The organism is Nereida sp. (genome assembly GCF_965655635.1).
Lineage (GTDB): Bacteria > Pseudomonadota > Alphaproteobacteria > Rhodobacterales > Rhodobacteraceae > Nereida.
In genome coordinates this window covers 1-57671 of sequence record NZ_CBFHHE010000002.1, presented here as the reverse complement: position 1 = coordinate 57671, position 57671 = coordinate 1, and the positions used below count along the sequence as shown (strand labels likewise).

The following is a 57671-nucleotide window of genomic DNA, read 5'->3' as shown; positions in this document are numbered from 1 at the left end:
AGTTTTATCGACAACTTTGACCAAGGCCTCGTCATCTTCAATCATCAACACACGCACTAGCTACCAACCTCAATACTACCAATGTCTGCACACAAGGCAGGGCGTTCCTATGAAATAATTAACGCTGTTTAAAGCAAATACGTGAATGATGCGTGATTGGTGGTGAAATAGGCTATAAGTATTGAATTTGAGCTCTACTTCTACGCACCAAAAAAGCCTGACGGAGCAACTCCATCAGGCTCATTACTAAATACATTAAGCATGTGGCGCTACTCGTTACCTGTCAAAGAAAACCTCCTCGACGATAATTAGGTAGCGTAACATTGATGAACGCTTAATGAACAAATACGTCAATGAACAGTTAATAACAAAAATGTCGTACTGATACGGTACCAACGCCAAGACGATGCTTATTCAAACTCCAGCTAAGACGCGTCTGTCCAAGGAAACAGATACTTCACGGCTGCTTTTGGCCCATCGTTCTCAATTACGACACAAATGCCCAATCCAGAGGCAACCTCACCCAAAGATGACAGGCGCAGGGTTTCTGCGTGAAAGAACACCTCTTTCGCCTCGCCGTAAGGAATTACAAAGCCGTAGCCCTTTTTGGCGTCAAACCATTTGACGATGGCAGGCTGTAACGCACTTAACTCATCCGCAGACAAATCCCCAATCGTTAGCAGATCTTCAGACGCAATAACTTCTGTAATTTCAGAAATCCGCGCGCCGCGCGCGCTGTCCTCGACCCAATAAGCCAGCTCGACCTCTTTGGCGATTGAGCTGAGGCCAAGCTCTCGTAAGATGTTTTGATGTAACAAAACATCCTCGCCGGTTTGCCCATCAACAACGAAGCCAATTCCTTTGTTTTGGTCAAACCACTTCACTACCCCACGTGACGCGCGGCTTTGCACATCACCAGGTCTCGGACCACTTTGATCTTTATTATCACTATTCGACATATTAGCGCCTTACGCTCCGGCTGCACTTGTTACGCTGCCGTTTTTGCATAGCGAGTGTTAAGATTGTTTTTAATTCCAGAGGCGAGTTACACAAAAATTTACTGAAAGAAACAGTAATTCTTCGAAACCCCAGTGTTAAAAGCCATCTGTCGTCACGTAGCGCCGCCATTTTGATCAATTAATCAAAGGCGCACCCTTGCTCGACACAATATCTCCGCCTAAGGCGGATGTGACCATGTTGATATATAGAGCCGTCATAACCTTCGCAGCACCGTTTATTTTGCTGCACGCCATCCTGAAAATGGGGGGGGTAACTGCGCGGCTTGGCTTTGTACGGCCTGCGCAGCGCGGCGCGCATATTTGGGTCCACGCAGCCAGTAACGGAGAAATCACATCTGCCAAGGCAACCCTTCAGGCGCTCTTGCGCCGTGATCCAAGCCGCAAAATTCTGATCACCACCAACCAGATTACAGCCCGCGATATGATCCGTAGTTGGGGCAACGACCGGATCGAAGCGCATCTGGCACCGATTGATCTACGTTGGATCACAAATATGATACTGCGTAATTGGTCCATTTGCGCGCATATCATTGTCGAAAACGAAATCTGGCCAAACCGCCTTTCTGTGTTGTCATACGCACAAATACCAGTCGTGATTATTGGCGCGCGTTTATCTGCGCGCAGTGCTGCACGGTGGCAAAAACTACCCAGTTCACTATGCAATATTTACCGCACGCTGAGCCTTGTCAGCCCGCAAGACCGCGACAGCGGGGCACGTTTCAAAGCCCTCGGCGCGCCAAACACCAGCGCACCCAACAACCTAAAAGAGCATTATCAACGCCCCGCACCCCACGCGGATTTCTCAGAATTTGCACAGCTGTACCAAGCCCCCTTCACAGTTTTGGGCGCTTCAACCCACGCAGGCGAAGAAAAGCTCATTCTTGATGCCTTTGACATTTTGCATGCCGAAGACCCGCGATGGCATTTGATCTTGGCGCCCCGCCATCCCAAACGCCGTGACGAGGTTTTAAGCCTGATTGGCCAGCGTTTCAGCGTGGCCCAATATTCGAACCGGACCCGCCGCACCAACACTACCCAGATCACCTTGGCCGATACCATGGGCGACATGGCGCTGTGGTATGACATTGCTGATATTTGCGTGGTGGCTGGTAGCTTCCAGCCCGTTGGGGGGCACACGCCGTTTGAACCCCTAAGCCATGGGTGTGGTGTGTTTCATGGCCCGCACGTGTCAAATTTCAATGAAAGCTATGGTGCCCTCAATGCTGTGGGCGGCGCAAAGATGGTCCGTTCAGCCGAAGACCTGGCGCATGAGATCCTGACCTGCCGGCCAGATGTGATGTGCGACGCGGCGGCACCGGTTTTAGGACGCGCACAAGATCAAGAGCCGTTCTATACAGAACTTGAAGCGCATGTTACACGCGCACCAAGAGCCGCTTCTTAAGCTGAGCCACCCGCTCACGAACCACGTCCTTAACTGGCCCGTTCCGTGGATCGTCGCGCAAGGTGGTTGACCAATGCGTAGGCCTGTTTTTCCCACGGCTGTGGCCGCTCCATGTAAGGGCCTGCAATACACGGCGCGGTGCGTCATCAAGATCCCGAGGTGGCTCAATACCGTTCAGCACGCCCCACGCACCTGTCCAAAGCCTGCCCACGGACCACGGATTATAGCCGCCCCCACCAAGCAGCAAAAAGCGCGGACACATGGGAAGCAATGCGCGGATCACATCAAAATGTGCGTTGTTGGACATAGCAAGCGTTGACTGCGGATCTTCCTCGACCGCATCTGCGCCGCATTGAAGGACAATCGCATCAGGCCTGAAAGTTTGCAGTGCGGGCAATATGAGTTCCGACAAAGTATAGGCCATGTCGTCATCGTGGCTGTGCTTTGGCAAAGGCAAATTAAACAGGTTTCCCACCCCTTCATCAACAAGCGCACCAGTGCGGGGCCATCTGTTTTCCTCGTGGGTAGAAATCATCAATACATCTGGGTCGGCTTTAAACGCGTGCTCCACCCCATCTGGATGATGGGCGTCAATGTCGATGTAGGCAATGCGTATCACACCGCTGCGCTTTAGCGACAAAATACTCAAAACCGGGTCGTTGAAATAACAAAACCCGTTTGCCCGATCAGGCATCGCATGATGGGTGCCACAACCTGGCGCATAAACACGCCCCCCGTTGGCAAGTAATTCTCCGGCTAAAAGCGCACCCCCCGCAGATGTAGCAGGGCGGCGAAACACTTCTGCAAAGACAGGATTTGAATGGGTCCCGATGTGATGCCGGCGGCGCACTTCTTCGCTGACGTCTTGCGCCGCCTCTGCGGCTTGCAACGCCGCAATATAGGCAGGTGTGTGCCATGCAGAAATTGCCACGGGCTTGGCGCGCGGACTTGTGATGTATTGCTGTGCTGGCAACCATCCCAGTGCGCGCGACAAATCCATAACTGTACTGACCCGCGGCACACGCAGCGGGTGCCATGCGCCATAAGACGAGCCGCGATAAATCTCGGACCCGATGAAAAGGGGGCGAACAAGTAGAGATGGTGCAGTCATAACGATGGTGAGCCTAGGTCCACACCCATGACTGTCCAGTCCCTATAAAGACACATCAGCGCGCCAATACATGCGCCGAGCTGACCCTGATGTCTGCAAAAAGTTGAATTCATCGGAAATTAGCGCTATGTTGACTAGGTAAGGGGGCACGGAGGACACAACGATGCCACCATCTAAAAAACTTACAGGGCAAAGACGCAATAACAAATCAATGAAGCAGCAACCGCTCTCTGTTACGGGTAAAACCAAGTATGACCTTCGCACGCAGTTCTCTGCGCTGCCCTTTCGGGTTGTGGCTGGCAAGCTTGAGATTTTGTTGGTTACCTCACGCGGGACTGGACGCTGGATCATCCCCAAAGGCTGGCCCATGGCTGACACAACCCCAAGTGATGCGGCTGCAACAGAAGCTTTTGAGGAAGCGGGTGTTGAGGGAAAGATCTACAAAACCTGCATCGGGCTTTACTCATACACCAAACAAATGAACGACATGCCAAACCTGCCATGCGTCTCAATGGTGTACCCGCTTAGGGTCAAGAAAATCCTCAAAGATTACCCCGAAGTAGATCAGCGCAAACGCAAGTGGTTCAGCCAATCAAAAGCCGCCAAGAAAGTGGATGAACCTGAGTTGCGCGCGATTATCTCCTCGTTCGACCGCAACTTGCTGAGCTAACATAACCGCTCGCTTGTGATCTTGCTCTCGGCTCAGCTTTGCCTACATAATACGTAACTTGATGATGCTTAGGGCCTTTGATCCGCATGATCCGATATAACTTGAAATGTACAAATGATCACCAATTTGACAGCTGGTTTGCCGACGCGGCCAGCTATGATACGCTGCGCGGGCGTAAATTGGTGTCTTGTGCTGTGTGCGGTGATACAGATGTCTCCAAATCATTGATGGCGCCGCAAGTACGCCCCGCCCGCGGCGCGCTTAGCCAAGCCGCCTCTCCCGCCGAGCAAGCGATTGCAGAAATGCGCAAACACATTGAAACCAACGCTGATGATGTGGGCACCAATTTCGCAGCCGAAGCGCGTAAAATTCATGATGGTGAAACGCCGGAGCGGGCAATTTACGGCCAAGCCAACGTGCAAGAAGCCAAAGAGTTGATCAAAGACGGCGTGCCTGTGGTGCCCCTGCCGTTCATGGCGAAAGACAAAGCCAACTAGCGTGCTGCGCGTCCATCGCTAAATCGCCCGCCTTCTACTTGCCCAAAAACCACCCATGGCATAAACGACGCCCAACATCAGACAAAGGGCGCATAATATGCCGACATTGGTAATGAAGTTTGGCGGCACATCAGTCGCAAACCCTGATCGTATCAAACGCGCAGCCAAACGCGTGGGCGTTGAAGTTGCCAAAGGGTACAACGTGATTGTCATCGTCAGCGCGATGTCTGGCAAAACAAACGAACTTGTTGGCTGGGTAAACGAAATATCGCCCCTCTATGACGCCCGTGAATATGATGCAGTCGTAGCATCAGGTGAGTTGGTGACAGCTGGCCTAATGGCGTTGACACTACAGGAAATGGACGTTCCGGCACGCAGCTGGCAGGGCTGGCAAGTGCCCGTCAAGACCACCTCTGCACACGCTTCGGCACGCATTGAGGAAATCCCTACAGACAACATCGTGCGGACGTTCGAAAACGGCATGAAGGTTGCGGTCGTGGCAGGTTTCCAAGGCATCAGCCCCGAAGGCCGCGTCACAACTTTGGGCCGTGGCGGCTCTGACACAACTGCTGTGGCGTTCGCTGCTGCATTCGGCGCAGAACGGTGCGATATCTACACAGACGTTGATGGTGTCTACACTACAGACCCACGCGTTTCTGACAAAGCCCGCAAATTGGACAAGATCGCATTTGAAGAGATGCTCGAGCTGGCCTCACAAGGTGCAAAGGTTCTTCAGACACGCTCTGTTGAATTGGCGATGCGCTACAAAGTGAAGCTGCGCGTGTTATCAAGTTTTGAAGAACAATCAGATCAAGCAGGCACTCTTGTCTGCGATGAGGAGGAAATCATGGAATCCAACGTAGTCTCCGGCGTGGCGTTTAGCCGTGATGAAGCCAAAATGACCCTCATCTCGGTCGCCGATCGCCCCGGCATCGCCGCTGCAATCTTTGGCCCGTTGGCCGAAGCAGGCATCAACGTCGATATGATCGTGCAAAACATCTCTGAAGAGGGCCGCACCGACATGACGTTCTCGTGCCCCGTTGATCACGTGGCGCGCGCCGATCAAGCCCTTCAGGAGGCCAAATCATCAGGCAGCATCAACTACCAAGAGCTGATCGCCGATAAAGACGTGGCTAAGCTAAGCGTTGTTGGCATCGGGATGCGCAGCCACGCAGGTGTAGCCGCCAAAATGTTCGCGGCCCTTCAAGCCGAAGGCGTCAACATCAAGGTTATCACCACTTCCGAAATCAAAATCTCTGTTCTGGTTGATCGCAAATACATGGAACTGGCTGTCCAAGCGCTTCATGATGCGTTTGAGTTGGAAAAAGCCTAAACGCTAGGCCGTGTAACACCCTGTTTTTTCTGCATTTTTCACCACCCCCACGCGCAGCGCTTACAATTTCAGACGGGCTTAGCGCTAACTTGATGACCCACGGGTAAAATACAGGTATGACACCATCATGGCGCCAGCTAAGGCGTCCTAACGGTGGTTGAATACGGGTGTCACAAACTTCTGAGAGCGAAAGCCGCAAGCTGCTTGGCGCACTGCGCGACACTATGGCCAACGACCGCGCGGGCCAAGCGCGCATGGACGACATTACTCAACTGATTGCCCAAAGCATGGGCACAGATGTGTGCTCTATCTACCTGTTTTGCGACGATGACACCCTTGAACTTTGCGCCACACAGGGCCTCAACGCAGAAGCTGTCCACCAAACCCGTATGCGACTTGGTGAAGGGCTTGTAGGCAGCGTGGCGCGCACCAAACGTCTGGTAAATACCGACAACGCGCCACAACAACGTGGTTTCCGCTATATGCCCGAAACCGGCGAAGAGGTCTTTTCCGGTTTTCTGGGCGTGCCAATCCAACGGCTAGGCGAAGTATTGGGCGTGTTGGTCGTTCAATCGCGCCAAACCCGTGAATACACCGCCGACGAAATCTATGGGCTTGAAGTGGTGGCAATGGTGCTTGCAGAGATGACAGAGCTTGGCGCGTTTGTCAGCGACGAGACCGGCGTGGGCGCGCTACACCAACGCGCCGTTATGTTCCGTGGATCAGTAGGCCAAGAAGGTGCCGCCGCGGGGCAGGTCTATCTGCACGAACCCCGCGTTGTCGTCACAAACCCCGTGGCCGATGACCCCGAAGCAGAGCACAAACGCCTCAACGATGCAGTTGAGACATTGCGCATGTCCGTTGACGAAATGCTGACTGGTGCGGGAACCGGCGACAAAGAGCAAAAACAGGTTCTTGAGGCCTACCGGATGTTTGCCAACTCAAAGGGCTGGCTTCGCCGGATGGATGAAGACATCGAACTTGGCCTGTCCGCCGAAGCCGCCGTTGAAAAAGAACAATCCGCCGCCCGCACACGGATGAACGAAGTCACAGACGCCTATCTACGCGAGCGGCTGCAAGACCTTGATGACCTATCTAACCGCCTCCTACGGATTCTAACGGGCCAAGGTGCCGACACCGGCGCTGAAATGCCAGAGCACCCTGTCCTTGTGGCGCGCAATATTGGTCCGGGCGAGTTGCTTGAATACGGGCGCAAACTGCGTGCGATTGTCCTCGAAGAAGGCAGCGTCGGCAGCCACGCAGGAATTGTTGCGCGCGCACTTGCCATCCCACTGGTGATACAAGCGAAAGGCGTCACGACAGAGGCGCTCAACGGTGATCAAATTCTTGTGGACGGAGAACAGGGCATTGTGCACCTGCGCCCCGAGGACACCGTTACCACTGCGTTCAAAGATAAAATCGCGATGCTCGCCAAAGCGCAGGACCGCTACACGGACATTCGTCACAAGCCGGCCACCGCTTTGTGCGGCACAACTATTTCGCTACAGATGAACGCCGGACTTATGGCCGATTTGCCAAGCCTTGAGAATTCCGGTGCAGAGGGCGTGGGCCTTTTTAGGACAGAATTACAGTTTCTTGTGCGCAATCAATTCCCTCGCCGATCAGAGTTGGCCAACTTGTATGGCCGTGTGCTTGATGCGGCACAAGGCAAGCGCGTTGTGTTCCGGACGCTTGATATCGGCTCGGACAAAGTTCTGCCCTATATGAAGCCACAAGACGAACCGAACCCTGCATTAGGGTGGCGTGCGATCCGTGTGGGCCTCGATAAGCCGGGCGTCTTGAGGATGCAGCTGCAAGCGCTTTTGCGCGCTGCAAACGGCCGGGCACTTACTGTTATGTTTCCGTTCGTGGCCCAGTACGAAGAGTTCACGCAAGCCCGCGCAGCCCTGACAAAAGCGATTAAACGCGAAGAAGCGCTTGGGCATATTCTGCCCGAAAACATCGAAGTCGGCGCCATGTTGGAAACTCCATCTTTGGCCTTTGCCCCTGATGCATTTTTTGAAGACGTAGATTTTTTATCTATTGGCGGTAATGATCTTAAACAGTTTTTCTTTGCTGCGGACCGTGAAAACGAACGCGTCCGCAAACGTTACGATAGCCTGAACGTCAGCTTTTTGTCCTTCATGGAAATGATCGTAGACCGGTGCAGCAAGACGCAAACGCCGATCTCGTTCTGTGGCGAAGACGCAGGCAAACCGATTGAAGCGGTTTGCTTTGCCGCGATGGGACTTCGCACGTTGTCGATGCGCCCCGCCTCAATTGGCCCCGTGAAATCATTGTTGATGCGGGTCAATTTGGCAGATGTAAAAAAGGTGATCGAGACTGCACGCGCCGAAGGCAAAATGTCAGTCCGTGACGACATCGCAGCCTATATCCGCAGCCTTGGCTAGGACGCGCTGTCTACTTTTTGCACCTGTCCTGTGACGCCATCCCAAGCACGCGGCACCAAAGGGAGGCCCAAGACACGTTCGGGGTTTGTTGGTGGTGGCATGGTCACATCCGTCAGTTTGCAAAACCCGAATTTGGAATAATACGGCGCATCACCCACCAAAATGACACGAGTCCACCCAAGGTTTTGCGCCCGTGAAAGACTGTCGCGAATAAGCACGCTGCCCAATCCTTCGCCCTGCCGCGTGGGGTGAACGGCAACTGGGCCCAGCAAAAGCGCCGTGTCACTGCCGATTTGCACAGGCCAATACCGGATCGCACCGCCCAAAATACCCGCCTCATCACGCGCCACCAATGACAGCCCCGGCACCTGAGCCACGCCGTCGCGTAATCGGTAGGAAGAAAGCGCCTCACGACCTGGCGCAAAGCAAAGGTCATAAAGCGCCTCTACCTCCCACCAGTCGTGCTGACTTTCTTCACGTAACCCCGCCACGCTGCTCACCTTTTGCTTATCGTGCCACTAGAACTCGCCCTATCATGCAGGTTAACGTGGGGCAAAGCGCAAAGGTACATCAACCATGTTCTACACCCCCTCAACCGAGGCAGGCGCCGGCAGCGGGCTGGCCCATAACCCGTTCAACGCCATTGTGACCCCCCGCCCCATCGGCTGGATCAGCACCCGTGATACGGACGGCTCAGACAACCTCGCACCTTATTCGTTTTTCAACGCGGTCGCGTACACGCCCCCTCAGGTGATGTTTTCTTCGACCAGCAGCAAGGCGGACCGTGGTGACACCAAGGACAGCGTCGCCAACATCCGTGAAAGCGGCGTTTTTTGCGTCAACATAGTTGAATTCACCGCCCGTGACGCCATGAACGCCAGCAGTGAAATGCTGCCAAAAGACGTGGATGAGTTTGAGCACGCAGGCCTGACAAAGGAACAATGCGAGACGATTTCTTGCGCGCGCATCGCAGGTGCGCCCGCCGCTCTTGAATGTAAATTGACCGAAATCATCCCTCTGCGCGGTGAGCATAACTTCTTGGTTCTGGGCGAAGTCACAGGGGTTCATATGCGCGATGATTGCATAGTCGATGGCCGGTTTGACATCACCAGCTTCACGCCACTGGCCCGCATGGGCTACAAAGACTATACCGCCGTCCGTGACGTTTTCACACTGACCCGCCCCGATCAAAAGTAAGCCAGTACCGTTGACATAGCTGCCGCAACGCGGTCACAAGCCAACATCCCAATGCCCGCGTAAAGGAGGCCACCATGGCCCGCTCAAACAAGACCGTCCGCGACTACATTCGTACAATCCCTGACTTTCCACATGAAGGGATCATGTACCGTGATGTGACCACACTTTTTGCAGACCCACGCGGATTTCGCATCGCGATTGACCAATTGCTGCATCCTTATGCGGGCACTGATATCGACCGGATTGTGGGGCTGGAAGCACGCGGGTTTATCCTTGGCGGTGCCATCGCCCACCAGCTTAGCGTTGGGTTCGTGCCAATCCGCAAAAAAGGCAAACTACCCGGCAAAACCCTCAGTCAAGATTACACTTTGGAGTACGGCGAAGCGACGATGGAAATCCACGATGATGCCATTCAGCCAGGCGAAAAGGTTCTGGTGGTTGATGATCTTTTGGCAACGGGCGGCACTGCTGAGGCTGGTATCAAATTGCTCGAAAAGCTCGGAGCCGAGATTGTTGGATGCGCTTTTGTAATTGATCTGCCTGATCTTGGTGGGCGTGCCAAGCTTGAGGCGATGGGCGTCGACATCCACGCGCTTTGTGCGTTTGAAGGCGAATAACCTCGCAAACTGGCGCGCGGCAATAACGCTCTAGCGCGCCAACACAGCGCCAGGGTTCATAATTCCCTTTGGGTCAAGCGCGTCTTTAATGGCACGCATCGCGACCAGTTTGGCCGGATCGCTATAGCGCACAAGATCAGCAACTTTGAGCCGCCCAACACCATGCTCAGCACTCACCGACCCGCCCATGTCATGGACAAGGTCGTGGACTGTGCTCTTAATATCTTCGCGCTGGTGCTCATGATCGGCACGGCTTTTGCCATCCACCGGAAAGACGTTGTAGTGAAGATTACCGTCGCCCACGTGACCAAAACAATTCACCCTAAACGATCCCAGCTGTGCAATCGCCTGATTGCCACGTTCGATGAACGCAGGGATAGCCGACAGCGGCACCGAAATGTCATGACTGCTCACCGAGCCAATCCGGCGATTTGCTTCCGGGATATTCTCGCGCAAGGCCCAAAACTGCTGCCGCTGGCTTTGTGATTGTGCAATTAAGCCGTCGCTTACCAAGCCGGCCTCGCTTGCTTCGGTAAACAACGCCTCAAGTGCCATCGCAGGATCAAGTCCTTGGGCCAAACCAACGTCAATCAGCACCATCCACTCGGGTTTTTCAGCAAAAGGCTGGCGCACATCTGGCAGCGTCTCAGACAAAAAATCTAGGCCCTGCTTGTGGATAAGCTCAAACGCAGAAACCCCGCCGCCCATACGCTTTTGCGTCAGTGCAAGAAGCGATAGTGCAGCACGCGGATCACGCACTGCCATAAACGCTGTTCCTTCTGAGGCGGGCTCAGGGTGCAGGCGCAAACACGCAGCAGTAATAATCCCAAGGGTCCCTTCGGCGCCAACCATCAGGTGACGTAGATCATAGCCTGTGTTGTTTTTGCGCAAACGCGTTAAGCCGTTCCAGATTGTGCCATCGGGCATCACGACCTCAAGACCAAGGCACAGATCGCGCGCATTTCCGTAGCGCAGGACATTTACGCCGCCAGCATTAGTCGACAGCACGCCGCCCACCCGCGCACTGCCCTCACTGGCAAGCGAGAGCGGAAACATCAGGCCTTCGGCGCGGGCGTGTAACTGAACATCCGCAAGGATCATTCCTGCTTCAACCACCATCACGCCTTCCTCGGCGTGCATGGAACGCAACGCCGTCATTCGCTCTAGCGACAAGATCAGAGGGGGCACACCGTCTTCCGCAATCTGCCCACCAACAAGTCCCGTTCCACCACCGTATGGAATGACCGCAACACCATAAGCATGAGCCGCCGCAACAAGGGCCGCGATTTGCTCGGTTGTGCGCGGTTTCGCAAGCAGTCCCGCTGTGCCAGCGTAACGTCCACGCGGCTCTTCAAGGTAGGAAGCAGTGACAGGCGCAAACACATCATGGGGCATTAAGGCGCGTACTTTGGCCTCAAAATCAGACGTTGCGGAAACAAGCGGTGCAATCGACATAGCGCATCCTTAAATCACGGGCGGTTGGGGCTTCATGCCATGCTGTCCGCTTGGTGAAAAGGCTACAACATGGCACGGCTGGTAACATGTGAAAACGTAGTGCGGTGCCGTGCAAAAGCAGCCCCTTAAGCCAGACCGATGTCCGTTCTACCCCGACGGTCGCCGCGCAAATTGGCATACAGCACATGATTGCGCCAGCGTCCGTCAATTTGCAGATAGCTTTGTGCAACGCCTTCGTATTTGAAGCCCGACTTCTCTAAAACGCCCCGCGATGCTTTGTTCTCAGGCAAGCAAGCCGCCTCAAGACGGCTTAGATCAAGGGTGTTGAAAGCATAATGGGTCGTGGCTTCGATAGCTTCGCGCATGAACCCCTGCCGTGCCGCAGTGCGCGCAACCCAATATCCCAATGTGCCGGCCTGCGCAGGACCGCGACGGATGTTATCAAGGGTGATTGCACCGATCAGCGCCTGATCTTCACGGCGGATCAAGAAAAGCGGCAGAGCCGTGCCTTGGGTGATCGCCCGCTGTGCCCAGTAAACTCGATTGGTAAACGCCTTGCGTGACAAGTGATCCGCCGCCCAAGTTGGTTCCCAAGGCGTTAGAAAATCATCGCTATCGCTGCGCTGTGACGCCCAAAAACGAAAATCACTATGCGCCGGTTGGCGAAGGGTCATTCGCTCCGTTTCGATAATGACTTTGCGTTTTGATCTCAGCATTAGGCGGCCAGTCGCGCCTTTAACTGCTCAAGGTGCGGCGCTTGTTCGACAGGACCATAAAGCGCCATCGCGCTGCGGGCCGTCCCAAGGTTTTCAGCGAAATCTTTGACATCTCCCGTGGTGACCGCATCAATCCGCTCAACCGCCTCATCCAGCTGAGGGATACGGTCCCAGATCGACATCATCCGCGCCAACCGTTCGCAACGCGCAGATGGGCTTTCAAGCCCCATCAACATCCCCGCCTTCATCTGTGCACGCGCACGCGCCACTTCTTCTGGGGTCATATCACTGGCGGCACGTTTCATCTCGTCCATGGTCAGACCAGCCAGATCTCCGATTTGCTCGGCGCTTGTGCCTGCATAAATCGTCATCAAGCCCGTGTCCGCATAGGCGCCTGCCTGACTGAAAATCGTATAGCACAACCCACGCTTTTCGCGGATTTCTTGGAACAGGCGGCTCGACATGCCACCCCCGAATGCCGTGGCAAATATCTGGGCCGTGTAGATCTGCGGATCGCGGTAGTCCGGCCCTTCCAATGCCAAGGCAAAGTGCACCTGCTCCAGGGATTTCACCTCTCGCCGCTCTCCGCCTTCAAAACGTGCGGCGTCTGATTGAATGGACGGCGCGGCGGGCAAATGGCCAAACATTTCTTCTGCACGACGGACAAGATCATCATGATCCACGGCACCAGCAGCGGACAAAATCATCTGACTGGGGCCGTAGTGCTGTGCCACAAATTGCGCCAAATCATCACGGCTAAAGCTTTGAACCCGCTCAACAGGCCCCAGTATAGTACGCCCGATCGCTTGGTCGGGATAAGCCTCTTCTTGCAACCAATCGAACACAATATCGTCCGGCGTATCCAACGACTGGCCGATCTCTTGCAAAATCACACCTCGTTCGACCTCAATTTCCGCAGGGTCAAAAACAGGATTGAGAACAATATCGCCAATCACATCAAGCGCCAGCGGCACATCATTTTCCAACACGCGGGCATAGTAGGCCGTCATCTCGCGGCTGGTATATGCGTTGATATAGCCGCCCACGTCTTCAATTGCCTCAGCGATTTGCAACGCGCTACGCCGCTTGGTGCCTTTGAAGGCCATATGTTCGAGAAAATGCGCGATGCCGTTTTGCGGCAGCGTTTCATTGCGACCGCCCGCTTGCACCCAAATGCCGATAGACGCGCTTTTCAGCCCCTCCATGTGCTCTGTTACAATGCGAAAGCCGTTGGACAGACGATGGGTTTGAACACTCACTTAGATACGATCCTTGATGATGGTCTTGATGTCAGAGACGCCGCCAGTCACGCGGGTGATACGCTCGTCGCGCTCAAACAAATCCGCCATACGCGCGGGCAATGCAGGGAAAACACCGCTGGCCGCCTCGACTGCGCCTGGGAATTTCGCGGGATGTGCAGTGGCCAAAGTAATCATCGGCGTAGCACCCAAATGCCCTTCTGCGACGTGTACACCCACAGCTGAGTGTGGGCACAACAATTCACCGTGATCCGCATGATAGCGCGTAATGGCCGCTGCGGTTTCGTCTTCGGACGCGCGGCCAGATGCAAATGTATCGCGCAGCGTTGAAATAGCCCCTTGGCTAACGGTAAATGCACCGCTTTGCTTCAGCTCATCCATTTGTTGGGCAATCGCAGCACCGTCGCTTCCATAGGCATAATAAAGCGCGCGTTCAAAGTTCGAGCTGACCTGAATATCCATGGACGGGCTGATCGAAGGCTTCACCCCTTCGGTGCTGTAAACGCCTGTCTCAAGAGTACGGTGCAGGATGTCGTTTTGGTTGGTTGCGATGGCCAGCTTGTCGATGGTTAGGCCCATCTGTTTAGCAATGTAGCCGGCAAAAATGTCGCCAAAGTTACCAGTCGGCACCGTAAAGCTAACCTCACGGTGCGGCGCACCGAGGCTCACTGCGCTCGAGAAGTAGTATACAACTTGCGCCAGCACACGCGCCCAGTTGATTGAGTTAACTCCAGCAAGACGGACATCATCGCGAAAATCAAAGTCGTTGAACATGTCCTTCACAGCCGCTTGGCACGTGTCGAAATCCCCATCGACCGCCAAGGCATGTACATTGACCTCTGACGGCGTTGTCATCTGGCGGCGCTGCACGTCAGACACACGGCCATGCGGGTACAAAATGAACAGGTCAACCGCTTCAAGCCCGCGGAAAGCCTCCATCGCGGCTGAGCCAGTATCACCCGATGTTGCACCCACAATCGTGACCCGCTCACCATTGCGCTTGAGCGCGAATTCAAACATCTGACCGATCAGCTGCATGGCGAAATCTTTGAACGCCAAGGTTGGTCCGTGAAACAGTTCAAGCAAGAAATGGTTCGGCGCAACCTGCACCAAAGGCGCGCGCGCAGCATGACCGAAACCCGCATAAGCCTTTGCAATCAGATCCGCGAATTCTTCGTCTGTGAACGTTTCGCCTGTAAATGGACGCATCACACGGAAGGCTCTTTCCTCATAACTCAGGCCCGCCATTGCCGCGATGTCAGCTTTTGAAAATGTCGGGATGCTCTCGGGAAGATACAATCCGCCATCACGCGCAAGGCCAGTAAGCATCGCCTGTTCGAACGTCAAAACAGGCGCATTGCCACGGGTTGAATGGTACTTCATGTATTTTGCCTTTCGTCAGTCCTGCGCGTCATACGCCACACCACAAAGCCTGTCATCCCCAACCACACAATTGCCAGCGAAAACCACGTGATTGCGTAGTTAAGGTGATCATTGGGAATCGCATCACTTGAAACCGGCAGCGGTGAAATAGCTGGATCCGTTGGGGCGATCGCGCGCGCAATCACCAACACGGGACGTGTGTTTAGCGCCTTGGCCATGACATCAACGTCGCGCGCGAACCAGATGTTCTTGGCCAGGTCAGGCTCGGGCGTGTAGCCGTCTACTTCTGAAGGCCAATGCAAATTACCCTCAACCGCCGCATCGCCTGTCAAACGGGGCGCTTGGGCGTCCAACAAAGACTGGAAACCACGGTCGATCATGATGCGACCTGCCGATGTCTCAAGCACAGCGATATGGCGGTACCCCGCGCCCACGTGCTTTTGGCTGACCAACACGCGCAAATACTCACCAGTATAATTGCCGCTCACTTGGACAGGCGCGAAACGATCACGCGTAGGATCGGGGGTTTGAGGCAACTCAGAAACAGGGCCCGTGATGCGTGCATCAATCTCGGCCAATACGCCCTCTTTCCACGCGAGGCGTTTCATCTGCCAGTTGCCCAAACTCAAAAGGATCGCAATCCCTACAAAGCCCAAAACCAAAATCCCGATGATCTTGCCGCGCATGCTGTTCTCCCAAATCAAACGCAAAAGGCGCGAGGATGACCCCGCGCCTTTGTATCAATATCGCAAATCGCGGAGGGTTAGGCGCCCCAAACGTAGACGGCTGCAAACAGGAACAACCATACCACATCAACAAAGTGCCAATACCAAGCAGCAGCTTCAAAACCCACGTGCTTTTCTTGTGTGAAGTGACCACGCTGCAAGCGGATCAAACACACCAACAAAAAGATTGTACCGACAACAACGTGGAAGCCATGAAAGCCGGTCGCCATGAAGAAGTTCGCGCCGTAGATGTTACCCGCAAAACCGAAAGACGCGTGGGTATACTCATATACTTGGAACGCCGTGAAGATCAGGCCAAGCACGACCGCGAGGATCAAACCGTTTTTCATGTCCTTGCGGTTGTTTTCGTGCGCAAGAGCGTGGTGCGCCCAAGTTGCCGCCGCACCTGAACATAGCAGGATCAGCGTGTTGATAAGCGGCAAGTGCCATGGGTCGAATGTCTCAATACCTGCGGGCGGCCAAACACCGTCAACCGCAGGGGACATTGGGCCCATGGGGTACATGGCATGTTTGAAGAAAGACCAGAACCACGCTGCGAAGAACATAACTTCGGACATGATAAAGAAGATGAAGCCATAACGCAGACCAATAATGACGACAGGTGTGTGATCACCCGCTTGGCTTTCCGCAACTGTGTCTGCCCACCAAGCAAACATGGTGTAGAGCACGCCGACGAGGCCAATCAGAAAGAGCCAAGGACCGCTTTCGTGCATCCACAAAACAGCGCCATAAAGCATGATGAAGCCCGTTACCGAGCCGATGAAGGGCCACACACTGGGAGGCAAAACGTGATAATCGTGGTTTTTGACATTGGCCATTTTGTGTCTCTTTTCCGTGTCTTATTGTAGTTGTGATGTCAGGGGTGTTTCGGGGGTTGGTTCGATCAAAGCGGCCTGCTGATCATCAGCGTCCATGCCAGTTTGATCGTCCATCATATGAAATGTGTAGGACAGCGTAATCGTGTGCACATATTTGCCTTCGCGATCATTCACGATGTCAGGATCAACGTAAAAGTTGACCGGCATCGACATACGTTCGCCGGGCTGCAAAATTTGCTCTTCAAAACAGAAACACTGAATTTTGCTGAAATAGGCACCAGCAGCATATGGCGCCACGTTGTAGCTTGCAGTCCCGCGGATTGGTTTATCAGTCGGATTGTAAGCCTCGTAGAAGGCCATGCCGTCTTGACCGATTTTCAGCTCCATCTGGCGCTGCTCCGGTTTGAACTCCCACGGCATATCCCGAGCGGTTGATGCGTCAAAACGCACTTTGATCGTCTGATCTAGCACGCCTTCGGTGTTGCCCGTGCTGGCGTTTGTGGTGCCACCGTAGCCGGTCACACGGCAGAACAAATCATAGAGCGGCACAGAGGCCCACGCCAAAGCGCCCATAATCACGACAACGCCGACCAGCTTCTTTGCCGTGTTCAACTTTGAAGTCATTTCGGTCACTTAGCATCTCCCTCGGTCGTGACAGACGGACGAACAGCATGGTCAAACCCCTCAAGGCTGCTGCCTCCGGTGATTTTCACATAGGTCAATCCAAAAACAATCGCGATCAGCCCCACCAAAACCAGTGCAACAGCACCGTTGCGGCCTGAGCGGCGCGTGTGAAGTTCGTGTTCTTGACGGAAATACCCCATTACCAGCCTCCCAAACCGTATGGTGCCAGCATCACTTCCAGCAACAGCGCGCCGAAGTGGGCAAAAAGGTAATAAAGCGAGACTTTAAAGACTGATTTCTCAACTTTGTATTTGTCTGCTTCAGCCTGCGCCTCATCGCGGCGCCAGATGTCATAGGCACCCTTGAGGAACCAAATGTTGAAGAACAGCGCCACGGCCAAATAAACTGGCCCACCAATGCTAGTGAACGCAGTTCCTACGGCGACGGGAAACAGCAGCAGGGTGTAAACAAGAACGTGGATGCCTGTCGATTTGCGCCCATGGGTCACAGTCAGCATGGGTACGCGCGCATCATCGTAATCTGTCTTCATGAACAGTGCCAACGCCCAGAAATGCGGCGGTGTCCACATGAAGATGATCGCGAACATAAGTACCGCTTCAAGGCTCACCGACCCAGTCGCCACTACCCAGCCAATCATCGGGGGAAACGCGCCAGCTGCGCCACCAATCACGATGTTTTGGGGCGTCGCGCGCTTGAGCCACATCGAATAGATGACTGCATAAAAGAAGATGGTGAAGGCCAGCAAACCAGCAGCCACGGCGTTTGTCGCCAACCACAACAAGACGACCGAAAAGCCCGACAGCGCCAGACCAACGGCCAGCGCCTCGCCCGGCGTTACTTTGCCAGCCGGAATAGGGCGGCGGGCGGTGCGCTTCATGACGCTATCGATATCCGCGTCCCACCACATGTTTAGCGACCCGGACGCACCCGCACCAATCGCAATAAACAAAATGGCACAAAAACCAATGAACGGATGAACGCTTACAGGCGCGACCAAAAGACCAACAAGTGCTGTGAAAACAACGAGCGACATCACCCGCGGCTTCATCAGCGCGAAGTAGTCGCGGAACTCTGCCTCACCCTGAACGGGCTTTGCAGCTGCTTGCAGACTAGCGTCGGTCATTAGGTAGTCCCTTCGTTAAAGGGTCGAACCAACCGTTCGACCCTAAACCACCCTCCTACGAAAGGAGGGCAGAATGTTACTTAGAAGCGATCTGGTAGTCACCAGTAGTAACAGGTGCGATGCCTGCGTACTCTTCTTTCGCAGACGCAAGCCATGCTTCATATTCTGCTTCCGAAACCACTTTTACAGTGATTGGCATGTAGGCGTGGTCTTTACCGCAGAGCTCTGAGCACTGGCCAAAGTAAATGCCTTCTTTTTCAGCTTCGAACCACAGTTGTGCCAGGCGGCCCGGAACAGCATCTTGCTTCACGCCAAATGCGGGAATCGTCCATGAGTGGATCACATCCGCAGCCGTCACGGTCATCACTACAGTTTTGTTCACAGGCACAACGACTTGTGTGTCAGTTGCCAACAGCCATTCGCTGCGTGTGTAGCCGTATTCGGCCAGCATTTCTTCCATCGCTGCATCAAGGATGTAGGGTTGCACGCCGTTTGCTTCGCCAGCATCGGTGACCGTAGCGGGTTGGCCAATCATGTAGCTGTCGAATGCGAAACCTTCGTCTACGTACTCATAGCCCCAGAACCACTGGTAGCCTGTTACTTTAATGTTGATATCGGCCTCTGGGATGACTTGTTGCTTGAACAAAACGGGCAGTGAGAACGCACCGATGAAGACCAAAACGATGATCGGCACAACAGTCCACGCAACTTCCAAGGGTGAGTTATGTGTGAATGTCGCAGGCTCGGGGTTGCGGCGTCGGTTGTAGCGCACAGCAACTGCCACCAGCAAACCAGTTACGAAAAGCACGATAACCGCGATGATCACGTTGATCATACCGTCCAACCACTGAAGATCCCGCGCGAGTTCTGTTGCCGCGAATTGAAAGCCTGTGCCGCCCTCAACCGGTGCGCCGCGCACTACTTCTGAGTCCTGAGCCAATGCAGGCCCTGCCACGAACGCGGCAAAAGAGGCCGCCATGAAGGTCGAAAAACGCATTATATCTGCTTCCCGTTGTCTTAAGACGGTCTGTCCCGTCTGGTCCACTTCCACACGTCAGCTACCGATCGCATGGAATCCAATTGTATTCTGAGCGCTTAAAACCATATCTTGAATATAATCTCAAGATTTTGCGTTGCGGCAAACGGACGCTTTTTTGACCCAGATCAAATATTTCACACGTAGGGATGCTTATGACTGACGCGCCTTTCCGCCCTTTTGGAACAGCTTTAGACGCAAATGCAGCGCTTTCACAGCTGCAAACCGCGACCGCAGGCGCCGATGACGGCGAACTTTTTCTAGAACGCTCCCGCACTGAATCCATCGTTTTTGATGACGGCCGCGTGAAAAACGCCTCCTATAACGGCTCGGAGGGATTCGGGTTGCGCGCCGTGCGCGGAGAAGTGGCAGGTTATGCACATAGCTCTGAAATCTCCGAAGCAGCCATAGCGCGCTGCGTTGAAACCGCCCGCCTGGCCGTTGGTGACGGCGGTGGCGTATTGGCCGATGCACCTGCAGGGACCAACAAGAAACTCTACACTGATGAAAACCCACTCGACGGGATCGCTTTTGCGGCCAAAGTAGACACATTGGCCGAGATTGACGCCTTTGCCCGCGCACTTGATCCCCGCATCGTGCAAGTCAGCGCAACTTTGTCGGCCTCGTTTCAAGAAGTCGAAATCATGCGCCCTGATGGGGCGATCACCCGTGATGCCCGCCCCATGGCACGGCTCAACATCTCGGTAATCGTAGAAGACCAAGGGCGTCGCGAAAGCGGCGGTGTTGGCGGGGGCGGGCGCTATCTTATGGACGGGCTTATTGATCCGACCCACTGGCAACCGATGGTTCGTGAGGCGTTACGCGTCGCCCTAGTCAACCTTGATGCAGTGCCAGCGCCCGCAGGCATTATGGATGTGGTTCTGGGCAACGGCTGGCCGGGGATCTTACTTCATGAGGCCGTGGGCCACGGGCTTGAAGGGGACTTTAACCGCAAAGGTGCGTCTGCTTTTGCAGGGCTCATGGGCCAGCAAATCGCGGCAAAAGGCGTGACAGTTCTTGATGACGGCACCATCCCTGATCGTCGCGGCTCAATCACCGTTGATGACGAAGGCACACCCTCAGCCAAGAACGTACTCATCGATGACGGCATTCTGGTAGGCTACATGCAAGACCGCCAAAACGCCCGTTTGATGGGTGTTGAACCCACGGGCAACGGTCGCCGTCAATCGCATGCACACATACCCATGCCACGGATGACCAACACCTATATGCTAGGAGGCGATACCGCCCCCGGGGATTTGGTGGCAGACCTTAAAGACGGCATCTATGCGGTGGGCTTTGGCGGGGGCCAAGTGGACATTACTAACGGCAAATTTGTTTTCTCGTGTACCGAAGCCTACCGCGTGCGAAACGGCGTTGTGGGCGAGGCGGTCAAAGGTGCGACCCTTATTGGCGACGGCGCAATCGCAATGAAACAAATTCGTGGCATCGGAAATGACATGGCCCTTGATCCGGGCATGGGGTCTTGCGGCAAGCAGGGCCAATGGGTGCCCGTAGGTGTGGGACAGCCGAGCTTGATGATTGGCGGCCTGACGGTGGGCGGGTCGGCCACATAAGTCGATATACGCGGCGCAAGGACGCTTCCACAGCTTTAAGGCGAGTAATGCTACGTTAACCCGTTCGCGGTAGATGTGATTCTGTAAGCTGACGGAGCGACGGATGAACGAAGACACCCCTTCTTCCAATCACCCCCTACTCCCACCCACCATGGAAGAACATCGCATCGCGTGGCTCCGTCTCTTACGCTCACGCTGGGTTGGTATTGCCACATTCTACCGGCTGATAGGTGAACATGGTGATGCGCATACTGCGCTCGACGCACTTCCTGATATTGCTGGTGCAGCCGGAGTGCGTGGATACCTTGCGTGCCCCAAACAAGTAGTACTTGCCGAAATTGCTGCAGCTAAGCGCGCAGGTGCAACATTGCTTACCGTAGCAGACGCCGCCTACCCCGCGCACCTTAAAGCCATACCCGATGCGCCGCCCGTTCTTTGGGCCGTGGGCAACTTAAATGCGCTGCAAACCCCCTGTGTCGCCATGGTTGGATCGCGAAACGCGTCTTCACTTGGGATGCGTCTTGCCCCGAAAATTGCGGCTGAATTGGTTGAAGCTGGCATCACAATTGTCTCAGGACTTGCGCGCGGAATTGATACTGCCGCCACCAAAGTGCCCTTGATGCGAGCAGCCATCAATCAGGAGGCCGAACAATTGCCGTCCAAACCGGCGGCGTTGACTATATATATTCGACTGAAAACGCGCAGCTTCATCACGATATTGCCAGACGCGGTCTGCTCCTCTCTGAAGTGCCAATGGGGCTTGGACCAACCGCACGCCACTTTCCGTGCCGCAACCGTATCATCAGCGGCTTGGCACAGGCCGTGATCGTGGTTGAGGCCGCCGCAAAATCCGGCAGCTTGATCACCGCCCGCAACGCCGCCGATCAAGGCCGCGATGTGTTGGCCGTGCCCGGTCACCCCTTTGATGCACGCGCGTCCGACTGCAACATTTTGCTGCGTGACGGGGCTACTTTAATTCGCAACGCCGCCGATGTATTAGAAGTCCTTGGTACGCAGCAAACTTCGCCACAACCGAAAACCACAAGTGCGCAAAATAGTCTCACACTGACAAACTCTGCCATATCACAAACACGCATCGACGCGGCATCAACGCGCAAAGCAAAGACGCAAGATTTGCATGCTCAAATCCTGTCACGGCTCGGACCAACCCCTGCCGCACAAGATCAAATAACTCGCGATGTCGCACACAGTCAGAACCATCACGATCCAGCCCAGATCGGCGCGGCCATGCTTGAGCTTGAGCTTGAGATCGAAGGTCACATCATCCGTCACCATGGGAGAATGATATCTGCGCCCCCTGACCGGCCTTAGGAACAATAAGCCACGCGCTTGTTCATGTAATGTTAACGTTAGGTTGCCCTTGTATGAATGCGGTCAAACACCGCCCATGTACGAGTTGTGTTGACAAGCACCCCCTCACCACCACATCTACGTGCGAACTTAATTTCCCTTCCGAGTCGTTAGGACCATCATGCCAGTTGTTGTTGTAGAGAGCCCCGCAAAAGCGAAAACCATCAACAGCTATCTGGGGAGCGATTACACTGTTTTGGCCAGTTACGGCCACGTGCGCGACCTGCCACCCAAAGATGGCTCGGTTGACCCCGAGAACAATTTTGAAATGCAATGGGAAGTCGCAAGCGCGTCCAAAAAGCACGTCAAAGCAATTGCTGACGCGCTCAAAGATGATCCCAACTTGATACTTGCAACCGACCCCGACCGCGAAGGTGAAGCGATCTCTTGGCACCTTGAGGAAGCCCTGCGCAAACGCAAAATCCTTAAGAAAGATACCCCAGTTAGCCGCGTCGTGTTTAACGCAATCACTAAAACCGCCGTCACCGAAGCAATGAAGAACCCGCGCCAAGTTGACACGGAATTGGTCGAGGCATACCTCGCCCGTCGTGCGCTTGATTATCTGGTTGGTTTCAAACTGTCGCCCGTATTGTGGCGCCGCCTGCCTGGTGCGAAATCTGCGGGCCGCGTCCAATCAGTCACCCTGCGGCTGATCGTCGAGCGCGAGATGGAAATCGAGGTCTTTAAGAACCGCGAATATTGGTCAGTCGAAGCACTGCTTGAAACACCACGCGGCAAATCGGTTGAAGCGCGCCTGACGGTTCTGGCCGGTAAGAAGCTCGATAAATTTGACATTGAAAACGCAACGCAGGCCGAATTGGCCCAGCAAGCGATCAACAGCCGCGATATCTCGGTAAAGTCGGTTGAGGCCAAACCTACAAGCCGCAACCCCTCTGCCCCGTTCATGACATCGACCCTGCAACAAGAAGCCAGCCGCAAGTTTGGCATGGGCGCACGGCAAACTATGAACGCCGCTCAGCGTCTCTATGAAGCCGGTCTTATCACCTATATGCGGACCGATGGCATCGACATGGCTCCCGAAGCGGTTCACGAAGCCCGCGCAGCAATCAAGACCAAGTTCGGCGAAGATTTCGTCCCGGCTTCCCCGCGCATGTACAAAAACAAAGCCAAAAACGCACAAGAAGCTCACGAATGTATCCGCCCCACAGACATGATGCGCAGCGCGGACGACATCAAAGTAACCGAGGCAGATCAGCGCAAGCTGTATGACCTGATCTACAAACGGACCATCGCCAGCCAAATGTCTGCCGCCAGAATGGAGCGCACAACCGTTGATTTTGGGAGTGCTGATGGTCAGGTCGAGTTGCGCGCTACAGGGCAAGTTGTGATTTTCGAAGGCTTCTTGAAAGTCTATGAAGAAGGCCGCGATGACGACGCTGTTGTTGATGATGACGATAAGCGCCTGCCCCAAGTGAACGAGGGCGAGGCGATGACCAAAGCCTCTGTCACCCCCGAGCAACACTTCACGCAGCCACCGCCCCGCTATACTGAGGCAACACTGGTCAAGCGGATGGAAGAGTTGGGCATTGGCCGCCCCTCAACATACGCTTCGATCGTGACAACCATTCAGGACCGCGAATACGTGCGCAAGGACAAGAACCGCCTCTTCCCTGAGGACAAAGGCCGCTTAGTTACTGCGTTTCTGACAAATTATTTCCGCAAATACGTAGGCTATGACTACACCGCGTCTCTTGAAGAGCAACTCGACCACGTAAGCGCAGGCGAGGCAGACTACAAAAAGCTACTCGATACATTCTGGCGCGACTTCAAAGCGACGATTGATGAGGCGATGGACAACTCGATTACGGATGTGCTGGAGAAAATCAACGACGTCCTTGCACCGCATATCTTCCCAGACGAAGGCGACGGCAAAGACCCACGTCTATGCCCCAATTGTGAACAAGGCCGCTTATCTATGCGCACCGCACGCGCCGGTGGTGCGTTTATTGGCTGTTCACGATACCCCGAATGCAAATACACCCGTCCCTTCGGCCCACCGGACCCCGAGGCAGAAGCAAGTGCTATCCCGCCCGAAGGTAAGTTGTTGGGTGAGGATGCAGGCGATAACATCTGGATCCACAAAGGACGCTTTGGCCCCTACGCACAGCGCGGCGAAGTGACGGACGACAACAAAAAGCCACCACGCCAATCTGTGCCCAAAGAATGGAAGCCAGAGGAGTTGGACCTTGCGACAACGGTCAAATTGCTTGCCCTGCCCCGCTTGATCGGCCCGCACCCCGAAGATGGCGTAAATGTATGGGCTAATATTGGCCGCTACGGACCGTACCTCAAGCACGCTGAAACAACCTCGGACCGTGGCGGAACCAATGCCAACCTTGAGGGCCTTGATGAGGTTTGGGAAGTTGGCATGAACCGTGCGGTTCAACTGTTAGCCGAAAAAGTTGCCAGCCGCGGAGGGCGTGGCGCGCCAGCCAAAGTTCTAAAGGATTTAGGCGATCACCCCGATGGCGGGAACATCTCAATCCGCGAGGGTAAATATGGTCCTTACGTCAAGTGGGAGAAAGTAAACGCGACCATTCCCAAAGAGACCAACGCCGAAGATGTTAACATCGATATGGCGCTTGAATGGATTGCCGAAAAAGAGGCTAAAAAGGGCACGAAGAAACGCGCGCCAGCGAAAAAGAAAGCTCCGGCGAAGAAGGCTACGGCGAAAAAACCAGCTGCCAAAGAGAAAGCAGCCCCTAAAAAGTAATTGAAAGCCGTCAGCCTAACCTCGGGTTTAGTGGCTTCATTTTATCTGGGCTCGCGAAGTCAGGTGTTCGTGCCGTTTCAATTCATTTCTTTGATGCATTTATGAACTAAGCACCTTCGGCGACTCAACTCCTCACCTCAAATTGCAACCGGTTGCAATTTATGCTGCAAGCGCATTGACTCTCTGCTGCTGGACGCTTTCTATATGATAGAAATTTAGAGGTCGGTTTGATGAAGAAAATCTATCCAGACGCGGCGAGTGCTCTTGAGGGTGTTTTGCGCGACGGCATGTTTATTGCGGCCGGCGGGTTCGGGCTGTGCGGCATTCCCGAGTTGCTATTGCAGGCAATCAAGGAGGCGGGCACAAAGGATTTGACCTTTGCATCCAACAACGCCGGCGTTGATGATTTTGGCATCGGGATTTTGCTGCAAACCCGTCAGGTCAAGAAAATGATCTCGTCCTACGTTGGCGAAAACGCCGAGTTTATGCGCCAATACCTGTCGGGTGAATTGGAGCTGGAGTTTAACCCCCAAGGCACTTTGGCTGAACGGATGCGCGCGGGCGGCTGTGGTATTCCCGGATTTTACACCAAAACTGGCGTAGGCACCGTGATTGCAGAAGGCAAAGACCACCGCGATTTTGGCGGAGAAACCTACATAATGGAGGAAGGCATTTTTGCCGATTTATCCATCGTGAAGGCATGGAAAGCCGATGAGACTGGCAATGCGATATTCCGCAAAACAGCGCGCAACTTTAATCCGCCAGCGGCTATGTGCGGCAAGATGTGTGTGCTGGAAGTAGAAGAAATTGTGCCCGTCGGCAGCCTTGACCCCGACCACATCCACCTTCCCGGCATCTACGTGCACCGCTTGATCCAAGGCGAGCATGAAAAGCGGATTGAGCAACGAACCGTGAGGAGCGCATAACATGTGGGATCGCAATCAAATGGCTGCACGCGCAGCACTTGAGCTTGAAGACGGCACGTATGTGAACCTCGGGATCGGCATTCCCACTTTGGTACCGAATTTTATTCCTGAGGGCGTTGAGGTGACGCTGCAATCAGAAAACGGCATGCTTGGTATGGGCCCTTTCCCGACCGAGGACGCAGTTGACGCCGACTTAATCAACGCAGGCAAGCAGACCATTACAGAGCTGCCCAACACTGCCTACTTTGACAGCGCTACTTCCTTTGGGATGATCCGCGGCGGCAAGATTGCCATGGCCATTCTGGGCGCCATGGAGGTGGATGAGAACGGTGATCTGGCGAACTGGATGATCCCGGGCAAGCTGGTCAAAGGCATGGGGGGCGCGATGGATCTGGTGGCTGGTGTGGGCCGTGTTGTGGTGGTCATGGATCACACCAACAAACACGGTGACAGCAAGCTGCTTAAGAAATGCACCCTGCCTTTAACGGGCCAAGCAGTGGTAGACCGCATCATCACCAACTTGGGCGTTTTGGACGTGGTAGAGGGCGGTCTGCGGATAGTTGAGACCGCCGAAGGCGTGAGCGAAGAACAACTACGCGCAGCAACGCAAGCCACGATTGTTTAACAGGCTTGGGGCACCGATCCCGTTAGAGACGGACGTATCTAGCCGAAAAAATGGGCGCGCCAATGGTGCGCCCTTTGTCGAAGGCACAGCTTAGCCACGCTCACTTTGCCAGATAATCCGATCAAGCCCTGCAAACCGCCGCATGCGATCAAGTTCGGCATCAAGCTTTACAGCCAAACGGCTCATGGTACGGCAGTTTCACCACATTCAGCGCACTTGAAATCCTGTTATCAATTCAGCATTGAACTTAATGGTTACAACGGTTGTCACACCATGACTTTGGTGGGTTAACTAATTGACTTGGTCCATCTGTAACTAATGGAGAGAACCTCAATTGGATCCCGGCTATTCGTGTACGTTAAAATCGTTAACATGAACATGGCCAAAAAGATTGAAGAAATCATGGCATAAAACTCAGCAATGCTGTTACTCGATTGCAAAGCGATACAAATTACATTCTCATAACGTAAATGCAAATTAATGGGCAGACGCGGTGAAAACACTTACTTTTAGCAAGATGATACTTACTATTACATTGCTTCTGACGCATCTCTTTGGCTCCAATGTCTCTGCTGAAGTCTTGCAGACTTTATCAGGCGCACCTTCAAGTGCTATCTATGTAACCAAAAATCAAGCTGTTGTTGTTAAAGCAGCTGAGCCTTTTGCTGAACTAAGTATTGCAAACCCAAACATTGCCGACATTTCGACAATATCCCATCGTACAGTATACATACTTGGCAAGACATTAGGGCAAACGACCATTACATTTTTAGACAAAGAAGGCGCACTAATTACAAACGTGAATGTCCATGTGACACCAGACATAGTGGAACTTAAGCAACGTCTGGCAGAAATTCTTCCGAATGAAAAAATCGAAGTTAACACGGCCAACGATGGGATCGTACTATACGGGCTCGTATCTTCCACCAAAAATATTGCGCGAGCGATGAACTTAGCCCAAAGATACGCTCCGGAAGCAACCTCAAATTTGATGCGAATTGCAGAACCAGTTAGTGTGAGACTGTCTATCCGGCTTACAGAAATGCGTCACAATGTCAGAAAAACGCTTAACTCATTGATGTTGGAAAGCTCTTTCGTGGACGAAAGTAGCGCTAGGGAGCAAAATAAACAACCAGTCTTACCAAGGACTGAAAAGACGGATCAGAGCTCGGACCCTACAAATTTTACGGCTAACGCCTTCAAGCCTACAATATCAGTACTAGATACAAACGATGATGACATCGAGATGCTGCTTCATGCATTGGAGCAAAAGGGTGTGGTGAGGGCCTTAACTGAGACCGAAGTCGAAATATCTGAAGGCGAATATTTAGATTTGTTAGCAAAACGTGATTTTTTAATGCCCATTAACAACATCAATGGTGATGTCGAGGTTAAGGCCAAGCCTCTTGGAATACATTTAAGAATACAACCTCACATTGGAGAAGGTAGTTTACTCGAGCTAGCAGCGACATTATCAGCATCGAGCATCGAAAATGTGAGCCAGATCAACAAAAAAACGTTTGAACATAATGATTTTCAGACCCGAACCGTCAGCAAAACCATGAGGCTTTTTGAAGACCAAAGTATAATGATCACTGACCTCATAGAAGATGATCTGAAAAAGCTTGCCAGTCATAAGAATATCCTTCGTGATATCCCTTTTATTGGTTCAATTTTCGAAAGCCCTGATTTCCTAAACAGCCAATCAGAACTCGCAATTATTATCACGCCAAGTATCACAAGCTCGAAAGACGAATAATTCCTCCCAAACCAAGCGGATTATGTGAGGTCCGATCTGTCACTGATTTCCTGACAATGACGCGACGATATCCAAACTTGATGACTAAGGGTACAACAGATTCGTAAGTAAACTCACTAGAAACATAGATTTTCGAAAAGGAAATCTATCTACTAAAGCATGGAGTTACCAAACCAGATAAAAGTGTGGTTCTCGGCGCGCGGATGGCACTTGCACCAGCACCAACAGGACATGTTGGACTGTGCCGATGATCCCGCCACGCTGCTCATCGCGCCAACGGGGGGTGGCAAAACCATGGCTGGTTTTCTGCCCACCCTGTCCGAGTTAGCGACGACCGAGCACAAGGGGCTCCACACGCTTTACGTAAGCCCTCTCAAAGCTCTGGCAGCGGATATCAAGCGCAACCTTCGAACACCCGTCGATGAAATCGGCCTGCCCATCCGCATTGAAGACCGAACCGGCGACACAACACAAACCCAGAAAAAGCGCCAACGCGCTGACCCGCCCCACATCCTGTTGACCACGCCAGAATCCCTCGCGCTTTTGATCAGCTATCCCGATGCGCCGCGCATGTTCAAAGGCCTACAGCGGATTGTCATTGATGAAATCCACGCATTATCGGAATCCAAACGTGGGGATCAGTTATTTCTGGCTCTCAGTCGTTTGCAAGCAATGTGTCCTGATCTTCGCCGTGTTGGGCTGTCCGCCACCGTTGAAGACCCTGCCGCGATTGCGCATCTGATGGCGCGTCACCCTGATCCGTGCAAAATTTTACACGCCGAGGCCGGTGCCCCGCCAGATATTGAAATGCTGGAAATTGATGAAGCGCCTCCTTGGGCAGGCTCTGGTGGGCGGTATGCGATACCAAGTGTCCTTCGTGAAATAGCACGGCACAAAACCACACTAATCTTTCACAACACCCGCGCTCAAGCCGAGCTGTTCTTTCATGATTTATGGCTGGCCAATGAGGCACAGCTGCCGATCGCCATCCATCATGGCAGCTTAGCGCGAGAGCAGCGTGAAAAAGTCGAAAGCGCCATGGCTACGGGCGCTCTGAAAGCCGTTGTGTGCACAGGCTCACTCGACCTTGGGATTGATTGGGGCGACGTTGATTTGGTCATTCAGCTCGGTGCCCCAAAGAACGTCAAACGCCTTGTCCAAAGGATCGGGCGCGCCAACCACAGATACAACGCGCCTTCCAAAGCACGGCTGGTTCCCGCGAACCGCTTTGAGGTGATGGAATGTATCGCGGCACTGAACGCCGTACGGGATCATGATCTTGATGGTGACCCGCGCGGCAGTGGCCCCCGTGATGTCTTATGCCAACACATTCTCATCCGGGCGTGTGCGGGCCCGTTTAACGCCGATGACCTTTATGCTGAGATCATAAGCGCAGGCGCTTATACCGCGCTATCACGGGCGCAATTTGATGACTGTTTGGAATTTTGTGCCACCGGTGGCTATGCCTTACGTGCCTACGATCGGTGGCAGCGATTACTACAGACCGCAGACGGCAACTGGCAATTGCGCGACCCGCGCGCCAGTCAGCGGATCCGTATGAACATTGGTACCATTCAAGATACCGACACGCTTAGAGTAAGACTAAAGAACCGCATGGGCGGCAAACCTTTGGGCGAGGTTGAGGAAGGGTTTGCTGCAACACTCACCGCGGGCGATACGTTTTTGATTGGTGGCCAAGTTGTTCGGTATGAGGGGCTGCGCGAGATGACCGTTGAAGTCACACGACGCGGCGGTGACAAACCAAAGATTGCAACGTTTCTGGGCACCAAGTTTGCCACATCCACCCAACTTTCCGAGCGCATCTTGATGATGTTCCAACAACAAGACTGGCCCGAGCTTCCCCCCGCCACCCGCGACTGGCTGAACCTTCAACGAAAAGCTAGCCAGCTTCCTTCACCCGACCGATTGATGATCGAGAGTTTTCCCCACGACGGGCGCGCGCAGACAGTGATTTACGGTTTTGCGGGCCGCAATGCACAACAGACCCTTGGCCTTTTGCTGACCAACAAGATGGAAGAGGCAGGTCTGGGCCCGTTGGGTTTTGTGGCAACCGACTATGCCACACTTATCTGGTCGCTTGATCCCGTAACCAACCCACATCAAATGCTTAATCCCGCCACAATGCGTGACGGTCTTGAGACATGGTTGGCGGGCAACGCCGTGATGAAGCGAACTTTCAAAGCAAGCGCAACCATAGCAGGTCTCATTGAACGCAACTTGCCGACCGCACGCAAATCGGGCCGCCAAGCGACCTTTAGCAGCGACATCCTATACGACACGTTACACAAATATGACCCAGACCACGTAATGATGCAGATCACCCGCGAAGAGGCCATGCGCGGCTTGGTCGACTTTGGCCGAATTGAGCAAATGTTAAGCCGCGTGGAAGACCGCATCGACCTGATCACCCTGGGTCGGATCAGCCCCCTGTCTGCGCCCCTCGTTTTGGAAGCAGGCCGTGTACCCGTGCGCGGCTTGGCGGAAGAACGGCTTATGGCAGATGAGGCAGAACGCCTGATGTCAGCGGCAGGTGTGCCAACGACGGCACCAAAAAGATGGGCCGTACCTTTCTAACCCTTGCGGCTGCGCACAGAACGCGGCACGACAACCACATGGCAAGCTACCAATTCATTTTTCAAGGTTACACCCTAGAGGCGCGCGGCGACGGCGCGCTGTTTTGGCCCGCTGAGAACATGCTAGTCGTGTCTGATCTCCATCTTGGAAAATCCGAGCGTATCGCGCGGCGCGGCGGGTCGTTGCTTCCCCCCTATGAGACCGATGACACGCTCAGTCGCCTCGACACGGCAATCAATCAAACTAACCCGGCCCATGTGGTTTGTCTTGGTGACAGCTTCGATGACTTAACTGCCGCAGGCCAACTTGATGAGCGGCATCAAACATGGATCACACGGCTGCAAGCAGGCCGCATGTGGACGTGGATCGAGGGAAATCATGATGCGGGCGAAACAGCGTTTGGTGGCACGCATATCGCTCAGCTGACGCATGACAGGCTGATATTTACACATATCGCCACACCAAAAACCGGCGAAATATCTGGGCACTATCATCCCAAGGCAACGATCAATCTACGTGGGCGGGCTGTAACGCGCCCAGCGTTTCTTTATGACGAATGCCACCTCATGTTACCGTCATTCGGCACCTATACGGGCGGGCTAAAAACAACAGACCCGGCTTTGAGCCAACTATTCACAAAAACGGCGCGGGCCATTTTAACAGGACCCACGCCGATTGAAATTCCGATGCCGCGTTAGATAATTACGCGGTAAGGCCCTCTGGCTCCGCAAGGCCATTCGCGCGACAGCACGCCGTAACCGTATTGGCCAACAAACAGGCAATTGTCATGGGGCCAACGCCGCCCGGAACCGGCGTGATAGCACCGGCCACTTCGGCACAACTGGCGTAATCAACGTCGCCCACAAGGCGGGTTTTACCCTCACCTTTTTCAGGCGCGTCAATTCGGTTAATGCCCACATCGATCACAGTCGCACCTTGCTTGATCCAATCGCCAGGCACCATCTCAGGACGCCCGACTGCAGCAACAACAATATCAGCCGCCCGCACAACATCAGCCAAATCTTTCGTGCGCGAATGTGCAATGGTCACCGTGGCGCTGTCATGCAGCAAAAGTTGGGCCATCGGTTTGCCCACGATATTGGAACGTCCGATCACCACAGCATTCATCCCACTGATCGAGCCATGATGATCCCGCAGCATCATCAAACAACCAAGCGGCGTACAAGGCACCATTGATTTTTGCCCAGTCCCGAGCAGCCCAACATTAGAAATGTGGAAGCCGTCGACGTCCTTGGCAGGAGAAATCGAGTTGATAATAAGGTCTTCATCCAAATGCTTTGGCAGCGGCAGCTGACACAAAATGCCGTGTACCGCAGGATCGTTGTTTAGCTTTTCAATCAGAGCAAGCAGGTCTTCTTCCGAAGTATTCACGTCAAGCTTGTGTACAAAACTATTCATGCCAACTTCGACAGTCATCTTACCTTTGGAGCGCACATAGACTTGGCTTGCCGGATCTTCGCCCACCAGCACAACCGCAAGGCCAGGTGTAATGCCGTTTTCGTCTTTCAGGCGTGTGACGTGATCGGCCACTTTGGCACGTACGCGCGCTGCAAATTCTTTACCGTCAATAACTGTAGCAGTCATTTTTCATCTCTTCTTTTGTTTTCAAATATCCTCACCGAAGGTCAAAGCGCGCTTGGCTCAATGCCGCGCGCGCTTTGGTTTCAATCAGAATAGGCCTTCGATTTGGCCGTCATCATTCAGGTGGATATTTTCTGCAGACGGAACGCGCGGCAAACCTGGCATGGTCATGATTTCACCGCAAACAACCACAACAAAACCTGCACCGGCGCTCAGGCGTACTTCACGCACCGGCACCGAGTGACCAACGGGCGCACCGCGCAGGTTCGGGTCCGTGCTGAACGAGTATTGCGTCTTGGCCATACAGATCGGCAAGTGCCCATAGCCCTGCTCTTCCCAAAGTTTCAACTGATCGCGAATTTTCTGATCCGCCAGAACTTCGTCAGCGCGGTAGATTGTCTTGGCGATTGTGTTGATTTTCTCCATCAACGACATGTCATCTGGATAAATCGGGGCAAACTGGGCTGCCCCACTTTCGGCAATCTCGGCCACACGTTTTGCCAAAGCCTCAGAGCCTTCAGAGCCCAATTCCCAGTGCCGTGAAAGAATAGCTTCGGACCCCTGGGTCGCAACGTAATCCTTAACTGCCTGAACCTCGGCGTCCGTGTCCGTAACGAAATGGTTGATCGCAACAACCACAGGCACGCCGAATGATTTGAGGTTGCCAATGTGGCGCCCAAGGTTCGCACAGCCTTCTTTCACCGCATCAACGTTTTCAGCGCCAAGGTCCGCTTTCGCTATGCCACCGTTCATTTTCATTGCCCGCACAGTTGCAACCAAAACAACGCAGTCTGGTGCAAGGCCAGCTTTGCGGCACTTGATGTTCATGAATTTTTCGGCGCCAAGGTCCGCGCCAAATCCTGCTTCGGTCACAACAAAATCTGCAATTTTGAGCGCAGTGTTCGTAGCAATCACAGAGTTACAGCCGTGTGCAATATTGGCAAACGGACCGCCATGTACAAACGCAGGGTTATTCTCAAGTGTCTGAACAAGGTTAGGCTGCATCGCATCTTTCAGAAGTACGGTCATAGCACCATCGGCCTTGATATCGCGGCAAAACACAGGGGTACGGTCACGGCGGTAAGCCACGATCATGTCGCCAAGACGCTGCTGCAAGTCCTTGAGGTTGTTGGCTAGGCACAAGATCGCCATAACTTCGGATGCAACCGTAATGTCAAAACCAGCTTCACGCGGAAAGCCGTTTGCCACGCCGCCCAACGAAGCGGTGATCTGGCGGAGGGCGCGATCATTCATGTCTACAACGCGCTTCCACTGAACACGGCGGATATCGATTTCCTGCTCGTTGCCCCAATAAATGTGGTTGTCGATCATTGCAGAAAGCAGTGAGTGCGCCGAGGTAATCGCGTGGAAGTCACCGGTAAAGTGCAGATTCATGTCTTCCATCGGGACGATTTGCGCGTAACCACCACCCGCAGCGCCGCCCTTCATGCCGAAGTTCGGCCCAAGCGATGCTTCACGGATACAAACAGCCGCTTTTTTGCCAATGCGGTTCAGACCATCCCCAAGGCCCACGGTTGTTGTGGTTTTGCCTTCGCCCGCCGGAGTTGGGTTGATTGCAGTCACAAGGATCAGTTTACCACTCTCGTTACCTTGAACGGAGTCGATGAATTTCTGGCTGACCTTGGCTTTATCGTGGCCGTAGGGAAGCAGATCATCAGAACCAATGCCCAGTTTTGCGCCAATCTCTTGGATCGGCTTCTTCTTCGCTTCGCGCGCAATTTCGATGTCGGTCTTATATGCCATGGCGCAGGGTTCCCTATTGATGTCCACGTTTCGTTGAGTCGTTGGTAGAGCCATCATTTGAAATCACGCCCGTCGATTCCGACAATTTTCGGCGCGTCACCGTCCACCGCCGTATACGAAGTTTCCGATTTGCATCATTCTCAGCTGGAGCAGTCACCTGTCCAAAAAGAAAAAGCCCCGCCGAAATCATCGACGGGGCTTTCAAAATTAGCACATAAAGCTGGCCTAAGTCGGCTCGGGCAAGCCACCTTCATCGCCAGATGACGGCTTGCGGCGCTTGGCTTTTGGCACCGCTGTGACAGATGGCGCAGAACCGTCGTCCTTGTCATCCTCATCATTGCTCAGATGTGGTGGCTCGCCGCGCATCACACGCTTGATTTCTTCGCCAGTGAGCGTTTCGTACTCCAACAGCCCTTGAGCAAGGCGCTCAAACTCTTCGGATTTTTCCCGAATAATCTCAGCCGCTTTATCGTAGCCGCGTTGGATAAATCCGCGCACTTCTTCCTCAATCAACTCTTTGGTGTTGGCCGAGACTGAGAAACCAGCAGTGTTGCCAGAGTATCCTTCAGCAGCTTCTGCATAGTCGATGTTGCCAACTTTGTCAGACATGCCCCACCGCAGCACCATTGCACGGGCGAGTTGGCTAGCCTGCTGAATGTCGCCAGCAGGTCCGTTTGACACAGCATCCTCACCATATTTAAAGATTTCGGCCGCTTTGCCGGCCATAGTCATGGCAAGGCGCTGGTGGCATTCATCTTTAAACATGTTCAGACGGTCCATTTCCGGTAAGCTCATAACCATGCCCAAAGCACCGCCGCGCGGAATAATTGTTGCCTTATAAACAGGATCACACTTCGGCAGACTGATACCAACGATGGCGTGACCTGCTTCATGGTATGCGGTCATTTCTTTTTGCTCGGCTGTCATGACCATGCTGCGGCGCTCTGCACCCATCATGACTTTGTCCTTAGCCGATTCAAAATCTTCCATCGTAACAAAACGGCGTCCAACACGCGCTGCCATCAAAGCAGACTCGTTCACAAGGTTCGCCAGATCCGCTCCCGAAAAACCAGGCGTGCCGCGTGCTATAATGCGCAAGTCAACATCAGGGCTAAGCGGTGTTTTGCGTGCGTGTACACCCAAAATTTTCTCACGACCTTTGATATCTGGGTTAGGCACAGTGACTTGACGATCAAAACGACCAGGACGCAACAACGCCGGATCAAGCACGTCGCGACGGTTTGTAGCCGCAACAATGATAACGCCTTCGTTTGCTTCAAAGCCGTCCATCTCAACCAACAGTTGGTTCAGCGTTTGCTCACGTTCGTCGTTACCGCCGCCGTATCCAGAACCACGCGCGCGGCCGACTGCGTCAATTTCGTCGATGAACACAATGCAAGGCGCGTTCTTTTTAGCATCCGCAAACATGTCACGGACACGCGACGCGCCAACACCTACAAACATCTCAACGAAGTCCGACCCCGAAATAGTAAAGAAGGGTACACCAGCCTCACCCGCGATTGCACGTGCGAGAAGGGTTTTACCCGTACCCGGGGGGCCAACAAGAAGCGCCCCTTTGGGGATTTTACCACCCAAGCGGCTGAATTTCTGTGGGTTACGCAAGAACTCAACAATCTCTTCGAGCTCTTCTTTAGCTTCATCGATACCGGCAACGTCATCAAACGTTACACGACCATGTTTTTCTGTCAGCAACTTGGCCTTAGATTTCCCAAAGCCCATCGCCCCGCCTTTGCCGCCACCTTGCATACGCTGCATGAAGAAAATCCACACACCGATCAGCAACAAGATTGGCAATAGATTAAAGAGCAGCGCTTGGAAGCCACTGGTTTCTTGTGATTTTGCCTCAAACGGAATGTCGCTGGCCAACAAAAGATCAGTCACTTCCGCGTCGCGCGGCATGATCGTTGTGTAATCACGGCCATCGGTCCCACGGTAAGTGACCCGTTCACCGTCAACGCGGGCATTGGCCACTTCGTTACCTTCAATGGCGTCTACAAACTGAGAATAGCTAACTTCAGAGCTGTTTGCCGTGCTTTGGCCGCCTCCAACAAGTTGGAATAGGGCCAGCACAAGCAGGCCAAGAACGATCCAAAAGGCGAAATTTCGCGCGTTACCCAAGGGAGGTCTCCTCAATGTGGGGAATCGCATCACCCCCTAAAGGGCGTGCATAACTGTTAGCTTTTAAAATAGAGACTACATCCCCAACTTCAATGCGTTAAAAGGGAACTGATATAAGATGTCGCGCATTTTGCGCTCCATGCGGCATTAAATGAGGCCAAAGGAGCGGCAATTAGCCGGTCTGCGCGCCAAACAGATGGTGACGCCATCAATGAACGGCGCGGCAATCCTGCGGCGCGCCAGTCCGGCAATTGGCCCAAGCCTTCTTCACCCAACGCGCGCACCTCATCGCCCAACTCGGCTGGGCCAGCAAGCTGCCAGCGGCCATCCCACAGCGCGCTCGGTTGGGCGGTTGCATCCCAAACCGCGTTAAATTCACGGCCAATGCGAATATCTGCTGCACCGGCCGTAATCAGACAGCCGTGAAGCGTTTTGGTCTGTCGCATATCGATCGCCTGCGCGACCTCCACCAAGGCATCATGGCGCGGTGTGTAATCCGCACTGGCCACCCATTGAAGAGCACCGTTCAAAAGGCGGCGCTGCAATTCAGGATGCGCAATAGAGAACCGTTTGGCGTCAATGATGACGTCGCCTGCTTCCTCGTGTGTGATCCGGTCAGCAAGCTCATAGACGGCCTGCCCCAAGGCGGACCGCTCAGCACGCAACTTAGCAGCGACACTGCCCAGCACATCTGACGTGATCCCCATTTCACCCAAATTCTCAAGCAGCTGGCGTGCCTTTACGCGGTCAAATGCATCATTGTCATTGGACGGATCATCAACCCACGCGACACCCATTTCATGCAAGTAGTGCCGTAGGTCGGCACGGCCCACGTCCAACAGCGGTCGATCAAAGCGCATCCCATTTTTGTCCGCACGTGCGGCCATGGCCGCCAGACCATCAACACCAGACTTACGGGCCAGCCGCATCAGGAATGTCTCCGCCACATCATCGCGGGTATGTCCAAGTGTCACAAAATCAACACCGCGCTTTTTACCCCAACGCGCCAAAAGGCCATAGCGCGCACGGCGCGCTTCGTCTTGGACATTGCCACTGCCGTTCCATGCGGCCCAACGCAGCGTATCATGTGGAATATTGAGGGCCGCACAAATGCGGCCAACATAGGCGGCCTCCTCAGCCGCCTCTTTTCGCAAACCATGATCGACCGTGGCCGCAACAATCTTTGCACGCCCCCAGTCGTTCAACAGATGCAGCAGAGCAAGGCTGTCAGACCCGCCAGATACCGCCACACCAATTAACGCGGGCGGTTCCCAGCCATACAGCTGATCCAGTTTGTCGATCAAAACAGCCGTTGAAACCACGCCCTATTCGCAGCCCATGTTCAAACGAGCAGCCGCCGCTTGGGCAGCTTCGGGGGCGGATGTAAAACGGCTGGTGACCTCACCCAAGGTAACACAGGCTTCAGATTTCTGGCCCAAATCCGCAAGGGATGTGCCAAGCCTATACAGCGAAGGGGCGGCCTCAGGACCACTTGGCGCACCAGAAAACGCATCAAGATAGGCACGCGCAGCCGGCGCCATATCACCTAGTCCCGCAAGTGCATCACCGCGCAACAAATTCGCACGGGTCGCTAGCGGGCCGCCTGGGTAGGTCTCGGTAAAGGTCGAAAACTGGTCCGCGGCGCCGCGAAAGTCACCTGAGATGAGCGCCGCCTCAGCCCGCTCAAAATCTGTCCGCTCGCCAATAGCCAGCGAAACGTCATTTTGCTCTGGTACCACCACATTCGTAGCAGGCCCCACAACTTCAACGCCGCCTAACACGGCAGTCGTCCCGATGGTGGCGATGTCACAGGCGGGATCCAGATCGCAAATCCGGAAATTCAAATCATCTAGGCGGTTTGTTCCATCACGCACCACCGAATTGATGCGAATGTCCAGTTGCTCGGTCTTTGCAGTCAACTGCGACACTGTCGCCTCAAGGGTTTCAATGCGCGCAAGGGTAGAAACATCTCCCGCAAGCGGATTGGTGCTACCAGTGGCGGATAATTCGGCGCGCAGGCTGTTGATTTCGGCGGCGAGTCGGGACAGATCAGCCCGCACATCCCCCAAAGTTTCCGCGCTCAGTGCTGCCCCAAAAGGCAGCAGCACGGCACATATTGCAACAACCCGCAGCGCCCGCATCAGCTTGTGCCTGATCCAGACAAGATGGTAACCGCACGGCGGTTTTGCGCATAACAACTCTCGGTCGAACACGCGGCGATCGGGCGTTCCTTGCCATATGTCAGCGTACGCAGGCGCGTGCCCGCGATACCTTGGCTGACCAGATACTCACGCACCGCATTAGAGCGCCGCGCGCCAAGGGCCAAGTTATACTCACGCGTGCCCTGCTCATCCGCGTGACCTTCGATCACGGCAATAACTGCAGGGTTGGCGCGCAGCCAAGCCACCTGACCATCCAGAATAGAGCGACCCGAGGCGTTCAACGTGCTTTGGTCCACATCAAACAGAATTTTGTTGCCGACGGTTTCATTGAAATAGCCGACAGATGCGGGATCAAGTTCGCTGACACCCACCCCACCGTTGGCACCGAAAGCGCCATTTCCACTGCCGCCAATACCGCCGCCGGAGCCGAATAGGGTGCCGTTACTACAGGCGGCCAATGACATGCCCGCGATAAGCAGTGCTGATTTTGTCAACGTCTTCATGAATGATGTCCTGTCTTAGATGAACTGCGATTATTGTTGTTGTTTGTCGTCAAATTAGCACATCAGCGCTGCAAAGGCGACCATGAAGGATCTGATGCCGCCGTTTGAGTGCGCACTTTTGCGAGATTACGCCCCGAAATATCCACTGAATAAAGCGCAGGCGCGCCATTGACCCCTTGGGTTTCACGGGTAAACATGATGACCCGACCGTTGGGCGACCACGTTGGGCCCTCATCAAGGAAAGACGCCGTCAAAAGCCGCTCCTCAGAGCCATCCGTGCGCATCACGCCAATATGAAACCGGCCGCGATTTTGCTTCGTAAACGCAATCAAATCACCCTTCGGCGACCAAACTGGCGTGCCGTAGCGTCCCGCGCCTGTGCTAATGCGGCGCGCCTCACCACCCGTTGCAGGCATAATATACAGCTGCGGCGAACCTGAGCGATCGCTTTCAAACACAATGCTGCGCCCATCCGGTGAGTAACTTGGGGCCGTTTCAATAGCAGGGGTCGACGTCAGTCGTGTACGCGCATTGGTGCGCACATCAAGCGTGTAAAGATCCGTGTTACCCCCAGTTGTGAGGGAGAACACCACAGTCCGTCCGTCAGGCGCAAAACGCGGCGCAAAACTCATTGAGCCGTCGGGAACATCAAGCGCGCGCTGCGAAACACGGCCAACGTCCAACACGTAGATGCGCGGGAAGCCTGTCTCGTAGCTGGTGTAGAGCACCCGTTCACCGTCAGGTGAAAAACGCGGTGCAAGCACAATGGCGCTACTATCCGTCAGATATTGAACGTTTGCGCCGTCAAAATCCATAATCCCAAGGCGTTTAGCGCGGGTCTCTTTTGGGCCAGTTTCGCCAACAAAAACAACGCGACTGTCAAAATAAGGGCCTTCGCCTGTGATGCGTGCATAAACCTCGTCGGCCACTTTATGAGCCATCCGGCGCCAGCTATCAGTGGTGCCGACGAACTGAAGACCTTGGCCCAACTCGGACCCGGCGAATACATCATACAGACGGAATTTAACGGTCACGCGGCCATTGCCACTTACTGCAACAGCACCGGTGATCAGCGCTTGGGCATTGATCGCGCGCCAATCGGGGTATTGTACCGGCGCACCAAAGGCGCTGATTTGGCTGATGAACACTTCCGGCTGGATTTGGCGGAACAACCCAGTGCCGCGCAAATCATCTGCGACCAGACCACTGATTTGCTGAGCCATCTCACCCGCGTTGGATGTCTCGGAAATAAAAGTTGGCAAGGCAAAAGGCAGCGGCTCAATGACGCCGTCCGTAATCTCAAGCCGTAGGGGCTGTGCCATGCTTGTGCTGGGGGCGATGCAACCAAAGGTCGCGGACGCTGCAAACAAAATAGCACCAATAAACTCCCTCATAAACCTATCCCTCATTCATTACTTCAGGCGCAGGCCTGACGGGTTAAAGGTAATCTCAATGTCTTTCCATTGATCGTATTTGTCATCAGGCAAATCAAAGCCCTGTGCCCCTGCGCGGAAAATCGCACTTCGCGCTGCACGGTATGCAATCTGATTCAGATCAGCACTTCCCGAGCCGCTGATCAACTCCTCAGAGCCTGAAATTGGACGCCGGTCTTCCCCCACCGCAAAGCGCACAGTGATTATGACTTGGTCGCTAATCACGCGCGGCGGGACAGCCCATTTATTCTGTATCTGACCAACAAGTGACTGACGCTCGCCCTGGGTCATCGGTGGACCAACCGGCGCATCGCTTGCAGGGGCAGCATCTGCCGTTTCAGCAGTTTGCGTAGCCGGATCGGCCTTGGACGCCACCCCAGACTGGGCCGCCTCCACTGGTGCCACAGGCCTATTTGGACGCGCGGGTGGGCGGATTGAACGGGTTGGTGTGCCACCTGCTTCTTCTGCTTCCGTCACGACTTCAGGCGCAGCCTCTTCCGGAGCCGTTGCTTGCTGAGCGTCGCTTTGGGTGCTTGGCAGCTCATCAGGATTATTCGTTTCTACAACCGCTTCTTGGGTTTGATCCGCGATGGTCGCATCAAGTGGCGGCGGGGCAACCGCTTGGGGTGCAATACGTGGCGCGGGCCGTGCTTTGGGGCGCTTGGACGCATCAATAACGGCACTCACTTGTGGCTCAGGCGGGGGCGCTGGCGGCGTGGGTTCTTCGGGTGCCTCGTCGATCACATCCGTCTGTGGCAATGGGGCAATCTGGCTCACATCGGGCGAGGCATCAGGCGGCGGTGTTGGGCGCACAGGCTCAGGCGTTTGAGGCCGCACTGGTTCAGGCACAGGCTGCGGAGCAGGCTCAGGCGTGGGTTCAAGAGGCGGCGCAACAACAGCTTCCGGTGCCGTAATCTGCGTCGGCATTTCAGGAGGTGTTTGATTTGTGAGCGCGTCAAACTCAGCCGAGGAAATCACGCTTACCTCCACATCCTCAAAAGGCGGCGGGTCAGCGGAAAAGATCGGCCCCACAAGAAGGTAGCCGATAAGGCCCGCATGACCCACTCCGGATATGATGTAGCCCGTGCGCATCAGGCGTGCCTACTGCTCCTGCACCGGCGTCACACCATCAAGCGTGGGACCACCAATGTCTGTCACAAGGCCAATGTTTGAAAAGCCACCCGCATTCAAAGCACCCATGATTTCTGCAACACTTGCATATGTATTCGCCCCGTCCGCACGCAGGAAGATTTTATCATCACTTCGCTCGGTGGCGATGGCTTGCAAGCGCCCAATCAGTGCTTCGCGTTCAACTTCGGTTTCTTGGATCATCACAACGCCATCAACGGTCAGCGTCACCGTCAGTGGCTCTTCGTTGTCCGATGAAAGCGCTGTTGCCGCGGTTTTGGGCAACTCAACAGGCACCCCAACCGTCAGCAAAGGTGCCGCGACCATGAAGATGATCAACAGGACCAACATTACGTCAACAAAAGGCGTTACGTTGATTTCGGCCATCGGCTGTGCACGACCGCGGCGGCGGCCGCGACCACCCCCGCCGGCTTTTTTGATTGTTCCCGCACCCATGGCTTAGCCGTCCAACTGGCGCGACAAAATCGTGGCAAACTCGTCAGAGAACGCCTCGTAATTGCCAACAATTCGGTCACTGTCTGCGCTAAGCTTGTTGTAATAAATAACCGCAGGGATCGCCGCGAGGAGGCCCAGACCTGTCGCCAAAAGCGCCTCGGCAATACCAGGGGCTACAACTGCAAGGTTGGTATTTTGCTGTTCTGCGATCTCGATAAAGGCATTCATGATACCCCAAACGGTTCCAAACAACCCGATGAAGGGTGATGCGGAACCAACAGTGGCCAATACGGTCAGGCCCTTTTGCAGTTCTTCGGCTTCACGGTTGATTGCCACATCCATGGCACGATCAATGCGGCTGGTAGCACCCGCGATCAAATCACCATCCGTTCGGTGAGACCTGCGCCATTCAAGCATGCCTGAGGCGAAAATCTTTTCTGATGCGCCGTCTGGCGCGGGTCCGATCTCATCGAACAAACCATCAAGCGGGGCGCCAGACCAAAAAGCCTGATCAAATTTCGCGGCCTCTACGCGGGCTTTGCGGTACTGGATTGTCTTTTGAAAGATAATCGACCACGCCCAGAAACTGGCGATGATCAGGATGATCATGACGAGTTTTACGGTGATCGTTGCGCGCGCGAATAGCGCCCACATTGAGAAATCTGCTGCGTGTTCCATGTGGCCTGCTCATGTACTGCGGGTCTCTTTGTGTACCCAATTGCATACATAATAGGCGATGTTTCATTTAATTACTACGCTGAGCATGCACAGGCGCGATTTAATGCAACTTTCGGCGAATATTTGCTGGCAGACGCGCAGGTGCCCCCGCCTCATTGATCGCCACAATGGTCACAAGCGCCGTAAACAACAGATCCCCGTCGCGCCGCACATCCTGGCGAAACACCAAGCGGACACCGGTTATTGTTTCAATCGTAGTCTCAACGCTCAGCATATCGTCAAATTTTGCAGAAACAAGATAATCCGCATCTACGTGACGGACCGCAAAAACGATGCCCTCGTTCTCTTTAAGCTGGCTCTGGTCCACCCCAAGCTCACGAACAAACTCGGTGCGACCGCGCTCAATAAATTTTAGGTAATTAGCGTAGTACACAATACCCGCCATGTCGGTATCTTCGTAGTAAACACGAATGGGCAAACGGTGTGTCATTGGACCTGACCTGCCGCCGTTAGCCGCGCGAAAAGGCGTAAAGCATGGGACGGATCGCGCGATGCAGCCGGCAGCACAGGATCATAAGCGGCGCGGATCAGCTGCCCCACTTGCGGCTTCAGGATCACCCCCCCATCGGGCACAATCGCCAAGGGAGAACTGCCAACAAATGCCTGATCAGACCAAAGCACAATCATCTGCGCCATCTGGCTCAGCGCAATTGTATCTGCCGGTGTGTCCGCAAGGACTTGATCCATCCGCAAAAAGACAAAACACGCCTTGATGCCACCATCATCATCAAAGCGGAAAATGCGATACTGATTGGCGTCAGCCGATTTGAGGCGTTCTACAAGCGGGACCAGATCAGGAACCAATCGTTCAAGGTGCGGCACCTCGGTAAGTTCAGCCCAATCAGAGCAGAAAAAGACCATGAGGTTCGCCCCAATCTCTGGGTCGACTTCCGCCATCTTGTGTCCCGCAAGGCTAACGACAGCTTCGCACGCGCCCTTAAACACCCCCAAAGTCGCCTCATCCACACCAAAGATGACAGGGGTAATGGCCCTGCCCCAACGGGCAAAAACATAAGCTTCATCAGAACGGGTAAAGCAAGTCTCTACGTCTTTTGCGGTGTATGTTTCTTGATCATGCATCTGTGAACCCTGCGCCGTTATTCAAAAAGGCCGCCCTGTTTCTTGGGTGCGGCCAGCCCCAAATGATCCCATGCCTTTTGTGCCAACATCCGGCCGCGTGGGGTGCGCTGTATCAAGCCTTGCTGCAGCAGGTAAGGCTCAATCACTTCTTCAAGCGCATCACGGCTTTCAGATAAAGCAGCGGCCATTGTCTCGATGCCAACGGGCCCGCCCTGATAATTCTCCGCAACAAGGCTCAGATACCTACGGTCCGCGCCATCCAGACCCAATTTATCAACGCCCAAACGGGTCAACGCATTATCCGCAAGGGCACGGCTGATCTGGCCGTTGCCTTCCACAAGCGCAAAGTCCACAACACGGCGCAGCAATCTGCCCGCAATGCGCGGAGTACCGCGCGCACGTTTTGCAATTTCGCGAATGCCCTCATCATCGGCGGTGACGCCCAAAAGACGCGCACCGCGGGCGACAATCTCATGCAGCTCATCGGTGGTGTAGAACTGTAGTCGCGTCGGAATGCCAAAGCGGTCACGCAGCGGCGTTGTCAAAAGACCAAGACGGGTGGTCGCCCCAACAAGCGTGAAGGGCTGCAATTCAATCCGCACCGTGCGCGCGGCAGGGCCTTCGCCAATCACCAGATCAAGTTCAAAATCCTCAAGCGCAGGGTAGAGCACTTCTTCAACAACGGGGTTCAGTCGGTGAATTTCATCGATGAACAGCACATCGCGTGCCTCAAGGTTTGTCAAAATCGCCGCCAGATCACCCGCTTTGGCCAGTACAGGCCCGGATGTCATGCGAAAATTCACCCCAAGCTCACGGGCCATAATTTGTGCAAGCGTTGTTTTGCCCAAACCCGGTGGACCGTGAAACAATGTGTGGTCCATCGCCTGTTCACGTTGACGCGCAGACTGGATGAAAACCTTGAGGTTCGCGCGCGCCTCTGCCTGACCGATGAACTCATCAAGACCTTGCGGACGCAACGCGCGATCATTGTCTTCGGCAAGCCGCTCGGGGCGCAATGTGGGATCACTTTCCATGGGCCTTCCTTAGCCCTTCGGCGCCAGAAGTTTCAACGCCGCTTTGATCAACGCACCTGTATCTTGCGCACCTTGATCACTGGCTTGCGCCACGGCCGATGCAGCGTCCTGCGGCGCGTAACCCAAATTACCAAGCGCAGAGAGCGCCTCGGACTGGGTCGACATACTGGCTACTTGCGGCGCGTTTTGTGCGCCCGCGTCGTCACCGTCATCAATCACGTCATCCGCAACTGCTGTTGTCTGGCCCAGCGCGTCATGCACGCTACCGCCCATCGCCATAATCGCAGGAGCTTTGTCTTTCAGATCAATCACAACTTTTTGCGCCGTCTTAGGACCAATGCCCTTGGCGGCTTTCACGCTGTTCCAATCCCCCATAGCAATGGCGCGGCTGAGCCCCGCTTCGCCAAGTGTGCCCATAATCGCCATCGCAGCCTTTGCGCCAACCCCTTGGACAGACATCAAAAGTCGGTGCCACTCTTTTTCGGCAAGAGTGGTAAACCCGAAAAGTTGCAGCAGATCCTCACGCACCAAAAGATCCGTATAAAGTGCGGCGGCCTCACCGACATTAGGCATTGAGGCAAGCGTACGCTCGTTACAATACACAACATATCCAACCCCACCGACCATAAGCATAACGTGATCTGAACTGCGGTATTCCAGACGTCCTTGAAGTTTGCCAATCATCCCGCGGCCCTCATTTCTTGTGCTTTCAGGGCTTTTTCTAAGCCCGTGCCAACGCCGCGCTGATGGGCGTGACAAATGGCGATTGCCAAGGCATCAGCAGCATCCGGTCCGTCAAACACCACACCAGGCAACTGCATTTTGACCATGTGCTGTACTTGTTCTTTGGCAGCGTGCCCCACACCAACTACAGTCTTCTTGACCGCATTGGGAGCGTATTCACCAATTGTAAGGCCCGCCTGTGCCGGCACCAGCATCGCGATTCCCCGCGCCTGCCCAAGCTTCAGCGTGGCGACACCGTCTTTGTTGACGAACGTCTGCTCAACCGCTGCTGCATCGGGGGCGTGCTGTGCGATCACATCGGTCAGCCCAGTGTGCAGCGCCAAAAGGCGCGCGCCCAAATCACCAGTTTTCGTTTTGATGATGCCATTCGCGACATGACGCAGACGCGGACCCGCCATTTCGATGACCCCCCACCCCATATTGGCCAAGCCAGGATCGATTCCCAGTATCCGCATAGTCGGCTGCCTGCTGTTATATTTATGCGCTCCAGCAGTAGCACGAAACGCGAACATTTGCCAAACAGAAACAAATTTCGGCGTATTTCGGAAATTGTTACAAGACACCCACGGTTTTCGTGATCTGCGACATTCTGAATACCTGTGGATAATTTGGCCCAAATACGACATTTCAGGTGCAAATCGGGGCAGGTTTGGCCTGCTAATTGCTCAATAACGACAGGCTATTTGTCCATTTTCGACATATGCATTCCGATCATAGCTGCAATGCAGAAATACTCACTATGCGGAAATATCTTTCCCTCCTAAATGAGCGCCATCACGAACCCACAAACGCATAATTTTTGTGCTGTAAAGGAATACGATCATGGCCGTTATCGAAACATCCCGCTTCGCACCCGCAGCAAGCACATTCACAGTAGCCGCTCCGTTCATTGCGACTTTCGCGAAAGCGAAGTCTTGGAATGATGCGCGCCAGACACGCAAAGCTCTCAAGCAGCTGTCTGCACGTGAATTGGAAGATGTTGGCCTGACATATGCAGACGTAGACGCGCTCTAAACCCTCAGGCGTGTCTCGAGCGAAAGCCGCACAGCCCTTTGGCCGCGCGGCTTTTTTTATGCTTGATGGCTGCAGAAAAGGGCGCCGCTTTAGACAAACGCCTGCAGATATTGAGCGATCCAAATGGTCAGGCTATCCGCTTGCATCATCCACGCTGCGAAGCCCCCCAAACCACCTGATGATTGTAAGCCCTCAACGTGTTCAAGATACGCTGTAGGACCGTTTATTGTGTAAGCAAACGCCCTAAATAACCAAAACGCAGCCGCAGCCAAAGGCACCAAGTGCCACGGAAAACCGCCGCGCGCCGGTGCGCGGCCCAGCACCATACCATCGTGATTTACAGACTGTGTGCGATAATACCCTGCGCGACGTTGCTGCTTTGCCAATCGCTTCATTTTCGACTTAAACTTTTGCCGATCAGACATACCATTGCCCTCAGTTACTAATTCGTTACTGAGGGCAGTTTAATACAATTTTAGGATAATTACTCCGTTTTTCTTATGCCAAAGTTAATTGCGGGTCAGCGTGAGCGTGGTCCAGTCACCGATACTGCTGCGTTTGCGCAGTGCAAAACCCGCACTGCTGTAGCAAGTCTGCACCTCATCGGCCTGCTCATTCAGAATACCGGACAAGATGATATGCCCGCCTTGCGCACATGCGCCGGCCATATCATCGGCAAGCATCAACAACGGCCCTTTTAAGATATTGGCAAAGATTAGATCGAACGGCGCGGCACCCTGTAAGGTCGGGTGATCAAAACCCGCCGCCTCAACACAAGTGATACGCCCATCCAGATCATTGGCCTTTGCATTGGCAAGCGCCACTTCTACCGCAACCTCATCAATATCGCTGGCCAGAACCGTTTGTGGCCACACTTTTGCAGCCGCCATCGCCAAAACGGCCGTCCCGCAGCCAATGTCAGCAACGTTCTGGCCAACAAAACCTGCGTCAATCAACTCATCAAGGGCGATCAAACAGCCGAGCGTCGTGCCATGGTGCCCCGTTCCAAAGGCCATTGCGGCCTCAATCAACAACGGGATTTTACCCTCAGGCAAGCTGTCCGCGTCATGACTGCCATAGACAACAAAGCGGCCCGCCTCTACCGGCGGCAACTCGCGGCGCACATGGGCGACCCAATCGGTTTCCGGCACCTCAGAGACAACAAAATCCTTCGCTCCGTTCATGGCCGCCAAAAGTGCAAGGCCAGCGGCACCAGGTGCTTCAATGAAATAACCACCCACTTCCCAAACGCCCGAACCGTCTTCGACCTCAAAAACACCCACGCCTGTGGGCTCTGGCGTCAGCGTCTCAAGCGCCTCGCCCAAAGCCTCGGCCTGCGCTTTGTTGTTCAACGTGGTTAACGCGGTCCATGTCATCATCGGTTCGATCTCCTTTTGGGCGCGCAAATGGCAAGCCGCAGTGTTTTGGATTCATTCGAAAGGGTCGTTTTCATAGCCGACGCCCGCCAGATACAGCCCGTGCGGTGCGCTTACAGGCCCGCAAGCAGACCGCGCGCATGCCTCAAGCCTGCGTTTGACATCGGATGGCTCAAGATGCCCCGCGCCAACGCGCTCAAGTGTGCCGACAAAGCTGCGGACTTGATTATGCAGGAACGACCGCGCGCGCACATCAAAGCGAAACTCTGCACCGCCGGGGTACGGATGTTCGCTTACATCTAAGCGGTCAAGCGTTTTGAACGGCGTCAAGCCTTGGCAAATAGAAGAACGGAACGTGGTGAAATCATGATAGCCCAGCAAATGCTTGGCCCCTTCCTGCATGGCTTCCAGCGACAAAGGCGGCTTCACCTGCCAGACCAGTCCCGCTTCATGCACAATCGGGGCGCGGCGCGATACCATTCTGAAAATGTAGCGCCGCTCAATAGCGGAAAATCGTGCGTGAAACGCCTCGGTCACTTTTGCGCAGCCGATGATGGCAATGGGGTTCGGTTTCAGATGATAATTGATCGCCTCAGACAGCCGAAACGTGTCCCAGTCGCGCTCCATGTCCACATGAGCCACTTGGGCCCACGCGTGAACTCCCGCATCGGTACGGCCTGCGGCGGCAATCTCGTGGGCACTACCGGCGACTTTACCGATGGCCTGCTCAATCATGCCCTGCACCGAAGGCAAATCAACCTGTCGCTGCCAGCCATGATAAGGCGCGCCGTTGTACTCGATTTTCAAGGCATATCTGTGCATGAACTCCAGTTAGCCGCAGATCAGCCCCGTTGCAATCACTGCGCTATCACTGCACCAATTTGACGCCAGAATGAGTGTCCAACGTCTTCGCGCGCTTGCACCAGTGCAGCCGTTACCAGGTCCCACCAAAGTATCACCGCCCACATAGTTTACAGCCACAAGGCCTGCCCCTATAAGCACCTCATGATGTTTCAACCATGCACATTATTGGAATTATATCCCCGGCGCTCTGACCTTATGAGCCGCCGGGCCAAGGCGTTCGAGACCCTCACGCCGCTCTCGCTATTCTATTGAAAATATGACGAAAAAGGACGCTCAATATGTGCGCCGAAACACCCGACTATAAAACCACCCTCAACCTGCCCCGCACAGATTTCCCAATGCGCGCAGGTTTGCCCAAACGCGAGCCTGAATGGCTTGCACGATGGGAAGAACTGGACGTCTATGGCCAGCTGCGCCAAAAATCTGGACGCAAGCCCTTCACGCTTCATGATGGCCCTCCTTATGCAAACGGTCATTTGCACATCGGCCACGCGCTGAACAAGATCCTCAAAGACATGGTCGTTCGCTCCCAACAGATGATGGGTCATGATGCGCGCTACATCCCGGGCTGGGACTGTCACGGCTTGCCGATTGAATGGAAAATCGAAGAGAAATACCGCAAGAAAGGCCGCGATAAAGACGCAGTCGACGTGGTCGAATTCCGCCGTGAATGTCGCGACTTTGCCAAAGGCTGGGTCGACATCCAACGCGAAGAGTTCAAGCGCCTTGGCATCACAGGAAACTGGGAAAATCCATACCTTACAATGGACTATCATGCCGAGCGCGTGATCGCGGAAGAATTCCAAACGTTCTTGATGAACGGCACACTCTATCAGGGTTCAAAGCCTGTGATGTGGTCGCCCGTTGAAAAGACCGCCCTCGCTGAAGCGGAGGTTGAGTACCACGACCGCCAGACAGATGCGATCTGGGTTCCTTTTGCAGTTAAAGGTCAGGCAGACACTTATGTGGTGATCTGGACGACGACTCCGTGGACGATCCCGCAAAACCGTGCGGTCTGTTTTAACCAAACCGTAAGCTATGGTGCGTATAAGGTGACGTCCACGCCAGATGAATGTTGGGCCAAAGCAGGTGCAACATATCTCTTTGCCGATGATCTTGCTGAAAGCACGTTTTCCGCTGCGCGCCTCGATGCTGTAATGTACACCCGCGTCGGGGATGTAAGCGCCGCCGAGCTTGCTGAACTGACCCTAAACCACCCGCTTCATGGTGCCGACGGCGCCGATGGGGAATGGGACTTCGATGTGCCTATGCTGGCCGGTGATCACGTCACGTCCGATGCAGGTACAGGCTTTGTTCACACCGCTCCCAGCCACGGTGATGACGACTATCAAATCGGCCTGAAACACGGCCTTCCAATGACGTTCAACATCTTGGACGACAGTTCGTACCGCGCTGATCTACCGTTCTTCGGCGGTGAGGTCATCCTGCGCCCTAACGGAAAACCGGGCAAAGCGAACCAGAAAGTGATCGAAAAACTGGTCGAGGTTGGCGGCTTGCTGGCCCGCGCGAGGATCACGATCAGCGATGCACACTCTTGGCGGTCCAAAGCACCTGTCATCCGATTGAACCGCCCACAATGGTTTGCCGCGATCGACAAAGCCTGTGATGACGGGATGGACACACACGGCAAAACCATCCGTGAGCGTGCCCTGACCAGCATCGATGAGTTGGTGACATGGACGCCGCAAACGGGCCGCAACCGTCTTTACTCAATGATCGAAGCGCGCCCCGATTGGGTGCTATCACGTCAACGTGCGTGGGGCGTACCGCTAACCTGCTTTGTCAAAACAGGCGCGAAACACGACGATCCAGAGTACCTTCTGCGTAATGCTGACGTAAACGCACGCATCCTTGAAGCTTTCGAAGTTGAGGGCGCTGATGCGTGGTACAAAGACGGCGCGAAAGAGCGGTTCCTGAGTGGCATCGTGAACCCTGATGACTACACCCAAGTGATGGATATCCTTGACGTGTGGTTCGACAGTGGCTCAACCCACGCCTTTACCCTGCGCGACCGTGAAGACGGTTCTGAAGATGGCTTGGCCGATCTCTATCTTGAGGGCACTGACCAACACCGCGGCTGGTTCCACTCATCCATGCTTCAGGCATGTGGTACAAAAGGACGCGCACCTTATCGCGGCGTGCTGACACATGGTTTCACGCTTGATGAAAAAGGCATGAAAATGTCTAAATCCATCGGCAACACAATCGCGCCGGAAGAGGTCACGAAACAATACGGCGCGGACATCTTGCGTCTTTGGGTGGCACAGTCTGATTACACCGCTGACCTGCGCATTGGGCCAGAAATCCTGAAAAACGTGGCCGACAGCTACCGTCGCTTGCGTAACACGATGCGCTTTATGCTTGGCAGCCTTGCGGACTTTGATGCGGCAAAAACCGTAGCGCCCCAAGACATGCCCGAGCTGGAACGCCTTATGTTGCACAAGATCGCCGTGTTGGATGAAACTGTGCGCAACGGCTACGCGAAATACGATTTCCAAGGTGTGTTCCGTGCCATCTTCGACTTTGCGACGCTGGATTTGTCATCGTTCTACTTCGACATCCGCAAAGACGCGCTTTATTGCGACGGTGACACGAACCGCCGGCTCGCGGCATTGACCGTGCTGGATATGCTGTATGGCCGCCTCACAACGTGGCTTGCGCCAATCTTGACTTTCACAATGGAAGAAGTCTGGCTTGAGCGAAACGGCGCAGAAACAAGTGTCCACCTTGTTGACTTTGTGCAAACGCCGGCCGAGTGGCGCGATGACGCGCTGGCTGCAAAGCTCGACAAAATCCGCGCAATCCGCCGCGTCGTAACAGGTGCATTAGAAGGCGAGCGGACGGCGAAAGTCATCGGCTCCTCTCTTGAAGCTGCACCAACGGTCTATCTGTCACCAGAGCTGTTTGCCCTGGTCGATGCGGATAACTTTGCAGACCTGTGCATCACCAGCCAAATCACGGTCGTCGAAGGCGTAGGCCCTGAAGGCGCGTTCACCCTTGATGACGTGGCAGGCGTCGCCGTGAGCTTTGCAAAGGCAGACGGCGAAAAATGTGCGCGCTGCTGGAAGGTGCTACCAGACGTTGGAAGCCACAAGCACGACGGCGTTTGCAGCCGCTGTGACAGCGCCCTTTCATAAATCGATACCGTAGAAATTTTGCGCGTAGGTCTTTGGGCCTGCGCACATTTTTTATGACACATGTTTTTGTCCGCATATGACGCTTAACAAAAACGTTGTTGCCGCGACGTGAATACCGCCAAAACGCAGACTCGGCTCTTGACCCTGCCTGCTACAAAATCAACTGTGATCCAATGTTAGCATACTCCCTCCGCCGCCTATTTCAGTCCTTCATCGTCTTGCTCGTTGTGGGGCTTGTCGCCTTTTCGATGTTTCGCTTTGTAGGCGACCCGATTGACAGTTTGTTGGGCCAAGAACGCACACAAAGCGATATTGAGCGGTTGCGCGGAGAGTTGGGCCTCGATGACCCGTTTATTGTACAATACGGCGCGTTTTTGGGCCGTGCTGTGCAGGGAGATTTTGGGCTGAGTTACCGCCAGGCCCGCCCTGTCGCCGAGATCATCGCCGAACGCGCACCTGCCACCCTTGAGCTTGCCTTGGTGTCCGCCGGATTTGCGATGTTTTTCGGTGTTGTCCTTGGCATTTTCACCGCCATCAGGCGCGACGGTTTCGCCGCCAACGCCATCATGTCGGTCTCATTGATAGGGGTCAGTTTGCCCACATTTTTGATAGGCATTCTGCTTATCTATCTGTTTTCAGTTGAATTGGGGTGGCTGCCAAGCTTTGGGCGCGGTGATGTGGTTGATCTGGGCTGGTGGACGACTGGGTTTGCGACCGGATCAGGCCTTAAGGCACTGATATTACCGTCCATTACCCTTGGGCTTTATCAGATGACATTGATCATGCGGCTAGTTAGGTCCGAGATGCTGGAAGTTCTTCGCGCGGATTACATCCGCTTTGCCCGCGCCCGTGGTATCCGCGAAAAATCAGTCAACTTTCGTCATGCCCTAAAGAACACATTGGTACCCGTGATTACTGTCACCGGCCTGCAACTGGGCAGCATCATCGCCTTTGCGATCATCACTGAGACAGTTTTTCAGTGGCCCGGTGTTGGGCTGCTGTTCATTAACGCTATTCAGTTCGTCGATATACCTGTGATGGCCGCTTACTTAATGCTTATTTCAGTGATGTTTGTGGCAATTAACCTCATCGTCGACCTGCTTTATTTTGCAATTGATCCGCGCCTGCGCGCTGACCGTTCAGGAGGACATTAACGATGGCTAATACGACGCCTACTCCAAAACCGCGCGGACGGCTTGCCCATTGGTGGGACGGCGATTTTGCTTATCAATTCCGCCACTCGCCCGTTGCAATGATCTCTTTCACAGTTGTGATGTTAATGGTGTTGGCAGCGATTTTCGCGCCGTTAATCGCACCATACGACCCCTTTGATCCGGCCTCCCTGAACCTGATGAACGGGTTTTCAAGCCCGATGGAGCCCAACGCATTCACCGGCGAAACCTTTTGGCTGGGTACCGATGATCAGGGCCGCGATGTGTTCTCAACCATCCTTTACGGGCTTCGCATCTCGCTATTTGTGGGCGCGGCAGCGGTTGGCTTTGCAATGGTTCTGGGCATCACTTTGGGCCTTGTCGCCGCATACGTTGGAGGGGGGGTCGAGACCATCATCATGCGGATCGCAGACGTTCAACTGACCTTTCCGGCAATCTTGGTTGCTATGCTGATCTTTGGCGTCGCCAAGGGGATCACCCCCGTCGAATACCGTGATCAAATGGCAATCTGGGTACTGATTGTAGCGATTGGCTTGTCCGATTGGGTCCAATTTGCGCGTGTTGTGCGTGGCGCTACCCTTGTTGAGAAAAACAAAGACTACGTTCAAGCAGCCCGTTTAATTGGCCGCGGCTCCGGCGCAATTATGCTACGCCACATCCTGCCAAACGTGCTGAGCCCTGTACTGGTCATCGCAACCATCTCACTTGCCTTGGCAATTATTGCCGAAGCAACCCTGTCATTTTTGGGCGTAGGCGCACCGCCGACGCAACCATCTCTTGGCACGCTCATCCGTATCGGTCAGGGCTTTTTGTTCTCGGGCGAATGGTGGATTTTGCTGTTCCCTGCTTGTACCCTTCTGGCCCTTGCGCTGGCCGTGAACTTGCTGGGCGATTGGTTGCGCGACGCCCTAAACCCAAAACTGCGCTAAGCCGCGACGTAACTGGTTAACCCCGAGGACCACCCCATGTCTGAAGCTGTCTTATCAATCCGCAATCTCACTGTCGAAATTCCGATACGGGGCGGTATTTTGCGGCCCGTTGATCAGATTAACTATGATATCAATCGCGGTGAAATTTTGGGGATCGTCGGCGAGTCCGGGGCCGGTAAATCAATGGCAGGTAATGCTGTGATTAGCCTGCTGAACCGCCCCGCAAAAATTACGGGCGGCGAGATTTGGCTGAACGGTACGCGCATTGATCAGCTTGAAGGCGAAGATATGCGCAGGTTGCGCGGCAAGCATATTGGTATGGTTTTTCAAGACCCGCTGACCTCGCTTAACCCGCTTTTGCGCATCGGCGATCAGCTAACTGAAACAATGCTCGAGCATCTGGACATCTCGCGCGATGAGGCACGCAAACGCGCAGCTGCGGCCTTGGATGAGGTGGGTATTCCCGCAGCGGCCCAACGCCTTGATAGCTATCCCCATGAGTTTTCCGGTGGCATGCGCCAGCGCGTTGTTATTGCTTTGGCGCTCTGCGCTGAACCGTCGTTGATTATTGCGGATGAGCCGACGACTGCGCTTGATGTTTCGGTACAAGCACAGATCATCGCCCTACTTAAACGGCTGTGTCGTGACCGTGGCACGGCTGTCATGCTGATCACGCATGACATGGGCGTTATAGCAGAAACCGCCGATCGCGTGGCCGTCATGTATGCAGGACGATTGGCCGAATTAGGCAACGTACGCGATGTGGTCACACACCCCGAACACCCCTATACAGACGGGCTAATGGGCTCGACGCCGATGGCCAGCAAAGGCCTAAAGCGCCTACGCCAAATTCCGGGTTCAATGCCGCGGCTAACGGCCATGCCCGAAGGCTGTGCTTTTCATCCGCGCTGTGAATTTGCCCAAGACATTTGCCGTGCAGAACCCCGCCCAAAACTGAATGGGGGGCGGTCTGCCTGCCATTTTCCGATACAACAACCGGCTGAGGAAACAGCGTAATGGCGATGATCCAGGTCAAAAACCTCACCCGCATTTTCGACGTCTCAAAACCGTGGCTCAACCGCGTCATTGAGCGGCTTCCCAAAGCGATGCTCACCGCCGTGTCAGACGTTAGTTTTGATGTTGAAGAACGGACTGTTTATTCGCTTGTTGGCGAAAGCGGCTCCGGCAAATCGACCATCGGCAAAATGGCCGTGGGCCTGTTAAAGCCAACGGATGGCAGCGTGTTGATTAACGACATCAATCTGAGCCGCGAGACAGACGGCGGTAAGCTTGATAAAGCGCGCAGTGACATCCAGATGATTTTTCAGGATCCGTACGCCTCCCTAAATCCGCGATGGCGCGTACGTGAGATCATTAACGAACCTGTCTCCGCCCGTGGCGGCAATGTTGTTGGCCTTGCAGAAAAGCTTCTTGAGCAAGTGGGTCTGTCGTCTTTGGACGCAGATAAGTTTCCCCATGAGTTTTCCGGCGGCCAGCGGCAGCGCATTTGTATCGCCCGCGCCTTGGCGAGTGAGCCAAAGCTGATTGTCTGTGATGAGCCGACCAGTGCGCTGGACGTGTCAGTACAGGCGCAGGTGCTGAACCTGATGTCAGACCTGCAGGAAAACCGTGGCCTGACCTATTTGTTCATCAGTCACGATTTGACTGTGGTTCAGCACATCAGCGACAAAATTGGTGTACTGTACTTAGGCCGTCTTGTGGAAGAAGCCACGCCGGATGAATTGTTTGAGAACCCCAAGCACCCCTACACCCAGATGCTTTTGGCAGCAGCCCCAAAGATGGATGGATTTGGCCGCGAGATTGATCCACCACAAGGTGAAATCCCTGACCCAATCAACCCGCCTACTGGCTGCGCGTTCCATCCGCGTTGTCCGATCGCTAAGGCGCAATGTTCGGCTCAGCGCCCCGAAATGCGTGTGGTCAGAGGTGCGCGTGTGGCCTGCCATTTGGCAGAATAGGCATAAGATCATTCAGTTAGATAGAACACAGGGCCATCTGCTGCGTCAGCATCTGCTTGATCGTGGGTAACCATAATGACGGGCAGCTGACGCGCCCGTGCGGTATCAAACACAAGTTTTCGTATTTGATTACGGCGTTCCGTGTCCAGCCTTGAGAATGCTTCGTCCAGCAACAAGACGCGGGGTTCTGACAATAGCATCCGCATCAATGCAACCCGTGCTTTTTGCCCACCGGACAGGGTTTCTGGATCACGGTCCGCAAATCCCCCTAAGCCAATCTCTGTAAGAGCTTGATCAATGCGCGCGGGCCTATCGGCCCCCCGAACATCCGCACTTAGACCAAAGGCCAGATTTTGCCCAACACTCATGTGTGGAAAGAGCAGATCATCCTGAAACAGAATGCCGACCTGCCGCTGATTAGAGGGCAAAGCGCATAGATCTGCACCATTCAGCAGCACCGCCCCTGTTGCCGTAAAATCAGACGGCAAAGTACCAATAATATAGTTAAGCAAAGTCGACTTGCCTGCACCTGACGGCCCCATAACAGATAGCACCTCACCCGCGAAAACAGTCTGGTCAATCGTGATTAATTCACGGCCATCTTTAGAAATACGGATATTATCAAGGTGCAGTTCGTGGCTCATTGAATGTGTCCTTTGCGGGCGTAGAAATTAGGCATCAGACAGCCCCCGACGGTTACGCCAAATGAGCTGAGGAAGCAAAAGTGCCGCTGCAAACGGCAATATCGCGGCAACAGTTTGGGCCAAGCCGTAAACCCCAATCGCGCGGCGGTCGCCCCCCGCTGCAAGGGCCACGGCTTCGGTTGTTAAGGTCGACAGTCGCCCGCCGCCGACCAAAAGTGTAGGTAGGTACTGACCAACAGAAGCGGCAAACCCAACGGCCACAGCAGTCAAGACAGGCGCCAGTAACATGGGTAAGCGCACACGCCAAAGTACTCCGTTTGCAGAACTACCCAATGCCGCAGCAATCCTGCCGAACCGAACGTCCCAAGCCCGAAACGGATCCGACAAGGACAGAAAAACATAAGGCAGCACAAAGACCAAATGCGCCAGAACAACAGGAAAAAATCCGCTCTTCAACCCAGTGGACAGCATCAGTGTCTGAAGGCCCGGTAAGAACGCGGTCTGGGGCACCATGAGAGGTAGATAGAGCAGAAACACACCTCGCTCTGACATGGTGAAGTTAAAGCGATATTCGGCCTCTAAACATCCCAGCGTCAACAAAACTGCAATGAACGACGCACAAAGTGCAATCAGCAAAGTGGTTATACCGGTATCAAAAATGTTACCCCAGTGCCGTGACCATGAACGCGCACTTAGGCTGTCAGGCAGTACATCAGGGTACGACCAA

The 57671-nt window shown here is 54.3% G+C and carries 54 protein-coding genes and 1 pseudogene; 22 read left to right on the top strand and 33 right to left on the bottom strand.

Annotation, left to right across the window (positions count from 1 at the left end):
* Positions 1 to 425: 425 nt before the first annotated feature.
* Positions 426 to 959, bottom strand: a complete 534-nt coding sequence (locus tag ACTF5M_RS01045; RefSeq protein WP_438959261.1) for a cold-shock protein — start codon at positions 957 to 959, stop codon at positions 426 to 428.
* 235 nt (positions 960 to 1194) lie between these two features.
* Between ACTF5M_RS01045 and ACTF5M_RS01040 the strand changes: the two genes are divergently transcribed.
* The gene (locus ACTF5M_RS01040) at positions 1195 to 2421 is read left to right on the top strand and encodes a 3-deoxy-D-manno-octulosonic acid transferase (RefSeq protein ID WP_438959260.1); all 1227 of its coding nucleotides are present in this window, start codon (positions 1195 to 1197) and stop codon (positions 2419 to 2421) included.
* On the opposite strand, the gene ACTF5M_RS01035 is transcribed toward ACTF5M_RS01040, so the two are convergent.
* Positions 2393 to 3532, bottom strand: a complete 1140-nt coding sequence (locus tag ACTF5M_RS01035) for an acetoin utilization protein AcuC (protein WP_438959259.1) — start codon at positions 3530 to 3532, stop codon at positions 2393 to 2395. The genes ACTF5M_RS01040 and ACTF5M_RS01035 overlap by 29 nt on opposite strands.
* A gap of 163 nt (positions 3533 to 3695) precedes the next feature.
* Between ACTF5M_RS01035 and ACTF5M_RS01030 the strand changes: the two genes are divergently transcribed.
* The 4 genes from ACTF5M_RS01030 to ptsP all read left to right on the top strand — a co-directional run bounded on the left by ACTF5M_RS01030 (position 3696) and on the right by ptsP (position 8443).
* Positions 3696 to 4202, top strand: a complete 507-nt coding sequence (locus tag ACTF5M_RS01030; RefSeq protein WP_438959258.1) for an NUDIX hydrolase — start codon at positions 3696 to 3698, stop codon at positions 4200 to 4202.
* 86 nt (positions 4203 to 4288) lie between these two features.
* The gene (locus ACTF5M_RS01025; protein ID WP_438959257.1) at positions 4289 to 4699 is read left to right on the top strand and encodes a DUF1178 family protein; all 411 of its coding nucleotides are present in this window, start codon (positions 4289 to 4291) and stop codon (positions 4697 to 4699) included.
* A gap of 97 nt (positions 4700 to 4796) precedes the next feature.
* Positions 4797 to 6032, top strand: coding sequence for an aspartate kinase (locus ACTF5M_RS01020; protein WP_438959256.1), 1236 nt, complete (start codon positions 4797 to 4799; stop codon positions 6030 to 6032).
* A gap of 167 nt (positions 6033 to 6199) precedes the next feature.
* On the top strand, positions 6200 to 8443 hold the full coding sequence (gene ptsP, locus ACTF5M_RS01015) for a phosphoenolpyruvate--protein phosphotransferase (protein ID WP_438959255.1): 2244 nt from the start codon (positions 6200 to 6202) through the stop codon (positions 8441 to 8443).
* Here ptsP and ACTF5M_RS01010 read toward each other — a convergent pair.
* Positions 8440 to 8934 carry a GNAT family N-acetyltransferase gene (locus ACTF5M_RS01010; RefSeq protein ID WP_438959254.1) on the bottom strand — a complete coding sequence of 165 codons (495 nt, stop codon included), beginning with the start codon at positions 8932 to 8934 and terminating at the stop codon, positions 8440 to 8442. The two genes, ptsP and ACTF5M_RS01010, sit on opposite strands and share 4 nt — an antisense overlap.
* Before the next feature lie 85 nt (positions 8935 to 9019).
* Between ACTF5M_RS01010 and ACTF5M_RS01005 the strand changes: the two genes are divergently transcribed.
* Positions 9020 to 9640 carry a flavin reductase family protein gene (locus tag ACTF5M_RS01005; RefSeq protein WP_438959253.1) on the top strand — a complete coding sequence of 207 codons (621 nt, stop codon included), beginning with the start codon at positions 9020 to 9022 and terminating at the stop codon, positions 9638 to 9640.
* Positions 9641 to 9714: 74 nt separating this feature from the next.
* Positions 9715 to 10257 carry an adenine phosphoribosyltransferase gene (locus ACTF5M_RS01000; RefSeq protein WP_438959252.1) on the top strand — a complete coding sequence of 181 codons (543 nt, stop codon included), beginning with the start codon at positions 9715 to 9717 and terminating at the stop codon, positions 10255 to 10257.
* 30 nt (positions 10258 to 10287) lie between these two features.
* Here the strand turns inward: ACTF5M_RS01000 and ACTF5M_RS00995 are convergent, their stop codons facing one another.
* The 10 genes from ACTF5M_RS00995 to coxB all read right to left on the bottom strand — a co-directional run bounded on the left by ACTF5M_RS00995 (position 10288) and on the right by coxB (position 19399).
* The gene (locus ACTF5M_RS00995) at positions 10288 to 11712 is read right to left on the bottom strand and encodes an FAD-binding oxidoreductase (protein WP_438959251.1); all 1425 of its coding nucleotides are present in this window, start codon (positions 11710 to 11712) and stop codon (positions 10288 to 10290) included.
* Positions 11713 to 11837: 125 nt separating this feature from the next.
* Positions 11838 to 12428 (bottom strand): GNAT family N-acetyltransferase, encoded by a 591-nt coding sequence (locus ACTF5M_RS00990; protein WP_438959250.1) that lies wholly within the window; start codon positions 12426 to 12428, stop codon positions 11838 to 11840.
* The gene (locus ACTF5M_RS00985) at positions 12428 to 13687 is read right to left on the bottom strand and encodes a M16 family metallopeptidase (RefSeq protein ID WP_438959249.1); all 1260 of its coding nucleotides are present in this window, start codon (positions 13685 to 13687) and stop codon (positions 12428 to 12430) included. Before ACTF5M_RS00985 ends, ACTF5M_RS00990 begins: the two co-directional genes overlap by 1 nt.
* The gene (gene thrC / locus ACTF5M_RS00980; RefSeq protein ID WP_438959248.1) at positions 13688 to 15070 is read right to left on the bottom strand and encodes a threonine synthase; all 1383 of its coding nucleotides are present in this window, start codon (positions 15068 to 15070) and stop codon (positions 13688 to 13690) included.
* Positions 15067 to 15756, bottom strand: coding sequence for an SURF1 family protein (locus tag ACTF5M_RS00975; RefSeq protein ID WP_438959247.1), 690 nt, complete (start codon positions 15754 to 15756; stop codon positions 15067 to 15069). The genes thrC and ACTF5M_RS00975 overlap by 4 nt, the downstream gene beginning before the upstream one ends.
* Positions 15757 to 15833: 77 nt before the next feature.
* On the bottom strand, positions 15834 to 16634 hold the full coding sequence (locus ACTF5M_RS00970) for a cytochrome c oxidase subunit 3 (protein ID WP_438959246.1): 801 nt from the start codon (positions 16632 to 16634) through the stop codon (positions 15834 to 15836).
* A 21-nt stretch (positions 16635 to 16655) separates the two neighbouring features.
* Entirely contained in the window at positions 16656 to 17258 is a 603-nt protein-coding gene (locus ACTF5M_RS00965; protein ID WP_438959330.1) for a cytochrome c oxidase assembly protein, read from the bottom strand.
* Positions 17259 to 17263: 5 nt separating this feature from the next.
* On the bottom strand, positions 17264 to 17458 hold the full coding sequence (locus ACTF5M_RS00960; protein WP_341246388.1) for a hypothetical protein: 195 nt from the start codon (positions 17456 to 17458) through the stop codon (positions 17264 to 17266).
* Positions 17458 to 18402 carry a heme o synthase gene (cyoE, locus tag ACTF5M_RS00955; RefSeq protein ID WP_438959245.1) on the bottom strand — a complete coding sequence of 315 codons (945 nt, stop codon included), beginning with the start codon at positions 18400 to 18402 and terminating at the stop codon, positions 17458 to 17460. The genes ACTF5M_RS00960 and cyoE overlap by 1 nt, the downstream gene beginning before the upstream one ends.
* Positions 18403 to 18478: 76 nt before the next feature.
* Positions 18479 to 19399: a cytochrome c oxidase subunit II gene (gene coxB / locus ACTF5M_RS00950; protein ID WP_438959244.1), complete on the bottom strand. Its 921-nt coding sequence runs from the start codon at positions 19397 to 19399 to the stop codon at positions 18479 to 18481.
* A gap of 194 nt (positions 19400 to 19593) precedes the next feature.
* Between coxB and tldD the strand changes: the two genes are divergently transcribed.
* The 9 genes and pseudogenes from tldD to pdeM all read left to right on the top strand — a co-directional run bounded on the left by tldD (position 19594) and on the right by pdeM (position 31723).
* Complete coding sequence (tldD, locus tag ACTF5M_RS00945; RefSeq protein ID WP_438959243.1) at positions 19594 to 21015, top strand: metalloprotease TldD; 1422 nt, start codon at positions 19594 to 19596, stop codon at positions 21013 to 21015.
* Between the two features lie 103 nt (positions 21016 to 21118).
* Positions 21119 to 21574 (top strand): annotated as a pseudogene (locus ACTF5M_RS00940) (DNA-processing protein DprA); the annotation flags it as partial.
* A gap of 92 nt (positions 21575 to 21666) precedes the next feature.
* Entirely contained in the window at positions 21667 to 22347 is a 681-nt protein-coding gene (locus tag ACTF5M_RS00935) for a DNA-processing protein DprA (protein WP_438959329.1), read from the top strand.
* 160 nt (positions 22348 to 22507) lie between these two features.
* Entirely contained in the window at positions 22508 to 25120 is a 2613-nt protein-coding gene (gene topA / locus ACTF5M_RS00930) for a type I DNA topoisomerase (RefSeq protein ID WP_438959242.1), read from the top strand.
* A gap of 230 nt (positions 25121 to 25350) precedes the next feature.
* A complete protein-coding gene (locus tag ACTF5M_RS00925; RefSeq protein ID WP_341246394.1) occupies positions 25351 to 26046 on the top strand; it encodes a CoA transferase subunit A in 696 nt (231 codons plus the stop codon).
* A 1-nt stretch (position 26047) separates the two neighbouring features.
* A complete protein-coding gene (locus ACTF5M_RS00920) occupies positions 26048 to 26671 on the top strand; it encodes a 3-oxoacid CoA-transferase subunit B (protein ID WP_438959241.1) in 624 nt (207 codons plus the stop codon).
* Positions 26672 to 27164: 493 nt separating this feature from the next.
* Complete coding sequence (locus tag ACTF5M_RS00915) at positions 27165 to 28430, top strand: pilus assembly protein N-terminal domain-containing protein (protein WP_438959240.1); 1266 nt, start codon at positions 27165 to 27167, stop codon at positions 28428 to 28430.
* Between the two features lie 159 nt (positions 28431 to 28589).
* Entirely contained in the window at positions 28590 to 31025 is a 2436-nt protein-coding gene (locus tag ACTF5M_RS00910) for a ligase-associated DNA damage response DEXH box helicase (RefSeq protein ID WP_438959239.1), read from the top strand.
* A gap of 38 nt (positions 31026 to 31063) precedes the next feature.
* On the top strand, positions 31064 to 31723 hold the full coding sequence (gene pdeM / locus ACTF5M_RS00905) for a ligase-associated DNA damage response endonuclease PdeM (RefSeq protein ID WP_438959238.1): 660 nt from the start codon (positions 31064 to 31066) through the stop codon (positions 31721 to 31723).
* 4 nt (positions 31724 to 31727) lie between these two features.
* Here the strand turns inward: pdeM and folD are convergent, their stop codons facing one another.
* The 15 genes from folD to ruvC all read right to left on the bottom strand — a co-directional run bounded on the left by folD (position 31728) and on the right by ruvC (position 46263).
* Entirely contained in the window at positions 31728 to 32630 is a 903-nt protein-coding gene (gene folD, locus ACTF5M_RS00900) for a bifunctional methylenetetrahydrofolate dehydrogenase/methenyltetrahydrofolate cyclohydrolase FolD (protein ID WP_438959237.1), read from the bottom strand.
* A gap of 84 nt (positions 32631 to 32714) precedes the next feature.
* The gene (locus ACTF5M_RS00895) at positions 32715 to 34391 is read right to left on the bottom strand and encodes a formate--tetrahydrofolate ligase (protein WP_438959236.1); all 1677 of its coding nucleotides are present in this window, start codon (positions 34389 to 34391) and stop codon (positions 32715 to 32717) included.
* Positions 34392 to 34616: 225 nt separating this feature from the next.
* Positions 34617 to 36530, bottom strand: coding sequence for an ATP-dependent zinc metalloprotease FtsH (gene ftsH, locus ACTF5M_RS00890; protein ID WP_438959235.1), 1914 nt, complete (start codon positions 36528 to 36530; stop codon positions 34617 to 34619).
* 89 nt (positions 36531 to 36619) lie between these two features.
* Entirely contained in the window at positions 36620 to 37834 is a 1215-nt protein-coding gene (tilS, locus tag ACTF5M_RS00885) for a tRNA lysidine(34) synthetase TilS (protein WP_438959234.1), read from the bottom strand.
* A gap of 21 nt (positions 37835 to 37855) precedes the next feature.
* A complete protein-coding gene (locus ACTF5M_RS00880; protein WP_438959233.1) occupies positions 37856 to 38638 on the bottom strand; it encodes a tetratricopeptide repeat protein in 783 nt (260 codons plus the stop codon).
* A 32-nt stretch (positions 38639 to 38670) separates the two neighbouring features.
* Positions 38671 to 39195, bottom strand: coding sequence for a peptidoglycan-associated lipoprotein Pal (gene pal, locus ACTF5M_RS00875; RefSeq protein ID WP_438959232.1), 525 nt, complete (start codon positions 39193 to 39195; stop codon positions 38671 to 38673).
* A 62-nt stretch (positions 39196 to 39257) separates the two neighbouring features.
* On the bottom strand, positions 39258 to 40517 hold the full coding sequence (gene tolB / locus ACTF5M_RS00870; protein WP_438959231.1) for a Tol-Pal system beta propeller repeat protein TolB: 1260 nt from the start codon (positions 40515 to 40517) through the stop codon (positions 39258 to 39260).
* 90 nt (positions 40518 to 40607) lie between these two features.
* Positions 40608 to 41720, bottom strand: coding sequence for an energy transducer TonB (locus ACTF5M_RS00865; RefSeq protein WP_438959230.1), 1113 nt, complete (start codon positions 41718 to 41720; stop codon positions 40608 to 40610).
* Between the two features lie 9 nt (positions 41721 to 41729).
* Positions 41730 to 42212 (bottom strand): ExbD/TolR family protein, encoded by a 483-nt coding sequence (locus ACTF5M_RS00860; RefSeq protein ID WP_438959229.1) that lies wholly within the window; start codon positions 42210 to 42212, stop codon positions 41730 to 41732.
* Positions 42213 to 42215: 3 nt separating this feature from the next.
* Positions 42216 to 42890 (bottom strand): protein TolQ, encoded by a 675-nt coding sequence (gene tolQ, locus ACTF5M_RS00855; protein ID WP_438959228.1) that lies wholly within the window; start codon positions 42888 to 42890, stop codon positions 42216 to 42218.
* A gap of 100 nt (positions 42891 to 42990) precedes the next feature.
* Positions 42991 to 43380, bottom strand: a complete 390-nt coding sequence (ybgC, locus tag ACTF5M_RS00850) for a tol-pal system-associated acyl-CoA thioesterase (protein ID WP_438959227.1) — start codon at positions 43378 to 43380, stop codon at positions 42991 to 42993.
* Positions 43377 to 44030 (bottom strand): hypothetical protein, encoded by a 654-nt coding sequence (locus tag ACTF5M_RS00845; protein WP_438959226.1) that lies wholly within the window; start codon positions 44028 to 44030, stop codon positions 43377 to 43379. Before ACTF5M_RS00845 ends, ybgC begins: the two co-directional genes overlap by 4 nt.
* Positions 44031 to 44047: 17 nt before the next feature.
* Positions 44048 to 45064: a Holliday junction branch migration DNA helicase RuvB gene (gene ruvB, locus ACTF5M_RS00840; RefSeq protein ID WP_048599633.1), complete on the bottom strand. Its 1017-nt coding sequence runs from the start codon at positions 45062 to 45064 to the stop codon at positions 44048 to 44050.
* Positions 45065 to 45073: 9 nt separating this feature from the next.
* Positions 45074 to 45748 carry a Holliday junction branch migration protein RuvA gene (gene ruvA / locus ACTF5M_RS00835; protein ID WP_438959225.1) on the bottom strand — a complete coding sequence of 225 codons (675 nt, stop codon included), beginning with the start codon at positions 45746 to 45748 and terminating at the stop codon, positions 45074 to 45076.
* Positions 45745 to 46263 carry a crossover junction endodeoxyribonuclease RuvC gene (gene ruvC, locus ACTF5M_RS00830; protein ID WP_438959224.1) on the bottom strand — a complete coding sequence of 173 codons (519 nt, stop codon included), beginning with the start codon at positions 46261 to 46263 and terminating at the stop codon, positions 45745 to 45747. The genes ruvA and ruvC overlap by 4 nt, the downstream gene beginning before the upstream one ends.
* A gap of 367 nt (positions 46264 to 46630) precedes the next feature.
* Here ruvC and ACTF5M_RS00825 point away from each other — a divergent pair, with 367 nt between their 5' ends.
* Positions 46631 to 46822 (top strand): DUF1127 domain-containing protein, encoded by a 192-nt coding sequence (locus tag ACTF5M_RS00825; protein ID WP_438959223.1) that lies wholly within the window; start codon positions 46631 to 46633, stop codon positions 46820 to 46822.
* Positions 46823 to 46911: 89 nt separating this feature from the next.
* Here ACTF5M_RS00825 and ACTF5M_RS00820 read toward each other — a convergent pair whose 3' ends face one another.
* The 3 genes from ACTF5M_RS00820 to truA all read right to left on the bottom strand — a co-directional run bounded on the left by ACTF5M_RS00820 (position 46912) and on the right by truA (position 49020).
* Positions 46912 to 47247, bottom strand: a complete 336-nt coding sequence (locus ACTF5M_RS00820; protein WP_438959222.1) for a hypothetical protein — start codon at positions 47245 to 47247, stop codon at positions 46912 to 46914.
* 84 nt (positions 47248 to 47331) lie between these two features.
* Positions 47332 to 48201, bottom strand: a complete 870-nt coding sequence (locus tag ACTF5M_RS00815) for a 50S ribosomal protein L11 methyltransferase (protein ID WP_438959221.1) — start codon at positions 48199 to 48201, stop codon at positions 47332 to 47334.
* Positions 48202 to 48252: 51 nt separating this feature from the next.
* The gene (truA, locus tag ACTF5M_RS00810) at positions 48253 to 49020 is read right to left on the bottom strand and encodes a tRNA pseudouridine(38-40) synthase TruA (RefSeq protein WP_438959220.1); all 768 of its coding nucleotides are present in this window, start codon (positions 49018 to 49020) and stop codon (positions 48253 to 48255) included.
* A 320-nt stretch (positions 49021 to 49340) separates the two neighbouring features.
* Between truA and ileS the strand changes: the two genes are divergently transcribed.
* The 5 genes from ileS to ACTF5M_RS00785 all read left to right on the top strand — a co-directional run bounded on the left by ileS (position 49341) and on the right by ACTF5M_RS00785 (position 56300).
* Complete coding sequence (ileS, locus tag ACTF5M_RS00805) at positions 49341 to 52220, top strand: isoleucine--tRNA ligase (RefSeq protein ID WP_438959219.1); 2880 nt, start codon at positions 49341 to 49343, stop codon at positions 52218 to 52220.
* A gap of 173 nt (positions 52221 to 52393) precedes the next feature.
* Positions 52394 to 53374, top strand: a complete 981-nt coding sequence (locus ACTF5M_RS00800; protein WP_341246219.1) for an ABC transporter permease — start codon at positions 52394 to 52396, stop codon at positions 53372 to 53374.
* 2 nt (positions 53375 to 53376) lie between these two features.
* Entirely contained in the window at positions 53377 to 54321 is a 945-nt protein-coding gene (locus ACTF5M_RS00795) for an ABC transporter permease (protein WP_438959218.1), read from the top strand.
* Positions 54322 to 54357: 36 nt separating this feature from the next.
* Positions 54358 to 55338: an ABC transporter ATP-binding protein gene (locus tag ACTF5M_RS00790; RefSeq protein ID WP_438959217.1), complete on the top strand. Its 981-nt coding sequence runs from the start codon at positions 54358 to 54360 to the stop codon at positions 55336 to 55338.
* A complete protein-coding gene (locus tag ACTF5M_RS00785; RefSeq protein ID WP_438959216.1) occupies positions 55338 to 56300 on the top strand; it encodes an ABC transporter ATP-binding protein in 963 nt (320 codons plus the stop codon). The genes ACTF5M_RS00790 and ACTF5M_RS00785 overlap by 1 nt, the downstream gene beginning before the upstream one ends.
* A gap of 8 nt (positions 56301 to 56308) precedes the next feature.
* On the opposite strand, the gene ACTF5M_RS00780 is transcribed toward ACTF5M_RS00785, so the two are convergent.
* Positions 56309 to 56944: an ATP-binding cassette domain-containing protein gene (locus ACTF5M_RS00780; protein WP_438959215.1), complete on the bottom strand. Its 636-nt coding sequence runs from the start codon at positions 56942 to 56944 to the stop codon at positions 56309 to 56311.
* A 27-nt stretch (positions 56945 to 56971) separates the two neighbouring features.
* A partial coding sequence (locus tag ACTF5M_RS00775) for an ABC transporter permease subunit (protein ID WP_438959214.1) occupies positions 56972 to 57671 on the bottom strand: 700 nt, incomplete at its 5' end.

Bases quoted from the DNA above. Each gene is read 5' to 3' on its own strand.
- ACTF5M_RS01045 (WP_438959261.1), bottom strand. From the start codon at position 959: ATGTCGAATAGTGATAATAAAGATCAAAGTGGTCCGAGACCTGGTGAT.
- ACTF5M_RS01040 (WP_438959260.1), top strand. From the start codon at position 1,195: ATGTTGATATATAGAGCCGTCATAACCTTCGCAGCACCGTTTATTTTG.
- ACTF5M_RS01035 (WP_438959259.1), bottom strand. From the start codon at position 3,532: ATGACTGCACCATCTCTACTTGTTCGCCCCCTTTTCATCGGGTCCGAG.
- ACTF5M_RS01030 (WP_438959258.1), top strand. From the start codon at position 3,696: ATGCCACCATCTAAAAAACTTACAGGGCAAAGACGCAATAACAAATCA.
- ACTF5M_RS01025 (WP_438959257.1), top strand. From the start codon at position 4,289: ATGATCCGATATAACTTGAAATGTACAAATGATCACCAATTTGACAGC.
- ACTF5M_RS01020 (WP_438959256.1), top strand. From the start codon at position 4,797: ATGCCGACATTGGTAATGAAGTTTGGCGGCACATCAGTCGCAAACCCT.
- ACTF5M_RS01005 (WP_438959253.1), top strand. From the start codon at position 9,020: ATGTTCTACACCCCCTCAACCGAGGCAGGCGCCGGCAGCGGGCTGGCC.
- ACTF5M_RS01000 (WP_438959252.1), top strand. From the start codon at position 9,715: ATGGCCCGCTCAAACAAGACCGTCCGCGACTACATTCGTACAATCCCT.
- ACTF5M_RS00995 (WP_438959251.1), bottom strand. From the start codon at position 11,712: ATGTCGATTGCACCGCTTGTTTCCGCAACGTCTGATTTTGAGGCCAAA.
- ACTF5M_RS00990 (WP_438959250.1), bottom strand. From the start codon at position 12,428: ATGCTGAGATCAAAACGCAAAGTCATTATCGAAACGGAGCGAATGACC.
- thrC (WP_438959248.1), bottom strand. From the start codon at position 15,070: ATGAAGTACCATTCAACCCGTGGCAATGCGCCTGTTTTGACGTTCGAA.
- ACTF5M_RS00975 (WP_438959247.1), bottom strand. From the start codon at position 15,756: ATGCGCGGCAAGATCATCGGGATTTTGGTTTTGGGCTTTGTAGGGATT.
- ACTF5M_RS00970 (WP_438959246.1), bottom strand. From the start codon at position 16,634: ATGGCCAATGTCAAAAACCACGATTATCACGTTTTGCCTCCCAGTGTG.
- ACTF5M_RS00965 (WP_438959330.1), bottom strand. From the start codon at position 17,258: ATGACTTCAAAGTTGAACACGGCAAAGAAGCTGGTCGGCGTTGTCGTG.
- ACTF5M_RS00960 (WP_341246388.1), bottom strand. From the start codon at position 17,458: ATGGGGTATTTCCGTCAAGAACACGAACTTCACACGCGCCGCTCAGGC.
- cyoE (WP_438959245.1), bottom strand. From the start codon at position 18,402: ATGACCGACGCTAGTCTGCAAGCAGCTGCAAAGCCCGTTCAGGGTGAG.
- coxB (WP_438959244.1), bottom strand. From the start codon at position 19,399: ATGCGTTTTTCGACCTTCATGGCGGCCTCTTTTGCCGCGTTCGTGGCA.
- tldD (WP_438959243.1), top strand. From the start codon at position 19,594: ATGACTGACGCGCCTTTCCGCCCTTTTGGAACAGCTTTAGACGCAAAT.
- topA (WP_438959242.1), top strand. From the start codon at position 22,508: ATGCCAGTTGTTGTTGTAGAGAGCCCCGCAAAAGCGAAAACCATCAAC.
- ACTF5M_RS00925 (WP_341246394.1), top strand. From the start codon at position 25,351: ATGAAGAAAATCTATCCAGACGCGGCGAGTGCTCTTGAGGGTGTTTTG.
- ACTF5M_RS00920 (WP_438959241.1), top strand. From the start codon at position 26,048: ATGTGGGATCGCAATCAAATGGCTGCACGCGCAGCACTTGAGCTTGAA.
- ACTF5M_RS00910 (WP_438959239.1), top strand. From the start codon at position 28,590: ATGGAGTTACCAAACCAGATAAAAGTGTGGTTCTCGGCGCGCGGATGG.
- pdeM (WP_438959238.1), top strand. From the start codon at position 31,064: ATGGCAAGCTACCAATTCATTTTTCAAGGTTACACCCTAGAGGCGCGC.
- folD (WP_438959237.1), bottom strand. From the start codon at position 32,630: ATGACTGCTACAGTTATTGACGGTAAAGAATTTGCAGCGCGCGTACGT.
- ACTF5M_RS00895 (WP_438959236.1), bottom strand. From the start codon at position 34,391: ATGGCATATAAGACCGACATCGAAATTGCGCGCGAAGCGAAGAAGAAG.
- pal (WP_438959232.1), bottom strand. From the start codon at position 39,195: ATGAAGACGTTGACAAAATCAGCACTGCTTATCGCGGGCATGTCATTG.
- tolB (WP_438959231.1), bottom strand. From the start codon at position 40,517: ATGGCACAGCCCCTACGGCTTGAGATTACGGACGGCGTCATTGAGCCG.
- ACTF5M_RS00865 (WP_438959230.1), bottom strand. From the start codon at position 41,720: ATGCGCACGGGCTACATCATATCCGGAGTGGGTCATGCGGGCCTTATC.
- ACTF5M_RS00860 (WP_438959229.1), bottom strand. From the start codon at position 42,212: ATGGGTGCGGGAACAATCAAAAAAGCCGGCGGGGGTGGTCGCGGCCGC.
- tolQ (WP_438959228.1), bottom strand. From the start codon at position 42,890: ATGGAACACGCAGCAGATTTCTCAATGTGGGCGCTATTCGCGCGCGCA.
- ybgC (WP_438959227.1), bottom strand. From the start codon at position 43,380: ATGACACACCGTTTGCCCATTCGTGTTTACTACGAAGATACCGACATG.
- ACTF5M_RS00845 (WP_438959226.1), bottom strand. From the start codon at position 44,030: ATGCATGATCAAGAAACATACACCGCAAAAGACGTAGAGACTTGCTTT.
- ruvB (WP_048599633.1), bottom strand. From the start codon at position 45,064: ATGGAAAGTGATCCCACATTGCGCCCCGAGCGGCTTGCCGAAGACAAT.
- ruvA (WP_438959225.1), bottom strand. From the start codon at position 45,748: ATGATTGGCAAACTTCAAGGACGTCTGGAATACCGCAGTTCAGATCAC.
- ruvC (WP_438959224.1), bottom strand. From the start codon at position 46,263: ATGCGGATACTGGGAATCGATCCTGGCTTGGCCAATATGGGGTGGGGG.
- ACTF5M_RS00825 (WP_438959223.1), top strand. From the start codon at position 46,631: ATGGCCGTTATCGAAACATCCCGCTTCGCACCCGCAGCAAGCACATTC.
- ACTF5M_RS00820 (WP_438959222.1), bottom strand. From the start codon at position 47,247: ATGTCTGATCGGCAAAAGTTTAAGTCGAAAATGAAGCGATTGGCAAAG.
- ACTF5M_RS00815 (WP_438959221.1), bottom strand. From the start codon at position 48,201: ATGATGACATGGACCGCGTTAACCACGTTGAACAACAAAGCGCAGGCC.
- truA (WP_438959220.1), bottom strand. From the start codon at position 49,020: ATGCACAGATATGCCTTGAAAATCGAGTACAACGGCGCGCCTTATCAT.
- ileS (WP_438959219.1), top strand. From the start codon at position 49,341: ATGTGCGCCGAAACACCCGACTATAAAACCACCCTCAACCTGCCCCGC.
- ACTF5M_RS00800 (WP_341246219.1), top strand. From the start codon at position 52,394: ATGTTAGCATACTCCCTCCGCCGCCTATTTCAGTCCTTCATCGTCTTG.
- ACTF5M_RS00795 (WP_438959218.1), top strand. From the start codon at position 53,377: ATGGCTAATACGACGCCTACTCCAAAACCGCGCGGACGGCTTGCCCAT.
- ACTF5M_RS00790 (WP_438959217.1), top strand. From the start codon at position 54,358: ATGTCTGAAGCTGTCTTATCAATCCGCAATCTCACTGTCGAAATTCCG.
- ACTF5M_RS00785 (WP_438959216.1), top strand. From the start codon at position 55,338: ATGGCGATGATCCAGGTCAAAAACCTCACCCGCATTTTCGACGTCTCA.
- ACTF5M_RS00780 (WP_438959215.1), bottom strand. From the start codon at position 56,944: ATGAGCCACGAACTGCACCTTGATAATATCCGTATTTCTAAAGATGGC.